Origin of the sequence: Pseudomonas sp. IT-P258, from assembly GCF_949767825.1 — a bacterium.
Lineage (GTDB): Bacteria > Pseudomonadota > Gammaproteobacteria > Pseudomonadales > Pseudomonadaceae > Aquipseudomonas > Aquipseudomonas monachiensis.
Window position 1 is genome coordinate 1 of record NZ_CATKPU010000016.1, and the last position, 56,335, is coordinate 56,335.

The window sequence follows — 56,335 nt, forward strand, 5'->3', positions numbered from 1 at the left end:
GCAGCTGTTCAGGGTCACCTGTGCGAAATATCCCCTGACATTGCAAGTAATCGCCCTGGAAGCGCCTCCTTTACTCTGGTGACCGCAGATCACCGATCTGCGGTCACCAGCAATCGCAAGGAGCGAGCAATGTATTTTGAGATTTACAGACAAATCCGCGGCACTGTCCTGACTGGCAAGGGCCAATGGCGTTGGCGGTTGAGGGCAGGGAATCATGAAACGATTGCCAGCGGGGAGGCGTACGTCAACAAGGCCGATTGCCTGCATGCAATCAGTTTGATCAAGGGGACCTGCGAGCAGACCCCGATCAAGGAAATCTAGTTTGAGGAGGATGAAGCTGCTCGTTCAGGGCAGCTTCGTTTTCAACCTGCGTCAGGCTGTTGGACCTGAGTCGGATAGACGGCAGTCGCATCCGCTACCTAAACTGTCTGCAGATTTAGGGATCGGGGGGCAGTGGATGAATCGCAACGAACTTCGCAAGGCGGATATCAACCTGATGGTGGTATTCGAAACGCTGATGCTCGAGCGCAATGTCACTCGGGTGGCGGAGAAGCTGTTTCTCGGTCAGCCGACCATCAGTTCCGCGCTCAACCGCTTGCGTGCGATGTTCAATGACCCGCTGTTCATACGTGTTGGCCATCGCATGGAGCCGACGGCAAGGGCCGAAGAAATCATCAGGCACCTGTCGCCGGCGCTGGATTCGTTGTCCGTGGCCTTGAGCCTGACCCATGATTTTGACCCGGCCAGCAGCACGATGTCGTTCCGCATCGGGTTGTCCGACGATGTCGAGTTCGGCCTGTTGCCGCCATTGCTGCGAGCGCTGCGCCAGGAAGCGCCCAACGTGGTATTTGTGGTGCAGCATGTCGATTACTGGCGGATTCCCGATTTGCTGGCGTCCGGCGATATCACGGTGGGTATCAGCCAGACCCGTGGCTTGCCGGCCAATGCCAAGCGCAAGTTGCTGCGGCACATCCAGCCCAGCATTTTGCGCGCCGATGCCTCCGACACACCGCTGACCCTCGATGAATATTGCGCCCGGCCGCACGTGCTGGTGTCCCATACCGCCAACGTCAGTGGCTACGCCGACGAGTGGCTGGCGGACATCGGCCGAACGCGCCAGGTGGTGCTCTCGGTCCCGCAATACAGTTCTTTGCCGGCCCTGCTTGCCGGGACAGACCTGATTGCCAGCCTGCCGGACTACACCGCCGAGGCGATGGCTGCATCGGGAGTGCTGTTCAAGGAACCCTTTCCCATCCAGACACCCACCCTGGACCTGTCCATGGTCTGGCTCAGTCATGTCGATACCGACCCCGCCGAACGCTGGTTGCGCTCGCGCCTGGAAGCGTTCATGAGTGAGCGTGCCGTTTTGCCGCTGCCCGAATGAACAGGGCGGCGCTGTGCTATATGTACGACCTTTCCACCCACTTACAGGAACTGACTCATGCCTCACCTGCACATGGAATACACCGCCAACCTGACTGATCTGAATGCCGATGTGGCATTGATGCGGTTGAACAATACGTTGGTGGGTTCCGGTCAGTTTGCTGCCGAATTCGACATCAAGAGCCGCGCGGTCAAGGTCGAGACGTTCAAGGTCGGCACGGCACTGGCTGAGCGGGCGTTCGTGCATGTGAAACTGGCGCTGTTGAGTGGTCGTTCCTCAGAGATCAAGAAACAGCTGTCTGAAAGCCTGTTGGCGGTAGTGCAGGACCTGTGTGAGTGGCCGAGCAGCATTGAGGTCCAGTTGTGCGTGGAAATTCTCGACATCGATCGCGACTCCTACAGCAAGACCGCCATCAACAACTGAGTATCAGGCCGTTTCCTGCTCGACGCAGGCCCGGATCATTTGCGCTCGCAGCCAAATGTTGGCGCTGTCCTGATCGACACTTTGGTTCCACTGCATGTCGAGGCTGAAACCCGGCAAGCCTTCGGGCGCTTCACAGTGATTGAAGGTGTCTGCACTGGCCAGCAATCGCTGGATACGCCGGGGCAGGGTCAGGGCATAGTCGGTGCCGGTAATCAGCTTCAGCGCTGCACTGTAGCTATTGGCGCGTGCGACGATCTGGCGCTGTTGTGCCTGCTGCGCGAGCCAGCCGTCGACCATGTTGGTGGCGGACGTCCAGGGTGTCGGGAACACATGTCGACGTTCGACATAGGTTTGCAGGCTCAGGCGTGGTTCCGTCGGTGTGGCGTGCTTGTCGAAAACACACACCAGATCATCATCGAGCAGCGTCTGCGATTTGAAGTCAACGTGACTGCGATGAAAGTTCGGGCCGAAGCACATCACCAGGTCGAGGCTGCCTTCGCGCAACGCTTCGGCTGGGATATCGGCCTGGAGTTTGAACACATTGACCATCACCGGAAGATCGGCGAGGTCGAAGGTTTTCAACAGGCGCGGCAGGATCAGTTGCTCGAAGTATTCCGGTGCGCAGATATTGAAGGTCACGGGTTGCAGGCCCGGATCGAATGTGGGTAAGCCTGCGTGACACAGATTGATGCTTTCGAGGATTTTCAGCACGTGAGGGTACATCGCGCTGGCCTTGCCGGTGGGCTGCATGCCATCGGTACGGGTATTGATGAACAGTTCGTCCTCGAAGCCGGTGCGCATTTTTTTCAGGCAGTAGCTTACCGTGGACTGGCTGACGCAAAGCGTCTCGGATACGGCTGTGACGCTGTTCTGCTCATACACGGCGACGAACACCATGAGGTCCTGCATGTCGAGTTTTCTAAGCGAATTACTGTTCAGCATCCATGGCGTCTCGCTACGTCCCTTGCGCTGACCGTGTGCAAGGTGGGTGAATCATCCTAGCGGAATGAGCGAGCAGGGAAAACGCCTTGCAGGACGTTTCGCCCAAGACCCTGTCAGCCCTGGACCATCGCCGACACGGCGCGGCGGCTGGACATCAACAGCGCGAGCATGCCGAGACCCACCAGCACCGCGCCGGCCATTTCCAGCGGCAGCGGCATCTGGCGCCCCCATAGCCAGTGAAACAAGGTGATGAACAGCGTACTCACGTAGATGTAGGAAATTACCGAGGACGGTGCGATCACGCCGATGGCCCGGTGCAGTAGCCAGAACGTCGCCAGAGTGGCGAACACCGCCAGGTACATCAGCCAATAGAAATCGTTGAGCGTCAGTAGTGATGCCGAGCGCCAACCGCCACTCAATCCACAGAACACCAGCAGAAACAGCGCACCGAACAGCATGTTCCAGAACGTCAAGGGCACCGGCCCGCGTCCCTTGAGGCTATCGGCTTTCAGGCGCTGGCTGAGGGGGGCATAGAGCGCCATCGCCAGGCAACCGATGCCGTACACCGTCAATGCATAGGGCGATGGCAACTCGCTGGGGCCGGTGCCTTTCATGATCAACAAAACTGCCCCAGCGGCGGCGAGCAGCATCGGCACAATCCGTCGTTTCAGACGGCTGTCAGGTGCCAACACGGCTTCGAAACCCAGGGTCATCAGTGGTACCAGCGTGAACATCGTCCCGGTATTGACGGCCGAGGTGTAGCGCAGTGCTTCGAACAGCGAACCGAAGTACAGCGCCAGCAGCAGGCCGAGCACCGCGTGACCGAACAGCGCGCGGGCGGTCATGACGGCATCGCTTTTGAGCAGTAACAGTGGCAGAAACACCAAGGCGCAAAACAGCAGGCGCAAACCGGTCAGCAGGATCGGGTCGATGGCCTGGCTGACTTGCGCCGCCGCGGAAAACGATGCGGCGATCAACAAGGCCCAAAGCAGCATACTGGCGTGAGCGCCGGCAAAACCGGTGGTTTTCATGGCAGGCTCCGGATCAATGGATGTGGCGACTGTAGTGCCTTGGGTTGAAGCGCAAAACCATCAGCATCATCAGCGCCATGACCGCCGTCAGCGACCACCAGGCCCATTCAAAACTGCCGAGCCGGTCGCGGATGATCCCCGCCAGCAACGGCGACAGGCCGGCGATCAAGTAGCCGATGCCTTGCACGAATGCCGTCAGGCCACCGGCACGCACGGGATTGTCCAGGTGATCCAGCGATACGATCAGGCTCATCGGGAACAGGCCGCCAATGCCCAGCCCCAGCAGGCATGGCCATATCAGGCTCAAATGCCGTGGGCTCAGAATCAGTCCGCAGAAACCGGCGATGATCAGTGTCAGCAGCACCATCAGCACGACGCGGCGGTCGCGGCTGCGGTTGGCGATGACGGGCGTCAGCAGGCCCGACAGCACTTCCATGGCAGTCAGAAACCCGAGCAGCAATCCGGCATGCTGTTCGCTCCAGCCCTTTTCCACGTAGTACGGCGCCAGCCAGGCCAGAACACAGGTGTAGGACGCAGTGCCCAGGCCGAAGAAAATAGCGAGTAACCACGCGCGGGAATTGGCGAAGTACGAACCTTTACTGCATGCCCTCGAGTCCAGTGTCGGCATCCCCGCGCTTTGCCTACGCCAGAAGAGCAACGCCAGCACGGGGAGAACGGCCCAGATCGCCAGGCCCATACGCCAGCTGCCGGTACGCTCCATCACCAGCGGCGCAAAGGAAGCACCCATGGCGGCACCGCCCATGATCGACGTGACGTAGAGTCCCATGCACAGGGCAACGTGGTCGCTGAAGCGGGATTTGATCAGCGCCGGCATCAGGGCCTGGATCAAGGCGATCCCGATACCTGCCAGCACTGCGCTGAGGAGCAACTGCGCGGCTGAATCAAGGAACAACCGCGAAAATGTGGCCGCGCCGATGATCAGCAACGAGAACACCACCGTGCGCTGCTCGCCGAATCGCTGGCTGACGCGCAGGCCTACAAACATCGCCAGTCCCATGGCCGTCACCGGCAACATGGTCAGCAGGGAAGCCTGGCTGAAGCTCAGCGCAATGTCGTCGCGAATCGCCGACAGCAGAGGCCCGACAGCCGCCATGGAAGGGCGCAGGTTCAGGGCAACCAGGACAATGCTGAACATGAGCCAGAGGGCAGGGCGGGAAGTGGCTCGGGTGTTTTCCATGATCGGACCTAGAACAATAGGGTTCCGATTAGGCGCGCGTGGCCTGGAGGCGGCAAATCAGAAATTCCGGCGAAGTATTTAGAAATTAAATACATGTCGCAGCTAAATGTTTAGCCAGACGATATCCAAGGTTCTTCAAATCCTGATTTAACGACTTAAGCTGTCGTGTGACGCTGCGGGTCATCTGTTTTCTGCGGTTCTCTCTATGGACGGTTGGCCAGTCGCAATCCACCTCAAGGCATCCATCGACGCTCGGGCGTCGAGCCTTGGTCGTCGATTCACGCCCGCCACCGCGCCAAACCTCTCTGCACTTCCGTCTGAACTGGCTTTCTGGGCGCTGTGGCATTGCCGCCATGCGCGCCCGCCGGATTCCTGCTTTTTCCGCTGATTGTTCCTACATATTCCGCTCGATGGCGGGATTAACGTGCGGGTGCTTTTGGGTGCCCGTCTGACACGGAAAAAGAGAGTTCCCATGAGTTGTGCCACGACCTCGTTTGCCACCCGACAAGAAGCCCTGACCTTTCTGGAGCAGAACCCGGACATTGAAATGTTCGAGCTGTTCATCCTCGACAACAACGGTGTGCCACGGGGCAAGTTGCTCCATCGTGACGAGTTGTTGGCGGTGTATGAAAGCGGGCGGCCATTGCCGAGCACCATCCTCGGCTTGACCATCAACGGCGACGACGTGGAAAACTCCGGGCTGGTCTGGGACGTCGGTGATATCGACTGCCGGGCCTACCCGGTCAGCGGCAGCCTCACGCGTATGCCGTGGCGTCTGATACCAACCGCAGCCGTGCAGGTCAGCATGCACCCGACGGAGGGAATGCCCGCCACCATTGCCGATCCTCGTCATTTGCTGGCCAAAGTCATCGAGGGTTTGCAGGCCGACGGTTATTACCCGGTCATGGCAGCGGAACTGGAGTTCTACCTGCTCGATCAGCAACGCGACAGCAATGGCCGACCTCAACCGGCACGGGATGTCGATGGCGGGCGTCCGCACGGTACCCAGGTCTATGGGTTGCGCGAGCTTGAACAGATCGAACCATTCCTGGCCGATCTCTACAGCGCCTGCAAGCTCCAGGGGATTCCGGCGCGCACGGCCATTTCCGAATACGCGCCGGGGCAAGTGGAAATCACCCTTGAGCACCGCTCCGACGCGCTACAGGCGATGGATGAGGCGGTGCGCTACAAGCGTCTGGTCAAGGGGGTGGCGCACAAGCACGGCATGACAGCCTGCTTCATGGCCAAGCCTTTCGATGACCTGGCCGGCACCGGGATGCACATGCACGTGAGCCTGGCGGACAAGGACGGTAACAACCTCTTCGCCAGCCAGGCCCCGGATGGAACGCCACTGCTCAAGCAGGCCGTCGCCGGCATGCTCAGTACCTTGCTCGATTCGCTGTTGCTGTTCTGCCCCAACGCCAACTCATACCGTCGATTCCAGGCCAATAGCTATGCGCCCCTGGCGGCCACCTGGGGCGTGGACAATCGCACCGTGAGCCTGCGCGTACCTGGCGGGCCGGCGTATTCCCGGCACATCGAACACCGAATCTGTGGCGCAGATGCCAACCCCTATCTGGCGGCCGCAGCGATTCTGGCCGGTATTCATCGCGGTATCCGCGAACAGCTCGATCCCGGTGCGCCGGTGGAAGGCAATGGCTATGCCCAGGCTGCGAAACTGTTGCCGACAGACTGGCTGACCACCTTGCGATCGCTGGAGGGTTCAAGTTGGGCCAGGGAAGCCTTCGGCGGCGAATTCCTCGGCGTCTACCTTGCGGTGAAGCGCGCTGAATATCGTCAATTCATGGGGGAGGTCGGTGAGCAGGACTGGCGCTGGTATTTGCACCAGGCCTGAGTCGGATCTGAATCAGGGCTGAACCATTCTCAAATGCTCTGTAAGTGTAAGGCGGGATAAATAAGCCAACTAATTGTTGGCTTATTTTTCACAAAAAATTGATGGTTGGCTACCTAAAATCAGGGCTGTCTCGGTAAATGAAATTTTCACATTTGCCGGAGACACCTTTTTTCAGGACCCGCCGAAACTCATGCTTAAGATTAAATCCGTGCGCCCCGAATGGGTGACGCTGATTGCCAGTGCATTTTTGTTAGTTGGCTTCAATTATGTACTCTGGCAACACCTGTTCGAAATCACCGCGTCCGATGGCAAAGGCATCGTCATGCGCGTGGCCTTCGGGGTGATGATCTTTGCGGCTTTCAACATTGTGCTGACCCTGCTGGCATTCCGGCCGCTGCTCAAGCCGGTCCTGACCCTGCTGTTCATGACCAGCGCTGGTGCGGCGTATTTCATGAGCCAGTATGGTGTTCTGATCGACACCGGCATGTTGCGTAACTTCGCTGAAACCAATGCCACGGAAGTGCGTGACTTACTGTCGCTAAAATTATTTGTTTATATTCTTCTGCTCGGCGTTTTACCGTCCTGGCTGTTGTGGAAGATGCCGATTAATTATCGTCGTTGGCACCGTGAACTACTCAGTAAAGTTCTGGTGGCGTTTGCCTCGGCAGCGGTCATTGGTGGTGTTGCACTGGTTAACTATCAAGGCCTGTCTTCGCTGTTTCGCAATCACCACGAGTTGCGCCTGATGGTGGTGCCAAGCAATTACATTGGTGCCTCGGCTGGTTTCTTGCGTGAGCAGGTCGCGTCTGCACATCAACCTTTTGTGAAGCTCGGTGAAGATGCCCGGCGCAATCCGGCCTGGCAAACTCACGGGCGCAAATCCCTGACGGTGCTTGTCGTGGGTGAAAGTGCCCGGGCGGAAAACTTCGGCATCCTTGGCTACAACCGTGACACCACTCCGAAACTGAGTAAGGAAGATGGCCTGATCGCTTTCACCGACGTGCATTCCTGCGGTACTGAAACTGCCGTATCGGTGCCTTGCATGTTCTCCAACATGGGGCGCAAGGACTACAACGCCAGCAAGGCAAAGAACGAAGAAGGTCTGCTGGACGTGCTCAAGCACGCGGGTATCGACGTGATCTGGCGTGACAACCAGTCTGGCTGCAAAGGTACGTGCGATCGCGTCACCCTTCAGGACGTCAGCAGTCTGAAAGATCCGGCGCTGTGCGCCAACAGTGAATGCCGCGACGAAATCCTGCTGCAAGGGCTGCAGCATTTCATCGATACCCTGGACAAGGACACGGTACTGGTCTTGCACCAGATGGGCAGCCACGGTCCGGAGTACTTCAAGCGTTACCCGAAAGAGTTCGAGCGCTTCACCCCGGTTTGCGAGAGTAATGCCCTGAACAATTGCAGTCGCGAAAGTATCGTCAACGGCTACGACAACACCCTGGTCTATACCGACCATGTGCTGTCGACCTTGATTGATCTGCTGCGCAACAACCAGGACAAAGTGGATACCGCGATGCTGTATCTGTCGGACCACGGCGAGTCCCTGGGTGAGTACAACTTGTTCCTCCACGGCACGCCTTACATGCTGGCACCGGAGCAGCAAAAGCATGTAGCCATGTTTGCCTGGTTCTCCGACAGCTATAAAAAATCGTTTGCGGTAGATACCCGCTGCTTGCAACAGAGCCGTGAAAAATCCCTGAGCCAGGACAACCTGTTCCATTCGATGCTTGGGCTGCTGGAGGTCAACAGCAAGGTCTACAACCAGGATCTGGACATGTTTGCAGGATGTCGTGGTCCAGTGACCGACGGCGTGTTGGCCAAGGATTGAGCACTCCCATTCTGTTTCTCGCGGCGGCCGCCGACCTGCGGTCAGTAGAACTTTTACCAAGAGCCATTGCACATGTCCGCTCAGCCCCCATCCGCCATCGAGCTTGAGATCGCCCGGCGCTACGACCAGGAGCACGCGCGCGTCTGCCTCCGGCCGCAAGCACCGGATCTGGGCGGGCGTCTGGCGCTCTGGCGTGAGGAGCGCCTGGTGCACAATGCACTCAAGGTCGCTGGCGAGCCTGGCTTGATCCTTGATGTGGCTTGTGGTGTGGGGCGGTTTTGGCCAGTGCTGGCCGAGCACGCGAATCGGGTGATCCTCGCGACGGATCCGTCCCAGGACATCCTCGATCATGCCCGGACACATCATTCGCAGAGCCTGTTGAAGCGGGTCAAGACCTTCCAAAGCTCCGCGTTCTCGATTGGCTTGTCGGAGAACGCGGTTGACTGCATTTTTTGCATGCAACTGTTCCAGCACCTCCATAACCCGCAACATCGTCTGGCGATGCTGGGCGAGTTTTACCGGGTCAGTCGCGATACGGTGATTGTCGCGGTGCGCCTCGACGGTCTTTTCAAGGGCGCGCGTTCGGGTGTGGAAGGGCCGTTACCGAGCAAGACCGAGGTGGAAAGCGAGTTCAGGCAGGCGGGTTTCCGTTTGCTCAGCCATCAGGACTTTTTCCCCGGATGCGCGCGCATGCGGGTCTACGTGCTGGGTAAGACCAGCTAGCTCGGCTTTGTAGGACTATTCTTTATGTCACGCAGTAATTTTCGCTAACGCTCTTGTTCAGTGGATGCGCGGAAATCGCCGGGGGCGATATATACTGCGCGCCATTCTTCAAGGGAGAGCCGTGTGGCCATCGATATTCACTGGATTCGCGACAACGATAGCCTCGGACGGTTGTGCGCCGAGTGGCAGCAGTTGCCATTCGTTGCCCTCGACACCGAATTCATGCGGGTCGACACCTTCTACCCAATCGCCGGCCTGCTGCAGATCGGTGATGGCGTTCGCGCCTATCTGATCGACCCGCTGACCATCGACAACTGGCAGCCATTGGCCGCGTTGCTGGAAAACCCGGCGGTGCTCAAGGTTGTCCACGCGTGCAGCGAAGACCTCGAAGTCCTGCTACGCCTGACCGGCAGCCTGCCGGCGCCGCTGTTCGATACGCAGCTGGCTGCCGCTTACCTGAACCTCGGTTTTTCCATGGGCTATTCGCGATTGGTGCAGGAGGTGCTCGGCATCGACCTGCCCAAGGGGGAAACCCGTTCCGACTGGCTGCAACGTCCGCTTTCCGAAACCCAGATCAGCTATGCCGCCGAAGACGCCGTGCATTTGGCTGAAGTTTTCGTAAAGCTGCGTCCAAAGTTGTCTGACGAAAAATACGCCTGGGTCCTGGAAGACGGCGCCGAACTGGTGGCCAACCTGCGCCGCGAGATCGATCCGTATGAGGTCTATCGCGATGCCAAGCTGGCCTGGAAGCTGTCCCGCGCCCAACTCGCCGTTTTGCGTGAGCTCTGCGCCTGGCGCGAAAAGGAAGCCCGGGTCCGCGATCTGCCGCGCAACCGGATTATCCGCGAGCATTCGTTGTGGCCGCTGGCGCGTACGCAACCGGATAACCTCGGCGCCCTGGCGAAAATCGAAGACATGCACCCGCGTACCGTGCGTCAGGACGGCGAGTTTCTGCTTGATCTGATCAAGCGCTCTGGCAGTGTGTCGCCTGATCAATGGCCGCCAGCCGTGCCGGAGCCGTTGCCGGTGGATGCTGCTGCGTTGCTCAAACAAATGAAGGCCATAGGCCAGGCCGAAGCCGAGCGCCTGAACATCGCGCCGGAACTGATGCTGCGCAAGAAAACCCTGGAAGCGCTGCTTAAAAGTGGCTTCCCCAATGGTCCCTACCAATTGCCTGATTCGCTGCGTGGCTGGCGCCGCGAATTGATGGGCCAGGCGCTGCTCGACAGCCTGGCCACCGCCGGAGAACAGCCTTGAAACGTATTTGTTCCATCTATCGCAGCTCGAAGAGAAACGAAATGTACCTGTATGTGCTCAAGAGCGATGCTCTGGAGCGCGTGCCGGAGTCCCTGATGGCAGCCTTCGGCAAGGCCATCCACGCGTTCGACCTGGTGCTGAGCCCCGAGCGCAAACTGTCGCGCGAGGACATCACGGTCGTGCTGGATAACCTCGAAAAACAGGGATATCACCTGCAAATGCCACCTGCCGAAGACGAGTATATCGAGCACCTGCCGGAAGAATTGTTGCGTCGCAACGATCCGATGTGAGCGGCAGACAGACTCTGTTCAGCGTGGTTATGAAACACTGATTGATTTTAGCGATTGGCAGCATCGGCGGAGCACTTGCTCCGTCGGCGGCCGTCTGCACCGTTTTTGAAAGGTTTGAAGCATGCGCGTCCTGATTGCTGAACACGACCACCCCGTGTACGCCCAACTGTTGCGCGAGGCGGCACCGGATCTGGAGGTGCTGACCAGCGGTGATTCCGCCGAACTGGCCAGCCAGGCCGCCGATTGCCCGGTGTGGCTCGGCCAGCCTGATTTGCTGGCGACCCTGTTGCGCCAGGGCCATCAACCGCAATGGCTGCAATCGACCTGGGCCGGCATCACGCCGCTGCTGGCCGATGGTTTGCCGCGGGACTATCGGCTGACCCGTGCGGTCGGAATCTTCGGCCAGGTCATGGCCGAGTACGTGCTCACGTATATGCTTGGTCACGAACGTGAAGTACTGGCGCGACTGGTCAGCCAGGTCGAGCGCAAGTGGGACAGTCGCCAGGTCCAGAGCCTGGCGGGACGCAAGGTGTTGATCGTCGGCACCGGTGATATCGGTCAAAGTGTCGCGCAGTTCCTCGTGCCGTTTGGCGTCGAGTTGTATGGCGTTGCCAGCACGGCGCGGGAGCAGGCACCGTTTATCGAGGTCGGTTCACTGGCGGATCTGCCGCGGCTGGTCGGCGAAGTCGATTACGTGGTCAATTTGCTGCCGAACACCGTGGAAACCCACGATATCTACGACGCGGCGCTGTTCAAGCAATTCAAACCGACCGGGTTGTTCATCAACGCCGGACGCGGTGTGGCGGTGGTCGATGCGGATCTGGTGGAAGCCTTGAAGGAAGGTCATCTGGCGGGCGCAGTGATCGACGTGTGCCGTCAGGAGCCCTTGCCCCAGCGTCATCCGTTCTGGACGGCCTGGGGCCTGTTGCTGACCGGCCACAGCTCGGCACCGACTTCGCCTGCGATGATGGTGAAGCTGTTTGTCGAGAACCTGCGGGCGTATCAGGCAGGAGAGGCGTTGCGCGGGGAAGTGGATTTCGATCGCGGGTACTAAGGCGCAACGAAAAAAGATCGCAGCCTGCGGCAGCTCCTACAGGGTTATGTGTACACCTGTAGGAGCTGCCGCAGGCTGCGATCTTTTGCTGTTAGAGGGTGAAGTCACCTTCAGCCGCCAACTCACTCAACGGACGACGCGGGCTTGGCTCTTCACGGGCTTGCAGGTAATCCGCCAGGCTCGCCTTGTCCCCCAGCTTGCCCACCGCGACGGCCGCGTGCAGGGCGTAGCCTTCAGGAATGTTCAGCTCTTTGCGGGTCAGCTCCTGGTCGAAGCCGGCCATGCCGTGGGTGTGCCAGCCGCTCAGGCTCGCTTGCAAGGCCAGGTGGCCCCAGGCGGAACCGGTGTCGAAGGTGTGCCACAGGGCCGGGGTTTCTTCGGTGGCGCCAGGCGCGGTGAAGGTGGTTTTCGAAATCACGATCACCAGGGCCGACGCATGTTGAGCCCAGCTGCGGTTGAATTCGTTCAGCAGGCCCAGGTAACGCTCCCAGTTCGGCGTGTCGCGACGTGCGTAAAGGAAACGCCAGGGTTGCGAGTTGTAGGCCGAGGGTGCCCAGCGGGCGGCTTCGAAGAAGCTCAGCAGGGTTCGCTCTGGAATCGTTTCGCCAGTGAAGGCACGGGGCGACCAGCGCTCGGTGAACTGAGGGTGAATGGCGTAATCGGCAACGCGTGGGTTGACACTCATCAAGAGATTCCTGGCTACGTTTGAAAGTGGGAGCAACGCAAAACCCTACTTGGCGGCGCAAAAACTGACAAGCCCGTTCTACCGACAGTCGCCAATGCTTGGCCCAAGGGGCTACGGGCACTAGACTGGCGGCCTTTTCACCACCTGATGTCGATACTCGAACCATGGCCGCCAAAGTAGAACCGTTCTGGATACGCAAGACCCTCGATCAACTCGATCAGGAGGAATGGGAGTCGCTGTGCGACGGCTGTGGATTGTGCTGCCTGCAAAAGCTTGAAGACGAAGACGACAACAGCGTCTACTACACGCGCATCGCCTGCAAGTTGCTGGATCTGAAAACCTGTCAGTGCAAGGACTATCCCAACCGTCGTGACTCCGTGCCGGACTGTATCCAGCTCACGCCGGGCAAGGCCGACGAATTCAAATGGCTGCCGCCGACCTGCGGCTATCGCCTGGTCAGTGAAGGCAAGGACCTGCCGTTGTGGCATCACCTTGTGTGTGGTGATCGCGATGCCGTTCATCACGAGCGGATTTCCCAGTCCGGGCGCATGCTCGCCGAAGGCAGCGTGCCGGAGGATGACTGGGAAGATCACCTGATTTTCCGCGCAGGCTGACTGCCTGAGGTTCAACGTTTCACGAAGGAGTGTGTATGGCTGTGGGATGGCGGCAGGCGTGGGTCGTTGGATTACTGGCCGTGAATTCGCCCGTATGGGCTGCGAACAAGGTCAATCTGGATTACCACGTGCGCCTGTTGCCCCAGAGCGATCAGGCCGAAGTGCGCCTGACGCTCGCCCAGGGCTCGGCGGTACGCAGCCTGGATTTCGACCTCGGCGATGGCAGCCACTACAGCGATTTCAAGGCTGACGGCCAATGGCAGATGCCCCCCGGCAAAGCGGCGCGCGGTGTGTGGCATCCGGCTGCCGACAAGGCCAGCCTGACCTACCGCGTGAACATCAGCCACGGGCGCAAGAACGGCAGCTTTGACACGCGCATGACGCCAAACTGGGCGTTGATGCGCGGCGACGATCTGGTGCCGGCTGCCAGACTCGATCAACAGGACGGCATCGAACTGGTTGCACGCCTGGAGTTCGAGCTGCCCGGTGGCTGGAAAAGCATTGAAACTGCGTGGCCACGAATCGGCCCGAATAAATTCCGTATCGACAACCCCTCCCGACTGTTCGACCGGCCCACGGGCTGGATGCTCGCTGGCCAGCTCGGCAGCCGCCGTACCCGTCTGGGCGAGACCGAGGTCACCGTCGCCTCGCCGCTGGGGCAGGGCATGCGCCGTATGGATGTGCTGACGCTGCTGACCTTCGTCTGGCCGCAAGTGCAGGCGCTGTATCCGCGACACCCGGGCAAACTGCTGATCGTCGGGGCCAATGACCCAATGTGGCGCGGCAGCCAGTCGGCGCACGAGTCGATCTACCTCAACAGCCGTCTGCCATTGGTCAGCGAAAGCGGCACCAGTGCCCTGGTCCGCGAATTGGCCCAGATGTTCGGGCGGATCAAAGGCACCCAGCGCAGTGACTGGATCAGCGAAGGCTTTGCCGAGTATTACGCCATCGAACTGATGCGCCGGGCCGGCGGCATGAGCGATGAGCGCTACGAGAGCCTGCACGGCAAACTGGTCGGGAGCAGCCAGAAAGTCACCACGCTGCGTGGAGATCAGATCACTACTGTTCAGGTGACCAGGGCGGTGGTGTTGCTGCAGGAGCTGGATCGTGAGATTCGCCTGAAAACCCACAACAAGCGGTCGCTGGATGATGTGCTGCGCGGGGCGATGCGGCAGGGGGTTATCGATACCCAGGCGTTTGTTCAGCTCAGCGAGAGCGTGATCGGTGGTTCTTCAAAAGTGCTCAGTACCGAATTGATTCAGTAATACCACCATTCGCGAGCAAGCCCGCTCCCACATTTGATCTGTGCCAGACACAAAACCAATGTGGGAGCGGGCTTGCTCGCGAAGAGGCCAGTGGCTTCAGCGCAAATCCCGATTCAAACCCCGGTCTTCGGTGACCTCAAGGAATCATTGCCGGTAACGGTGGCGGTTTTGGTCGCCGCCTCGGCATTGGCCTTCAACTGGCTCAGTTCTTCCCCCGCCCGCTGGATTTTCGCCCGCACGTTGTTCATGTCCTGGCGGCCCTTTTCCAGCAGGCTTTTCGCCGAGCTGTGGCCGGTAATGCCACGGGCCAGGGCCACGCCGCCGATGGCTACCTGGATCAGGCCGAAGATCCCGCCACGTCGCAGCCCCTTGCCCACCATCACCACGCCACCGGCCAGGGAACCGATGCGCTCCCAGCCCTGCACATTCTGCTCGGAAGGGCTCTGGAACGGGGTGGATTCGATACGCTCGACGCGTTTGAGTTCGCTCATGGTCTGTCTCCAGGCTTCAGGGATCGATAGTCAAGCTGACAGCCGGGGCGGGCAGCTCGTTCAATCGGATGTGCGGCGATTAGCGGAATTTTGGCCCGGAGCGGGTATTGAGCCCCTTGGACATGCGGTCGTAGAGCACGACGTTGACCGTGGCGGCCAGGTTCATGCAACCGGTGGTCGGAATGTAGACCACGTCTTCGCACCAGTCGCGAATCTCTTTATCCAGCGATCCGTCTTCCGGGCCGAAGATGTAGAGCGCGCGATCCGGGTGGGTATATTCCGGCAACGGGCGGGCGCCCTCGACCAGTTCCACGGCGACGGGTACACAGTTGAGGGGCAGGATTTTCTTCAGGTCGTCGATGCCGATCAGCGGGATGTCGTAGTGCACGCGCTTGGTATCGGTGACGAAATCGGCGGCGCGCTCATAGCGCTTGCCGGTGTAGAACACCGACGCCACGCCATAACAGCCAGCGGCGCGCATCACCGAACCGACGTTCTCCGGTGATTTGGGGTTATACAAACCAATGCAGCTGTACCGTTTGTCTGCCACGAGCGGGGTGCCTTTCGGGAAAAAAGCGCGATTATACGGGGATTGGGGCGGGGGTGTTCGGTTTGAGATTGGTGGCGAGTGGACGTCCGTCTTCGCGAGCAAGCCCGCTCCCACAGTTGACCGAGGTGTCCGGACGGACGCGATTCAATGTGGGAGCGGGCTTGCTCGCGAAGAAGCCAATTCAGGTACCGAAGAACTTCAGTCTTCTTTCTTCATCAACCCTGCCAACGCCGCAAACGGGTTGTGCGTGGCCTTCGCGATTTTCGGCGTGCTCAGCGAGCCTTCGTCGAAATACTGCTGGTCGGTATAACGCGAGTGCTCGTTATCGTGGCAGTACAGGCACAACAGCTCCCAGTTCGAGCCGTCCTGCGGGTTGTTGTCGTGGTTGTGGTCGCGGTGGTGCACGGTCAGTTCGCTCAGGCGCTTGCCGGAGAATTCACGGGCGCAACGGCCACAGACGTGCGGGTACATCTTCAGGGCCTTGTCGCGGTAGCCCATTTCCTTGTCGCGCTGGTTGTCGGCGAGGATGCGATCCAGCTTCGAAGTGTTGGTCGGGGTGGACGAACTCATGGGTTCACCTTTGTAGAAAGACTAATGACGGTTATAGGGTGAAGTTTAGCCTAGCCCTTGAGCTTCTCGGCAATCCAGATGGTGTGGCGGGTGCCCTTGTTGCCGTGGGCGAAGACCTGTACTTCCTCGGCCTTGAAACCCGCTTTTTTCAGTTTGTCGGAAAATTGCCGGTCAGCGCTGGCCGACCACACGGCCAGCACGCCTTTTGGTCTCAGGGCCTTGGCGCAGGCGCTCAGGCCGCCGGCGGAGTACAGCCAGCTGTTGGCTTTCTGGGTCAGGCCTTCGGGGCCGTTGTCGACATCGAGCATGATGGCATCGAAGCCTTGGGGCTCGGCCTGCAGGACTTTGGCCACGTCCTCCATGCGAATAACGGTCCGCGGGTCTTGAAGCGGGTTTCCGGCTTTTTCGCCGAGTGGCCCGCGATTCCATTCCACGACGCCAGGCACTAATTCAGCGACCACCACTTCGGCGGTCTTGCCCAGATGCTTGAGCGCCGAAGCGAGGGTGAAGCCCATGCCCAGGCCGCCGATGAGCACTCGTGAATCTGGTCGGCCGGCGACTTTGCGGCACGGGATCTCGGCCAAGGCATCTTCGGAGCCGTGCATGCGCGTGTTCATCAATTGTCCGCCGTCGCCGCCCTGGATCTTGATGACAAAATCCTCGCCGTATTCGAACAGGCACAGGGCGCCGCCGTTTTCAGGGATGGGGGTGGTGTCCAGCAGAACGAAACGTTTCATGGGGCTCACTTGAAGAAAATTGGCAGAACTCGGGAGGGCAAACAGACGCAGTTGGGAGTAGCCTGTTCATGACGACAAGGCCAACGGAGCCATTGATGAAGCGCACCATTCTAACGGTCATTGCCCTGGCCGCGCTCTCGATAACTGCAGTGCAGGCTCAACAGCTGCAATCGATTCCCGTCAGCCCCGCGCCGATGCCCGGTTCGCCCGGTACCGCGACGCCTACACCGTACCCGCAGATCACCCCGGCGCCTTTGCCTAGAGTCGGCCCCGGCAGTAGCGGTCCGCCGTTGGTGCCGATCGAGATGCCGAGCCCGCCGATCAAGGACCAGCCCGTGCCGGGCCTGGAGACCAATCCGCCGAAAGCCAAGTCACCGGGTGGCTAGACCTGCTGCGAAAGCAGTTGGCCGTCGGCCATGCGCAAGCGTTTGGAGAGGGACACGGCGAGGGCGCGGATGATTTTGGCGGCGATTTTCGGTGCGTCGTTGAGCATCTTTTCCAGCGAGTCCTTACCCAGGTTGAGCAACTGGCAGTTGCTCGCGGCCACGCAACTGGCCGAGCGCCGTTCGCCATCCAGCACGGCCATTTCACCGAATGAGCGGCCGCTGCGTAACGTGGCGATGGTGACTCGCTGCCCGTCAGCGTTGGTTTTTTGCACCGCCACCTGACCGGTGTGGATGATGCACATGAAACTGCCGGCATCACCCTCCTGGAAAATCTCCTCGCCTTGGGCAATGGTGCTGATACTGAAATAGCCCGAAGCCGCGGCGAAGTCCGCCGGCAGCAGTTGATTGAACAGGCCGCAATCCATCAGCCAGTCGCGAATTTCGTTGTTCAGAAAGGTTGGTTCAGACATGTCGTCACGGTCTTTTTTGTAGTGTCTGTTGTTCCGGGGTTGAGCCGTTCTTATGGGGATATGCAGTGTATCGGCCTGTCTTGTGCGGAATTAAGACCGGTTCGTCGGCCCAAGTTCCTCAGGCAATGCCTAGAACCTTGAACAAAAATGCATATTCGAGTGCTACGTCACGCAATCCCTGGTATCGACCGCTCATCCCGCCATGCCCGGCACCCAGTTCAGTCTTGAGCAGCAGGGGATTGCTGTCGGTCTTGGTTGCGCGCAATTTCGCCACCCACTTGGCCGCTTCCCAGTACTGCACGCGGCTGTCGTTGTAGCCAGCGATCACCAGGGTCGCCGGATAAGCTTGCGCGGTGACGTTTTCGTACGGGGCGTAGGCCTTGATCCGATCATGGACGTCCGGTTCTTCAGGGTTGCCCCACTCGTCGTACTCCGTCACGGTCAAGGGCAGGTCAGGGTCGAGCATGGTGTTGAGTACGTCGACGAACGGCACTTCGGCAATGGCGGCGCCAAACAGCTGCGGCCGTTGGTTGAGCACCGCGCCGATCAGCAAGCCACCGGCGCTGCCTCCACTGATCGCCAACTGCGCTGCAGTGGTGAAGCCTTGGGCGATCAGGTGTTCGGCGCAGGCGATAAAGTCGCTGAAGGTGTTGTGCTTGTGCTCCTGCTTGCCGGCGCGATACCAGGCTTCCCCCAGTTCGCCGCCGCCACGTACGTGGGCAATGGCAAACGCCATGCCGCGATCCAGCAGGCTCAGGCGCGCATGGGAAAACCATGGGTCGAGGCTTTCGCCATAGGCACCATAACCGTAGAGGTACAGCGGCACGGGTTTGCCCAGGTCTGCGCGTTTGATCACCAGGCTGATGGGCACTTGCGTGCCGTCTGGCGCGGTGGCCCACAGGCGCTGGCTGACGTATGCGTCGGCATCGAACGGGCCGAGCACCGGGGTTTGCTTGAGGACTTTCTGCTCGCCGGTCGCCAGTTCAAGCTGACGGATTTGCGCCGGACGGTTCAACGCTTCGTAGCGCAGGCGAATACGGTCGCTTTCGAACTCCAGGCTGTTTTGCACATGCAGGCTGTAGGCCGCATCCGGCAGTTGCACGCGATATGGCGCCCGGCCTTGTGGGTGAACTTCAATGACCGGCAAGCCGCCAACCCGCAGGCTCAGGGTCATGGCCCCGGAGTTCAGGCTGATACCGTCGATCATCACCGTGTCGCTGTGGGGGATCAGGTTCTGCCAGTCGGCTTCGGTGGGCGCGGCGCCGGTATCGGCGGCGGTGTATAAGGCGAAATTGATGCCGTCACGGTTGCTGCGAATGAACCAGGTCCATTGGCCGTCTTGTACGCCGTGGTCGACGTCGTACTCATGATCCTCGACCCGTGGCGCGATGCAGGTAAAAGCGTGCTGCGGCTGGTTGGCGTCGAGGACCCAGGCTTCGCTGGTGGTCTTGCTGCCCACGGACAGCAGCAATTGCTGCTCGGAGCTTGAACGATAGCAATGCATGAAGAAGCGCCCGTCCGGCTCATGGAACACTTCTTCGGCCGCCGTGCCGTCCAGGCGATAGCGATACAGCTTGTGCGGACGATGGGTGTCGTCCAGCTCGCCGAAGAACAGCGTCAGGCTGTCGTTGGCCCAGGTCATGCTGCCGTCGCAGTCCTGGAATTCCAGTTCACTGACACGACCATCGGACAATTCCTTCACGAACAGCGTGTAAATCTCATCGCCCGTGGAGTCGATGCTGTAGGCCAGGCGCTGATGGTCCGGGCTGATGCTGAACGCACCCAGGGAAAAGAAGCCGCCCTTGGCCAGTTCGTTGGGGTCCAGCAGCAGTTGTTCGCGGCTTTCGTCGAGGGTCAGGCTGTCATCGGCCGGACGCGGGCAGCGGTAGTGCCGGGCGTACTCATCGCCCGCCGTGGTGCGGGTGTAGTAAAGATACGGTCCCCACGGCGAGGGCAGGGACAGATCGGTCTCGAGAATCCGCCCCTTGATTTCCTCGAAAAGGGTTTCGCGCAATCCGGCCTGGTCGGCGGTTTGCGCCTCCTGATAGCTGTTTTCGGCTTTCAGATAGTCGAGTACTGCCTCGGTGTCGCGCTCTTGCAGCCAGGCATACGGATCGGAGCCTTCAGCCTTGCGGGCAATCGGAGCGTCGTGAATGGTGGCGGATAGGGGCATGAAGGGCTCTCGAACAGTGTACGGAATAGGGGCTTGGCAACCTGGATAGCACCCGACAGTCAGGCATTGATGCAGCCTGACGGGCGAAAAGCCGTTATCATAAGCGCCTCTTTGCCTGCCTTGCCATGGACACCATGACCGAGAACGACTATCTGATCGCTTGGGGCCTCTACGCCTTCGCCGCTTTGGGCTGCCTGTTGGTGTGGATGCGCTTGACCCGCTGGATGTGGCGTTGGCTGCGCGAGCCGCTGCGGCTGGCGATGGCCGTGCTGCTGTTCAGCCCGACCATCATCGACCCGGTGAAGGACAAAGTCGCACCGGCTGTCGCCATTACCGCACTCGACCTGCTGTTCAAGGTCGGCAACAACGCCTGGCGGGCGATTTCCGATCTGTTCATGTACAGCATGATCGCGTTCGGCCTCTATCTGGTGCTGGTGGCGATCCGTTTCCCTATCGAACGCGCCTCCAACGCCCGCAAGGAACGTGAGGCCGCCACCAAAGCCGCCGCCCGTGCCGATGAGCCCGAGGACGATCAACCGTTTGGCGGTGCCGGCGATGATCGTTACGGTCGTCCGCCTGTGCCGAGCAGCCCTCAGCGGATGCGAGTCGAACCCCGTCTGTAACCTTGCCCCTGCGATTGAGCGAGAGTCCGAGCATGTGTGAGTTATTGGGCATGAGCGCCAATGTCCCGACCGATATCGTGTTCAGCTTCACCGGGCTGATGCAGCGCGGCGGGCGTACCGGCCCGCACCGCGATGGCTGGGGCATCGCCTTTTATGAAGGCCGTGGGCTGCGGCTGTTCCAGGACCCGGCGGCGAGTTGCGAGTCGGAAGTTGCGAACCTGGTGCAGCGCTATCCGATCAAGAGCGAAGTGGTGATCGGGCACATCCGCCAGGCCAATGTCGGCAAGGTCTGCCTGTCCAACACGCATCCGTTCGTCCGTGAGCTGTGGGGGCGCAATTGGTGTTTCGCCCATAACGGCCAGTTGGCGGACTTCCAGCCAGTGGCCAGTTTCTATCGCCCGGTCGGCGATACCGACAGCGAAGCGGCTTTCTGTGATTTGCTCAACCGTGTGCGTGCGGCGTTTCCCGAGCCGGTCGAGGTCGAAGCCTTGCTGCCTGACTTGGTGGCCGCTTGCGCCGAGTACCGCAGCAAAGGCGTGTTCAACTGTCTGCTCAGCGACGGCGACTGGCTGTTCTGCTATTGCTCGACCAAGCTGGCACAAATCACCCGTCGCGCACCGTTTGGCCCGGCGCGCTTGAAAGATGTCGACGTGATCGTCGATTTTCAGGCTGAAACCACGCCGAACGATGTGGTGACCGTCATCGCCACCGAACCCCTGACCGAAAACGAAACCTGGACCCGTTACGAACCGGGTCAATGGAGCCTGTGGCGACGCGGCGAATGCGTCAGCCAGGGCCAGACCGAATAAGGACTCCTTGCATGTTGCTCAGTTATCTACGGCTGGTGTTGTTCGCGGCGGGCCTGTTGATCGGTGTCCAGGTGCCGGGCTTCATCAGCGATTATGCCAAACGGGTCGAGGCGCACCTGATCGAGGCGCAGACCAGCCTGAGCGGCTTCCAGAACACCGCCAATCAGTTCTTCAAGGGGGACATGCAAGCCTTGGTGGCCCACTACCGCGCGAGCGAAGACCCGATATTTCGCAGTGACGCCGACAGCCTGAGCAACCTGCTGACCCGTCAACTGGCGCTGGACAAGCAATTCCAGGCGATGCAGGGCCCGTGGTACATCCGCTTCCTGCAGGTGATGCTGGCTGCCGATCCGGATATCCGCAAGGAAACCTGGAATGGCTACAGCTACCAGATCCTGTTGACGCCCGAAGCGATGGTCTGGGGTATGAGCGGCGCGTTGCTGCTGTCGTTCGGGATCGAGTGCCTGTTCCGGCTGATTGACTGGGTGGTGTTGGGCGGCAAGCGTCTGCGCCAGAGCCGGCCGATCGAAGAGCGGGATTTGCGCGGCTTGTAACACCCTTGAGCGTCAAGGAGCCGGCAAGCCGGCTCCTTGTTTGATTACCAATCTATCGAATAGGTCATGCTCAAGGTACGCCCTTCGGCGTTGGGGTAGGGCGCTCTGGCGTTGGCCTGGGCGAACAGGTTGACGTATGTGCGGTCGGTCAGGTTGTACACCCCGCCTTCCAGGCGACCGACCGGTAAGTCCACGGAGCCGAGCAGGTCCACCAGCGTATAGCCTTCGATGTCGCGCCCGTTGTTGTCCTTGGCGGCGGCGTCGTAACTGGCCAGGTGCATGCCTTGCAGACGCAGGGAGTAGTCGTCTTCGGTGTAGCCGACGAACAGCGTAGTCTTGGCCGGAGAAATGCGTGTCGCCGGCAGATCGATCCATTTGCCGTTCTGCTGGGTTTCGCCTTTGGCCCAGGCATAGGTGCCACCCACCGACCAGTGATCGGTAGCGCGGTAGGTCAGGCTGTTTTCAATGCCGCGAACCCGCTCCTTCTGGTTGATCAGACGCAAGACACGTTCATTGGCATCGTAGAACTGAGTCACGTCCGAGGTGTTTTCATAGACGGTGACGTCGGCCTGCCACTGGTCCCAGTCACCGCGCCAGCCCAGCTCGTAGCTATCGACCTTGATGGCCTGGGCGTTGAGGCTCTGGATGTCGAAGGTGCTGCTCACGTCACGCAAGAAGCGCTGGATGTCCGGCAGCGAAAACCCCTGGCTGTAATTGGCGAAGACGTCCTGATGTTCACTCAGGTGATAGACCGCGCCCAGGTTATAGAGCGTGGCATCGTATTTGAGGGTGTCACCGGGCAGTATGGCGCGTACGCCGGTCTGGACGATCTGACCGTAGGCGATGCTGTCGGAGACCTCGCTTTCGATCCATTCGCGGCGCACGCCGCCACGCAAGGTCCAGTCTCCGATGTCCCAGGACATCTGCCCGAACAGCGCCTTGGTGGTGGTTTCGATATCCGGGCCCAACTCGTAAGTGGTGCCGGTCTTGGTGTAGGTCAGCCCATTGAGGGTGTATTGGTCACCGCGCTGGCGGGAGCGTTCGTGATCATAGTCAGCGCCCCAGACCAGGTTGCCCGTGGCGCTGCCGATAGCCGGCAACGGCGTGTCGATGGCTGCACGCAGGCCGTAGACATCCTGCACGCTGTTGTTGTCGGAGATCCCGGCCTTGCCCCGCGATAGGTCGGGGAAGAACAGCGCATCGGCCCGGCGCCAGTAGCTTTCCACTTGCAGGCCCTGGCCGTAGAAGTCGTTGTCGGTGTAGTTGAGGTTGGCCGACTGGTTATGGGTGTAGGGCTGGTCGTCGAGTTTCAGTCCTTTGACCGCCACGGCCTCTTGCCGGTTGTTCGGGTCTTTTGTGTAGCCGGTGTCCTGCTGGTCCTTGTAGTCCTGCAGCGACAGGCTGAGTTTTTTGTCGGCATCCAGTTCGTAACCGAAACGACCTTGCAGGTCATAGGTGTCGGTGTCCATGTTGCTGCCCTGGGATGTGTCCTGAGGGATGCGATTGCCGTTGCCGTCGTACTGATCGTTGCGCTGGGTCAGGTCGGCGGACACATACCAGTCCAGGGCATCCTTGCGCCCGGTCGCACTCTGAAAGGCCTCGTAGGCGAAACCCTTGCTGTTGAGGTTGTTGCCGGTGGTCAGGCCCAGTTTACTGCTGTAGGCGAGGTCCTGACCCTGATTGCGCTTGGTAATGATGTTGATGATGCCGCCGGAAGCACCGGCGCCATAAATGCTGCTGGCGCCGGAAACTACCTCGATACGTTCGATACTGGCCGGTGCGATGCTGTTGAGCTGGCGGAAGTTGTCACGCGTGGCGTTCTGCGACACGCCGTCGATCAACACCAGCATGTTGCGCCCGCGCAGGGTCTGGCCGAAGTTGCTCATCCCGCCGCTGGACGGCGCCAGGCCGGGAACCAGTTGCCCCAGGATGTCGGAGACCCGACGCCCGGCGCCACTCTGTTGGCGGATCTGTTGTTCGTCGATCACCTGGACCGAGCCTGGAATCGAGGCAATGGTCGCTTCACTGCGCGTCGCGGAAACGACGGTGGCCTGCATGTTTAAGGTGCCGGGTTGCTGGTCGGTGTCTTCGGCCCAGGCCTGGGCGCCGACGGAGCCGAGCAACGGAATCAACAGGGAAAGTTTGGTTCGGGTCATGAGGTGGTCTTTTTTAGTCGTGATAAGTGTGGGCAGATACGATTGCGGGGGCAGGTGTGGAGCTGAAAGAGCGCACCCAGCGGATCCCGATGGCGGCCAGTGCGTAGGTCAACGCTACCAACCAGAAACTGTGGGCCAGCCCGACCAGCCCCATGCCGATCCCGCCGAGGACGGCACCGAGCAGAGCGCCAGCCTTGGCTGCGCTGTTGCCCAGGCCGAGGGCAAAACCCTGCTGGCTTGAAGACACGGTGTTGGCGATCAGCGCATAGGCGACGGGGAGCAGTGCGCCTTGCCAGATGCCCCAGACCAACCGGCTGACGAGAAAACCCAGCCATTCGCTGGCCAGTGCCGTGGCCGCGAGCGTCAGGGCGCAGAGCCAGGCAACGCCTTCGATGACGCGCAAGGTGTAAGCCGGCTGCCAGCGGTCGAACAGACGCCCCCACAGCGGTGCGGAGATGGCCAGGGTCGCGGCGCTCGCCGCGTAAGTAGCGCCAATCAGCCAGCCCGGCGCGCGCAGAATGTCGGCGACGTACAGCGCGTAGAAGGGTTGCGGCATCATCTTCGCGGCTTGAATCAACACGATCACCAACAGGATTCCACTGAGCCAGCCTTTAGGCAGGGCCACAGGCGCAACCGGTTTCTTCGTCGAGGCACGCGCCTTGTCGGCCGGCAGGAAAAAGCTCCCCAGTGCACACACCAGGCAAATCGCCGACGCGCCATAACAGAGCAGGGCAAACCCCGAGATGTCCATCAGCCAGCCACCCAGTACCGGGCCGATCAGCGAGCCGACGGCGGTTGCCGACTGCAGGCGGGCCAGGGTGTGACCGCGCCGGGAGCTGTCGCAACAGGTCAGGGCATAGGCTTGCGCGGCGGCGAGAAAACCGGCCAATGCACCTTGCATCACGCGAATGCCCACCAGCAGCCACGGGTCGAGGGTAAGCGCCGCCAGCCCCTGGCACAGCGCAAGTGCCAGCAACGCCCGAACGATCATCGGCTTGTGCCCGGTGCGATCACCCAACCGTCCCCACGCTGGCGTCAGCAGCATGGCCGCCAGCATCGGGCCGGCATACACCAGCGCCGATAGCAGTGCGGTGTAGCCGGCGCCCTCTGGTCCAAGCAGATGCTGGATCTGCAAGGGCCAGAACGGGCCGCTCATTTCCATGGCGCCCATGGAGACAAACTGGATGACGATCAGCAGTCGTAATGCACGACCATCAGCGAGCATTGGCGTTGGTTCGCAGCGGATTACTCAGGCGTCCGACGATGTCGGCGTGGCTGTCGTGCAAGCGCATGCGCATGAACGATTTGGCTGGCCAGTCCTGTTCCAGCAGGGCGTGACGCTCGCTTTCCCAGCGCGCCGGTTCGACGTGCTCGCGCACGTTCTCGAAGCACTGTTCAACGTGCATGGCCAAGCGATCCCAAAGGCTGTTTTCCGGCACATTCCAGTGGCGGGCGCAGAGCAACGTCAACTCACCGAGGTGGCACATGAACGTGGTGTGCAGGAGCTTGTCGCGGACAAAACCGGCGTCGTCGAACAGGGTCATTTTCGGATCGTGCAGCTGGATATCCAGACCCTTGGCGTGCAGGGTTTTGCGATCAATGCGAATGTCGCCGAAGTCTCGCAGCAGCAGCCGATTCAACTGCCCGTCAGCACCCATCACCATGAAGCTGTTTTGCTGGTGCGCTTCGAACGCCACGCCATACATCAGGTAGATGCCCAGCAGGCTCGGGACGGCAATCGACAGGTAATCATCGAAGAACGCCAGCATGGCCTCGCTGTCGTCACGGCCCTGAGCCAGTTGCACCCAGTCACGCAGCAACGGTTGTTCGAATTCGTTGACGGCGAACAGGCTGCCGACCGGCACGGCCAGTTCGCCTTCTTGCAGCAGGGTCAGCGGGTTGTCGCGGTACAACACGGCGGCATGCCGGGACCGTTCGTCATTGGCCGGTTGTGGCGCGTAATGAACGCCGATGCGCTCCGGCACGATGTTCAGCAGGCGTTGAATCTGCGGTTCATGATCGAGAATCTGCAATATCAGTTGGCTGATGCGCGGTCCCATCCGGGCCGAGCGCGGCGACACGGTGCGCTGTACGCTGGTCAGTCGCAAGGCCACCGGCAGTTTGACCATCGGCGCAACGCGGCTGGCCTCAGGTACGACCGTGCGGAAGGACATGGTCGGGTGGCCGGTGAAGGCAACGATGTCGGTGACGATCAGCAGGTTGTCGGCGATCTCGCCGGCAAACGAACTGGACAGTTCTTGATTGACTTGCCATGGGTGCGACGGCAGCGGGAGATAGTCCGCTGCCTCCAGGCCCCGTTGCTGCAAATGGTGCTGCAATTGTTCAGCGGCCTGCGGGAAGTGGCCCTGCCACCAGTCCCAGTAATCGGCGGTGCCGGCCAGTGACTCGACGTGTGCGTACTGACGGTGCAGGGCGCACAGCAGAATCGGAAAACTCGCTTCGAATTCCGGCGAGAACGCGATGACCTGTGCAGCGCTCAAGCCCAGTTTGGTCTTGTAGTTCGGATGCCAGGGGTGGCCGAGCGTGCCCCACTGTTCGAGCAATGACGTCGGGTTCTGATGGTCGGGGCTGGCTTTGAGCCAAGCGAGTAAGTTGTCGTCGTGCTCGGTGTCGATCTGCTCTCTGAGGCGCTCGGTCCATCCATGGTGGAACGCCAGGCACAGGGTGTCGTTGCTGTAGCTATCGTCCAGTTCGCGGGCCAGACGTTCCAGTACCTGCGGGGAGGCGGGCGGGTTGAGCTGAGTGCCGAGGTGAGCGAGCAGTTCGCTGGGCAACTGGATTTTGTGGGGCAGGCTGTCGGGGGTGTGCAGGACGATGCTGCCGCGAACGTCCCAACTGTTCATTCTTCCGCTCGACAGGTGATCGAAGCAAAGCCGCGCACCGTCGCCAAGCGGCAACCAGCAACGGCTGTTGTCGTCGTATTCGCAGGCGTCAGGGTTGATCAGGCCTTCGCGAAACAGCGCCTGGATCAGGCGTTGGAAGCTGCGCTGCGCGGCGGGCTCCAGGGCATTGCTCAAATGGTCGAGGGTGATGCGTTGGGACTGGAAGGCCGGAGTGCCAAGAGCTTCGCTCCAGTTTGAGAGCAATTGCTGCTGTTTTTGCGTGTAAGCGCGCATCGAGTCCGACTCCTTCTGGACAGTGATTTAGCTAAGTGCGCGCAGAGAATACATTTTCAAAATATTAATGCAAATGATAGCAATTACTACTTATGACATTAGGGGTCGCCTTTTCAGGGGCTGGCCAGGGGTTTGCTCAAGACCATGTAGCGCTCTCCCACCTTTCGCGCATATTCCTCCAGCACTTGCTGACACAACGTCACAATCTCCTCGACCCATTCCACGCCCACTCGCCACGACACCACCACCTGCAGGTCGGGTGGTCGCTGATCGATGTCCAGCAGGGTCAGTTCACCCCGTGCCAGCTCTTCGGCCACCAGCACCGGAGGCAACGCGCCGATGCCAAAGCCGTCGCGCAGCAGCCGGGTAATCGCCGACACCGAGTTCACACAATTCAGCCGTGGCGCCGTCACGCCATTGGCCTGCATCAGGGCGAGCACTTGCTGATGCGGGTGAGAGTTTTTCGAGTAGGTAATGATCCGCTCTTTCGCCAGATCGGCGACGCCTGAATACTCACGGTTGTACAGGGAGTTGCTGGCGGCAATCCAGCCCATCGGGTGGCTCGCCAGTTCCAGGCTGCGCACGCTTTCCTGGCGCAGCAGGTCGGTTTGCAGGATCACATCGAGGAAGCCTTTTTGCAGCTGATCGCAGAGGTTGAGCGAGGTATCGGCCACCAGCTCGATTTCCACCAGTGGGTAGTGATCGGTCATCTGCGCCACCAGCGGGCTGAGCCAGGTGTGGATCACTGTGTCCATCACGCCGATGCGCACCCGTCCGGCCTTGCTCGAGCGGGTCTCGATCGACTGCTTGAGTGCCTGCATGGTGTCCATCATCTGCTCGGCGTAATCGAGCACCTTGAGGCCTTCGGGCGTCAGGCTTACGCCGCGTGAATCCCGCAGAAACAGCTTTACCCCGAGCTCGCCTTCAAGCACTGCGATGCGGCTGGAAATCGAGGCCTGGGTGGTGAAGAGCTTGTCGGCGGTCAGGCGAAAACTCTTGAGTCGGGCGACCCAGACGAAGGTCTCGAGAAACTTCAGGTTCATGGGATAAAGATTTCTTATGTCTAAGGCGGGTTTTTATTAGTTGGACGCAGCAGGGGCGCGCGTCCAAAAATCGGCGCATCCGGTTCCCACGATAGGCGTCGTCGGGGCTCAGAACAATACCAATAAAATCAGCGCGGAGATTTGCCATGAGTGCGCCCGACACCCCCTTCATTCCGAAAGCCTCGGCCCGCCCGGGACCTTTCGACTGGTATCGCAACATCAATCAGCAGGAACGCCGCACCTTCTGGAGCTGCAAGATCGGCTATGGCCTGGACGGCATGGACACCCAGATGCTCAGCTTCGTGGTGCCGACCCTGATTGCCATGTGGGGCATCACCACCGGCCAGGCCGGGCTGATTCACACCAGCACGCTGATCGCTTCGGCCATCGGTGGCTGGGTGGCGGGGATTCTGTCCGACCGCATCGGTCGTGTGCGCACCTTGCAACTGACCGTGCTGTGGTTTGCCTTCTTCACCTTCCTCTGCGGCTTTGCCCAGAGCTACGAGCAACTGCTGATTGCCCGCACGTTGATGGGCTTCGGTTTCGGCGGCGAGTGGACGGCCGGAGCGGTGCTGATCGGCGAAGTGATTCGTGCCCAGGACCGTGGCAAGGCGGTGGGCATGGTGCAGTCCGGCTGGGCGCTGGGTTGGGGGCTGACCGCGATTCTATATGCGCTACTGTTCTCGGTATTGCCACCGGAAGACGCCTGGCGCGCGCTGTTCATCCTTGGCATCGTGCCGGCGATTTTCGTGATCTTCGTTCGCCGACTGGTGAAAGACCCGGAAATCTACCGTGAGGCCAAGGCTAAACAGGAGCCGAGCAATCCGTCGAAGTTCTACGAGATCTTCGCCCCCGGCATGCTGTTCACCACGATTCGCGCTTCGTTGCTGACCACCGGCGCGCTGGGTGGCTACTACGCGATCACGTCCTGGTTGCCGACTTTCCTGAAAAACGAGCGCGGTTTGAGCGTACTCGGCACAGGCGGTTATCTGGCAATGGTGATCGTCGGGTCCTACGTCGGTTATGTCATCAGCGCCTATTTGACCGACATCCTCGGACGCAAAAAGAACTTCATCCTGTTCGCCGTGGGCTCGTTCACCATTGTCTTGCTGTACACCCAACTGCCGGTCAGCAATGGCGTGATGCTGTGGCTGGGCTTTCCGCTGGGCTTCTTCGCCTCGGGGATTTTCAGCGGCATGGGCGCATTCCTGACCGAGTTGTTCCCTACACGCATTCGCGGTTCGGGCCAGGGTTTCTGCTACAACATCGGCCGGGCGCTGGCGGCGTTGTTTCCGCTGCTGATCGGCCTGCTCAGCCAGACCGTGCCACTGAGTGTAGGCATCGGTGCCTTTGCGGCGGTTTCCTACGGGGTGGTGATCCTCGCGGCCCTGAGCCTGCCGGAAACCCGTGGCAAGCAACTCGACGCCCAGTAACTGATAACCTGCGGGGCTGTCTTATAGATATGTCCCACAGCTGAAAAGAATAAAGCCTACAGGAGTGTTCAGTGTGAGCCGCCTGCTATTGAACTGCGACATCGGCGAGAGTTTCGGCAGCTGGACCATGGGTCTGGACGCGGAAATCATGCCCTTCATCGATTGCGCCAACATCGCCTGCGGTTTTCACGCCGGCGACCCGAGCATCATGCGCAAGACTGTCAGCCTGGCCCTCGGCCACGGTGTGCAAGTTGGTGCGCATCCGGCCTATCAGGACCTGGTGGGGTTCGGCCGTCGCTCCATGGCCTATGCCACCCAGGAACTTCAAGACATCCTGCATTACCAGATCGGCGCCCTCGACGGTATCTGCCGGGCCCAGGGCGGGCGGGTCAGCTACGTCAAACCCCATGGCGCGATGTACAACGACATGATGGCCAACCCGATACTGCTGCGCGCTGTGCTGCAAGCGGTAGCGTCCTATGACCGCAACCTGCCGTTGATGTTGATGGCCACCCGCGACAACAGCGCCGCCCAACAACTGGGCGATGAATACGGCGTGACCCTGTGGTTCGAGGCCTTTGCCGACCGTGCTTATGACAGCGCCGGCAGGCTGGTGTCACGACAACTGCCGGGAGCGGTGCATCACGACCCGGAAACAATCATCGGGCAGGCACTGACCATCGCCCGTGGCGATCCGCTCACCGCCAGTGACGGCAGTGCCCTGCATTTGCAGGCCAATACCCTGTGCGTGCACGGCGACAACGCCAGTTCGGTCGCTGCCGTGCAACGTATCCGTGAAGCCTTGAACCGGCAGAGCGCGTCATGAAGCTGCGGGTAGAGGTTGTGGCGCTGGATTGCCTGATGGTGCGCCTGTTCGATGAAATTGCCGAAACCAACATGCCGTGGATGCTGGCGGCCAGTGAAAGTCTGCGCGCGGCATTCGCCGGGCATCTGATCGATCTGGTGCCGTCCTACACCACCTTGATGGTGCATTACGACTTGAACGCACTGAGTCCCGCCCAGGCCCGCGAGTTGATTGCCCTGGCACTGATCGATCTGTCGCCCAATGCGCGTACGCGCGGTACCTGCCATGTGTTGCCAGTGTGGTACGACTTGAGTGTCGGGCCGGAGCTGAGCCTGTTGTCGCAACGCAGCGGATTGGCGGTGGAGGAGGTGATCCGTCGTCACTGCGAGCGTGAGTACCAGGTGTTTGCCCTGGGCTTTGCGCCGGGCTTCGCCTTCATGGGGTTGGTGGAGGAGGTGCTCGCCGCGCCGCGTCTGAACACGCCACGCAAGAAAGTCGCCGCCGGCAGTGTCGGCATCGCCGAACGACAAACGGCGGCTTACCCGGTGGTGTCGCCGGGGGGCTGGAATTTGATCGGCCGCACGCCGACCAAACTGTTCGATCGCAACCGTGACGGCTACAGCTTGATGCAACCCGGTGACACCGTAAGGTTCGAAGCGGTCGGCCATGCCGAATTCATTAACCTGGGCGGTGACGATACGCCACTGGAGGCCCAGGCATGAGCCGTCTGATGATTGAAGCGAGTACGGCGCTGTGCCTGTTGCAGGATGCCGGCCGATTCGGCGTGCGGCATCTGGGCGTGACCCAGGGCGGAGCGGCCGATTGGCGTTCGATGTCTTGGGCCAACTGGCTGTTGGGCAACGGACTGGATGCGTCGGTGATCGAAATCACCCTCGGCGGGTTCACCGTCGTTGCCGAGGAAGATTGCGTACTGGCGCTGGCCGGAGCGGATTTGGGTGCGCAGGTGGATGGCGAGGCGCTGGCGCCTTGGCGCAGTTTCAGGTTGCACAAAGGTCAGCGTTTGCAATTCACCCGGCCGCTACTCGGTGCCCGGGCCTATCTGGCGGCGCCGGGTGGGTTTGATGCACCGAAAGTGCTGGGCAGCAGCGCGACGGTGGTGCGTGAGGAACTCGGCGGCCTGGACGGAATGGGCCATGCGCTGGGTAAAGGCGCGTCCTTGAGCTACTCGGGGAACTCGCTGGTATTGCTCCGGGAGTTGCCGGGCCAATGGGTGCCGGATTTCACCGGTGAGCCATTGCTGGATCTGGTGCTCGGTGCGCAGATTGGCGAGTTTGGCGGGCAGAGCCTGTTCGATGCGTTCAACAGCGTGTGGAGCATCGACAGCCGAGCCGACCGGATGGGCATTCGCCTGTTGGGCGCGGCGCTGCAGTACCAGGGCCAACCGATGATTTCCGAAGGTATTCCGTTGGGGGCAGTCCAGGTGCCGCCCGACGGGCAGCCGATTGTGTTGCTCAACGATCGGCAGACCATTGGCGGTTATCCGCGTCTGGGAGCGTTGACGCCGTTGGCGCTGGCGCGATTGGCGCAGTGTTTGCCGGGGATGCAGGTGCGGTTGCGGCCGGTGGTGCAGGAAATGGCGCATCGCGAACAGGTCGAGTACTTGCAGCGTTTCACTCACCGCTAAAAGCTTCGTCGGATCGCCGCCCGGAGCAAGCCCGCTCCCACATTTGATCTGTGTCGTGCACAAAACCAATGTGGGAGCGGGCTTGCTCGCGAAGAGGCCTTCACAGGCGACGAATTTCTACTTGGACAAAAACCGCATCCCTTCCTCCAACCCCCGAAGGGTCAGCGGATACATCTGGTCCTCGATCAAATCCCGCACGATATTGGTCGACGAGGTATAGCCCCAGGTGTCCTTCGGATACGGGTTGATCCAGATGAGCTTCTTGTACTTCTCCTTGAACCGCTGCATCCACACGTAACCGGCTTCTTCGTTCCAGTGCTCGACGCTACCGCCCGCCTGGGTGATTTCATACGGCGCCATGGCCGCGTCACCGATGAAGATCACTTTATAGTCGGCACCGTACTTGTGCAGCAGGTCCATGGTCGACGTGCGCTCGGAGGTGCGGCGCATGTTGTTCTTCCACACCGATTCATAAATGAAGTTGTGGAAGTAGAAGTACTCCAGATGCTTGAACTCGGTCTTGCAGGCCGAGAACAGCTCCTCGCAAATCTTCACATGGGCGTCCATCGAGCCGCCGATGTCGAACAGCAACAATAGCTTGACGGTATTGCGCCGCTCCGGTCGCATCTGGATGTTCAGCAGGCCGGCATCCTTGGCGGTGTGGTCGATGGTGCCATCGATATCGAGTTCTTCCGCCGCGCCCTGACGGGCGAATTTGCGCAAGCGACGCAGCGCGACCTTGATGTTGCGCGTACCCAGCTCAACCGAGTCGTCGAGGTTCTTGTATTCGCGCTGGTCCCAGACCTTGGCCGCCTTGCCCTGGCGTTTGCCGGCATCACCGACCCGAATGCCTTCCGGGTTGAAACCGCCGGAGCCGAACGGGCTGGTGCCACCGGTGCCAATCCATTTGTTGCCACCGGCGTGGCGTTCCTTCTGTTCTTCGAGGCGTTTCTTGAACTCTTCGATCAGCTTGTCCAGGCCACCGAGGGACTGGATTGCCGCCCGCTCTTCGTCGGTCAGCGAACGCTCGAACTCCTTGCGCAGCCAGTCTTCCGGGATCAGTGCCTGCAGGTGGTCGTCGAGCTTTTCCAGGCCATTGAAGTAGGCGCCGAAGGCCCGGTCGAACTTGTCGAAATGCCGTTCGTCCTTCACCAGGATCGCCCGGGACAGGTAATAGAACTCGTCCATGTCGGCGAAGGTCACGCGCTGTTTCAGCGCGTTGATCAGGTCCAGCAGCTCGCGCACCGAGACCGGCACCTTGGCTGCGCGCATTTCATTGAACAGGTTGAGCAGCATGGCATCAGCCTCTTAGCGGGTGCCGCGACGGCTCATGAACGCCAGACGCTCCAGCAGTTGCACGTCCTGTTCGTTCTTGACCAGCGCACCGGCCAGCGGCGGGATAGCCTTGGTCGGATCGCGCTCGCGCAGCACCGCTTCGCCGATGTTGTCGGCCATCAGCAGCTTGAGCCAGTCCACCAGCTCGGAGGTCGAAGGTTTCTTCTTCAGGCCCGGCACCTTGCGCACGTCGAAGAACACGTCCAGCGCTTCGCTGACCAGGTCTTTCTTGATGTCCGGGTAGTGCACATCGACGATCTTTTGCAGGGTGGTGCGGTCGGGGAAAGCGATGTAGTGGAAGAAGCAGCGGCGCAGGAAGGCGTCGGGCAGCTCTTTTTCGTTGTTGGAGGTAATGATGATGATCGGACGTTTCTTGGCCTTGATGGTTTCGTCGATCTCGTAAACGTAGAACTCCATCTTGTCGAGTTCTTGCAGCAAGTCGTTGGGGAACTCGATGTCGGCCTTGTCGATTTCGTCGATCAGCAGGATCACCCGCTCTTCGGATTCGAAGGCTTCCCAGAGCTTGCCCTTTTTCAGGTAGTTGCGTACGTCGTGGACTTTTTCGTTGCCCAGTTGCGAGTCGCGCAGGCGGCTGACCGCGTCGTACTCGTACAGGCCCTGGTGGGCCTTGGTGGTGGACTTGATATGCCAGGTGATCAGCTTGGCGCCAAAGGATTCGGCCAGTTGCTCGGCGAGCATGGTCTTGCCGGTGCCCGGTTCGCCCTTGACCAGCAATGGCCGCTCCAGGGTGATGGCGGCGTTGACCGCCAGCTTCAGGTCATCGGTGGCGACGTAGGCCTGGGTGCCTTCGAACTTCATCTGCTAATCCTCGAACGGTAACGCCGACCTGAACGAGGCAGGGCGGGGGCGCAATAAAATGGTCAGCCCCGACTATAACGCGCTGCCCGGTCGACTGTGAACGCAGACGGCTTATTCAGTCTCTGAATGGGGCGTCACTTGGTGACTCAGCCTGAATCCGGCTGGGGTCGCTCATACCGCGCATTGAATGCCTGGATGAAACCATTGCGTAAAATCTGTAAAAAAGCCTGGAATGCGCTGACATCTTTCTGATGCACGTTGCCCTTGAGTTCAACCCGTGTCGCAAACTGGTTTTTGCCCTGGTTTTTCAGGACGGTCTCGGTACCGCCGACGAGGGCCTCCCAAATCGAGCGGAACAGTCCTTTGTCCTTGTTTTGTACATCCTGCTGCCAGTTGAACACATCAACATCGCGCAGCAGTGGCTTTATATAGCCGGTCAGTCGCCCCTTGCTGGCCGAGGCTTCGATCACCACGTCGCCATGGCCGGCATTGAAGTCGAACTTGCCGTAGGCCGCGGCGAAGTCGTTCAAACGCTTGAGTTCGATATCCGTGGTGCGCAAGCGAAACTCGAAGTCTTCGAAGTCGCTCAAGGGATCGAAAGTGGCCGTGGTTTCCAGTGGCGCGTGCCCCAGCAGCAGGGCTTTACCTTTGAAGCGCGCATCACGCTTGCCTTTGGTGTCGACCACGTTGGTCAGGTTGTAGATGTTGGCATCCACTTTTGTGGCATTCATGTTTACGGGTGGTTTGGAGTTGAAGTTGCGAAAGCTGATCTTGCCATCGTTGATCTGCACTTCGTTCAGGGTAATGGGCAGCAGCTTGCCTAGTTGCGCGCGCCAGTCGGTACCCTCGCCGGTCTGGGAGTTTTTCTTGTTGGCCCCGCCGTCGACGAAGTTGATCTCGGGATTGATGAACTGCACTTCGGCCACTACCGCCCGGTCGTACCACAGCGAATGCCAACTGACCGAGAGGTCGATCAACGGCGCGTTGACGAAAGGCACCGGAACCTTGCCATCGATCTTGACGATTTTCAGTCCGTTGATTTTGTAGGCCCCGCGCCACAGGGCCAGGTCCACGTCGGTGATCTGGCCACGGTAGTCGCCCATGTTCGCCAGCCGCTCATTGAGGTAGTCGCGCACCAGATAGGGCAAGGCGATGTGGAGCGTTATCAGCAACACAACGAGGCCGATGAGGGTTAGCAGGGGCCAACTGTATCGACGTTTCATGGCGGCAAATCTCTGGCGATCTAAAGCCATTGACTGCACTGATAAGCGGACGTTCGACCTGACTGGACGCCTGCGGGCAAGAGGGCTTACCTTGATGCCCTATTTCAATGCTGTCGTTAAGGACCCAGCCATGAGCCGCATTTTCGCTGACAACGCCCACTCCATCGGCAACACGCCTCTGGTGCAGATCAATCGCATTGCGCCGCGTGGTGTGACCATCCTGGCCAAGATCGAAGGGCGCAACCCCGGTTACTCGGTAAAGTGCCGGATCGGCGCGAACATGATCTGGGATGCCGAGGGTAGCGGCAAACTCAAACCGGGAATGACCATCGTCGAACCCACCTCCGGCAATACTGGCATAGGCCTTGCCTTCGTGGCCGCCGCCCGGGGCTACAAGCTGATGCTGACCATGCCGGCATCCATGAGTATCGAACGCCGCAAGGTGCTCAAGGCACTGGGCGCCGAACTGGTGTTGACCGAGCCGGCCAAGGGTATGAAGGGGGCGATCGAGAAAGCCGGTGAAATCGTTGCCGGCGACCCGTCGAAGTACTTCATGCCGGGGCAATTCGACAACCCGGCCAACCCGGCCATCCACGAAAAAACCACCGGCCCGGAAATCTGGAACGATACCGACGGCGCGGTCGACGTGCTGGTGGCAGGCGTCGGAACCGGTGGAACCATCACCGGGGTTTCACGGTATATCAAGAATACCCAGGGCAAACCGATACTCTCGGTGGCGGTGGAACCCGTGGTGTCTCCGGTGATCACCCAAGCCCTGGCCGGAGACGAAATCAAGCCGAGCCCGCACAAGATCCAGGGCATCGGTGCCGGTTTTGTGCCGAAGAACCTCGATTTGTCGATTGTCGATCGGGTGGAGCTGGTCAGTGACGAAGAGTCCAAGGCCATGGCCTTGCGCTTGATGCAGGAAGAAGGAATCTTGTGCGGGATTTCCTGCGGTGCCGCCATGGCAGTGGCCGTTCGGCTGGCCGAGACCCCGGAAATGCAGGGCAAGACCATCGTGGTGATTCTTCCGGATTCCGGTGAACGTTACCTGTCGAGCATGCTGTTCAGTGATCTGTTTACCGAGCAGGAGAATCAGCAGTAAGCACTAAACATTGGCCGATTGTGGCTGGCGGTGATGGCTGAGGCGTTATCGCTGGTTGCGATCCATTGAACTGGTCCGGTTGATGATGGATTACATCAGCCAGCGTTCAGGCACCTTATGTTAATAAATGCTTTGTTGCACATTCATTAACATTGAATGTTGAAAAGTGCAGGTTTTCACCGGGTCGGTAGTGTTTATCATACTGGCAGCCATGTCGGGCAATAGACGTGGTGCAGTGCAGTCTATCTTCAAAGGAGTTGTTGATGACCTTATCGGTTGCCGCGAAGGCATCGTTGTTGTTGCTGTTTCTCGGCAGCACCCTCTATGTGCATTTGCGTGGTAAGGCGCGCCTGCCGGTTCTGCGCCAGTTCGTTAACCATTCGGCACTGTTCGCCCCCTATAACGCCTTGATGTACCTGTTTTCCGGTGTGCCTTCGAAACCGTATCTGGATCGCAGCAAGTTCCCGGAACTGGATGTGCTCAAGGACAACTGGGAGGTGATTCGCGATGAAGCGATGCACTTGTTCGACGAGGGGTATATCCGCGCGGCGGCAAAGAACAACGACGCCGGTTTCGGATCGTTCTTCAAGAAGGGCTGGAAACGTTTCTATCTCAAGTGGTATGACAAACCGCTGCCTTCCGCCGAGGTCTTGTGTCCGAAAACCGTGGAACTGGTCAACAGCATTCCCAGCGTCAAAGGTGCAATGTTCGCGCTGCTGCCGGGCGGCAGCCACCTCAACCCGCATCGTGATCCGTTTGGCGGCTCCCTGCGTTATCACCTGGGCCTGTCCACCCCCAACTCCGATGCTTGCCGCATCTTTGTCGATGGGCAGGTTTACGCCTGGCGCGACGGTGAAGACGTGATGTTCGACGAGACCTACGTGCACTGGGTCAAGAATGAAACGGAAAAGACCCGTGTCATCCTGTTCTGCGATATCGAGCGTCCACTGAGCAATCGCTTCATGACCCGAGTCAATCGCGGTGTCAGCACCTGGTTGGGTCGCGCCACAGCCCCTCAGAACCTGGACGACGAGCGTGTGGGGGGGATTAACCGGGTCTATGCCTGGAGCAAGAGCTCCAGTGATAAATTCAGTGGCGTGGTCAAGCAATTGAAGCGGCGCAACCCCAAGGCCTACCGCGTACTACGTCCGGTGCTGGCGGTGGCGGTGGCGACGTTGTTGGGGTATTGGTTGTTCGGCTGAAGCCGTAGACAGAATAAAAAACCGCTCGTTGTGAGCGGTTTTTTATGGATCTTCACGTAATCCCTGAGTGCTCCTCCACCGCACAATGCGGACTCTGTGCCGACTGTCGTTGCCGAGTCGTTGCAATCCATGTCGTACGCTGGTTATAGTCGGCGCACGGTGAGTTTCGGACTCACTTTTTATCCTTCGAGAAAAGATCAGCCCAATGCCTGCATCCCTCATCAACGCGGTAGTCGATTCAGCGGTCAACGCTGGCGTCGTGCCGTGCGGGAATCAGCAGCCCGGGCAGATCAGTCATTACCCCCCACCTGTCAGTAGCACGCCGGTGTGCGCAGTCGTATCACCGCCAGGCGTTGGCATTTCGGGCTGATCAGCTGCTTTGTGCTGTTCCCCTGCCTGCCTGGAAAAACTACTGAATTTCAGCTTCGGCTGAGTTGGCTTTTTGCCTGACTACAGGTGGTCTTCATGTTTGTCCTTTCGAAAAAGTCCGCGCTCGCGGCGGCGTCCACGAGCCTGTTCGTTCTGCTGTGGAGCAGCGGGGCGATTTTCTCCAAATGGGGGCTTGCCCACGCGTCGCCCTTCGCCTTCCTGATGTTTCGTTTCGTCATCGCCCTGGGCGGCCTGGCGTTGCTGGTGCCGTTGCTCAAGCTGAAGTTGCCCGCGGGTGGCAAGCCGATGCTGTATGCGATGGCCACCGGCGTGGTGTTGTTGGGGGCGTATCAGATTTTCTATCTGCTGGCCCTGGACCTTAAAGTCACGCCTGGGGTGATGGCGACCATCATGGGCGTGCAGCCGATCCTCACCGTGGTGCTGATGGAGCGCCAGCGTTCCTGGAGCAGGATGTTCGGCCTGGCCCTGGGGCTGACCGGGTTGGTCATGGTGGTCTATCAGGGCATCGGGCTGGCCGGGATGTCGCTGGTCGGGATGCTTTTCGGTCTGCTGGCGCTGGCGAGCATGACCTTCGGTTCGATCATGCAGAAACGCATCACCGACAATCCCCTCGGCACACTGCCGGTGCAGTATCTGGCCGGACTGCTGTTGTGCGGGATTTTCGTACCCTTCCAGCCGTTTCACTTCGAGCACGGCAGCGGTTTCATCCTGCCGGTGCTATGGATGGGGCTGGTGGTGTCGGTGCTGGCGACACTGTTGCTCTACCGCTTGATCGCCCGGGGCAATCTGGTGAATGTCACCAGCCTGTTTTACCTGGTGCCGGCGGTCACGGCGGTGATGGACTATCTGATCTTCGGCAATCGCCTGGCGCTGTTGAGCCTGTTCGGTATGCTGTTGATCATCGTCGGTCTGGTGTTTGTGTTCCGTAAAACCGTGTAGTTGCGGGTAAACCCGGGAAGGCCTGGAGCAATGCTCCGGGCCTTTTTCATTTGGCCAGCGCGTGCTCGGCCCGCACCGAATTCATGAACGCCTGCATCGCCGAAGACTGAATGCGATGACGTCGGGTGATCAGCCCGAAGGGGGGCAACCGTGCCTCGAACTTGATCGGCAGCACCGCGAGCAAGTCGCGGCCGGGGTAATCCTCGACCACCGACAGCGGCGTGACGCCGAGCATATCGGTCTGCTGAATCAATGACAGCAAGGTCATGATCGAGGTGGTTTCGACGATGCTGCTCGGGATATCGACCCGCGCGTTGTGGAACACCTGATTGATGATCGCGCGCATCGGACTGGGCTGCTGTTGCAGCACCCAGGTCATGTGCTGTAATTCGGCCCAACTCAGTTGCGTGGCCTTCGCCAATGGATTCTGTGCTCCGCAAATCACGCACAGCGCTTCCTCTCCAAGGCTGTCAAACAGCAATTCTTCGGCCCGGGCACCGGCCGGAATCCGCCCCAGCACGATATCCAGCTGATCTTGCAACAGCGCCTGCACCAGCACGTCGCTGGTGTCGACCTGAATGCTCATCGACAAGCGCGGATGGCTTTGTTTCAAGGTGGCGATGGTGCGGGTCAGCAGACCCGAGGCCAGCGCTGGAATGGCGCCGACCGCCACCCGGCCAAGGTTACCGGATTCGAGGGCGACCAGTTCTTCGCGCATGCCGCTGAGTTCGGCGAACACCATGCGCGCGTAGTAGATGACCGTTTCCCCGAAGGGGGTAGAGCGCATGCCCCGGGGCAAACGCTCGAACAGCTCGACGCCCAACAGGTCCTCGGCCTCATGGAGCATTTTGGTCGCGGCCGGTTGAGTCATGCCGATGTGGTCGGCGGCACGGCGCAACGAGCCGAACTCCTGCAACGCCAGCATCAACCGCAGTTGGCGCAGGCGCAGTCGACTGTGGATCACATTGGCATCAGGAATTCGGGTCATGGGCCGTGCTCGCAAGAAGGACTGCGGCAAGCCTGACAACAAATGCCAGGTGTTGCCAGCATTGCAGTGTCACAGCACCGATTTTGCCTTGGCGACGTGGGATTTGCGCAGGCCCATCAGGGTTTGCAGCGCTTTGGAAATCAACGGCCAGAACAGCATCAGCAGCGCCGCCGTGGTCAGGCTGCCCACCAACGGATTGGACCAGAAAATCCCCAGGTGCCCGTCGGAGAACAGCATCGACTGGCGGAACGCATCTTCTGCCTTGTCCCCCAGCACCGCCGCCAGCACCAGCGGCGCGATCGGGTAGCCGAGTTTCTTGAACAGATAACCCAGCGCGCCGAAGCCCAGCATCAGCACCACGTCGAAGAACGAGTTGTGCACCGAGTAGGCACCGATGGCGCAGACCATGATGATGATCGGCGCGATGATCGAGAACGGAATGCGCAGGATCGAGGCGAACAGCGGCACGGTGGCCAGCACCACGATCAGGCTCACTACGTTACCCAGGTACATGCTGGCGATCAGGCCCCAGACAAAATCGTGTTGCTCGACGAACAGTGTCGGCCCCGGGTGCAGGCCCCAGATCATCAGGCCGCCGAGCATCACAGCGGCCGTGGCGGATCCGGGAATACCCAGGGTCAGCATCGGCAGCAGGGCACTGGTGCCGGCGGCGTGGTCGGCGGTTTCCGGGGCGATCACCCCTTCGATTTCGCCCTTGCCGAAGTTGTCGCGGTTCTTCGAGAAACGCCGGGCCAGGCTGTAGCTCATGAACGACGCGGCGGTCGGTCCGCCCGGAGTGATGCCCATCCAGCAACCGACAAGTGTGCTGCGCACGATGGTCCACCAATAGCGCGGCAATTTGGCCCAGGTGCGCAAAATCACCATCGGCGTGATCCGCGCATGTTCGCCCCGGAACACCAGGCCTTCCTCGACGGTGCAGAGAATTTCACCGATGCCGAACAGACCGATCACCGCCACTTCGAAGCTGATGCCGGTCATCAGGATCGGCTGGTCGAACGTCAGGCGCAGGTTGCCGGACACGGTGTCCATGCCGACGGCGGCCATGGCGAAACCGATCATCATCGCCACCACGGTTTTCAGCGGCGGGTTCTTGCTCATGCCGATGAAGGTACAGAACGCCAGCAGGTACACCGCGAAGAACTCCGGCGAACTGAAGGACATGGCGAACTCGGCAATCCGGGTCGACAGAAAGGTCAGCAACAGCACGCCGCACAGCGCGCCGATCAGGGCCGAGCTGAATGCGGCGGTCAGGGCTTCGGCGGCGCGGCCTTCGCGGGCCATCGGGTAACCGTCGAAGGTGGTCGCCACCGACGAGGGCTCACCGGGGATGTTGAACAGGATCGAGGTGATCGAGCCGCCGAACAGCGCGCCCCAATACATGCACGACAACAGGATGATCGCCGACACCGGCGACATGGTGAACGTCAGCGGCAGCAGCAACGCCACGCCATTGGGGGCACCGAGACCGGGCAGTACGCCGACCAGAATGCCCAGCAGCACGCCGATCACCATCAGGCCGATATGGCCCGGCGTGAGGATCAGGTTCATGCCTTGTAGCAGGGAATCGAACTCGCTCATTTGAAATTTCTCCCGGCCAGGGCAATCCAGTCGCCCATCGGGCCGGCATCCAGCGGCACCTTGAACCACAGCGCGAAAATCAGGTAACTGGCCAGCACCGCGCCCAGTGACACGCTGCCGATCATCCATTTGCCATAAGGCTTGGCGCGGACCTTGTCACGCCACATGAACCAGGCAATGAACGCCGCCGAAGCGAGGTAGATGCCGGTGAAGGGCATGGCAGCGACGAACAGCGCAATCGGCACGAACACCGACAGCACTTGCCTGAACGCGTCGCGACTGACGAAGGCCACTCTCAAGGCTTGCCAGCGCACCAGCGTCAGTACGCCATTGGCCAGGCTCGCAGCACTCAACAGCAGGCCGATGTAGAAGGGGAAGTAACCCGGTTCGGGGCCGGCATCGCCCCAGCCGATGCCTTGTTCGACACTGCCGAACATCACCACGGCGCCGATCAGTGTGGTGAACAGCGCCAAGCCGAGTTCGACCCAACGGGTGCCGACCAGCGTCGGTGAATCCGAAGAATGGGACATCAAACACCTCCAGCAGGTGACGGCCGCTCGTGGGCGAGCGGCCCTGGCAACTTCAGTTTTTCAGCCAGCCGGCTTCTTTGAACACCGGGGTGACGCGGGCGGTGTCTTTTTCGATGTAGGCGGTCAGCGGTTCGCCCTCGAGGAAGGTCGGCACCAGTGCGTTCTGTTTGACGTAGGCCTTGAACTCTGGCGTCTCGGTGACTTTGCGCATCAACTCCACATAGAACACCCGCTGTTCGGCGGAAATGTCGCCGGGCATGAACACGGTGCGCGGAAAGCGATACTGATCGATGCCCAGGCCCTGTTCATGACAGGTCGGCACGTCGGCCCAGGATTTGTCGCCGGCGACTTTTTCGGTGTAGCTCATGCGTTCCTTGCTGAACACACAGAGTGGCTCGACCTGATCGCCACGCCATTGGCTGATGCTTTCGCTGGGATTGTTGACGTTGGCGGCGATGTGTTTACCGGCCAGTTGGGTCGCGGCCTCGCTGCCGCTCTTGAACGGGATGTACACCAGTTTGCTGTTGTTGATCTGGTTGAGCAGCAGGGTCAGGGTCTGGTCGACGTCCTTGGACTGGCTACCGCCCATGCGCAGGTTCGACGGGTCAGCCTTGACCGCTTCGTAGAAACTTTTCGCGTCTTTCCACGGCGCGCCCTTGTAGCTCCAGAGAATGAAGTCGTCCTCGGCCACGGCGGCAATCGGGGTCAGTTCCTGCCATTGGTAGCCGAGCTTGGACACCAGGGGCAACAGGTAGATGTTGTTGGTGCCGATCACCAGTTTCTCGGCATCGCCCTTGTTCATTTTCATGTCGAGGAAGGCTTCGGCACCGTTGCCGCCGCCCTTATTCAGGACGATGGTATTCACGTCGAGCAGCTTGTGTGTAGTGATGATCGACTGGATCAGGCGACCGAGTTGGTCAGTGCCGCCACCGGGGCCACCGGCGACGACGATTTCGACGTTCTTGTCCGGTTGCCAGGCGTAAGCGAGAGCGGGAAGGGCGCTGGCGGCGATCAGGGTGCAACCGAGAAACAGACGGGAGGTGCGACGGACGAATGCATTTCGCATGATGGAAGAGCCTCGTTTTCATTTTCTTGTAATTGTTATGAACGGCTTGTCTGTGGGGTAAAGCCGCAAGCCTGGGCTGAGTGTGTGAAGGTGCGGGCACCGCGTCTAGTCAAAACAATACATACACCGATAGCCTGGGGTTATAGCGGGGAATGGGCAGAAATCTGTCCGTCGCCGAGAGCTTTGTTCCAGAGCGGTTTCCCAGGAAAACCCGGGAAGGGGGTATTCGTTGAAAGGTCGGTGAAAGTCATGCATGGCATAACCCGAGGCTATCGCCTGATTTCAAGATTTGATTAGACGGTTATCGCCGAGCCTTCGATAGTGCTCACAAACGTCGCCAGGAAGCGGCGCTGCTGTCTCCACAAAAATAATAAAAGAGGTACGCACCATGGCTCGTTCCAGTGCATCCCTGAACCTGGCCGGCGCAGATACCCCGCCCCAGGCCGCGGCACCCGCGCAGAGCTCAGCCGCCAAGGCCAGCAGCGTGCGTTGGCGGATATTCGCGATCATCTTCGCGCTGACCATGGTCAACCTGATCGACCGGGTATCGCTGTCCATTGCGATGCCGACCATCGCCCATGAATTCTCCCTGTCACCGAGCCTGCAAGGGCTGATCCTCAGCAGCTTCTTCTGGGCCTATGCGTTGTTGCAGATTCCCGGCGGCTGGCTGATCGATCGTTTTGGTCCTCACCGGGTCATCAGTTGGTCCACTGGCTTGTGGGGCACGTTCCAGGTGCTGGCGGCATTCGCCACCGGCGGCTTGTCATTGTTGTTTGCGCGGGTGGCGCTGGGGGCCGCCGAAGCACCGCTGTTCCCGTCGGGCGGCAAGCTGATTTCCCTGTGGCTGGCGCCGAGCGAGCGCAGTCGCGGTGCGGTATTGATGGACAGTGGCAGCCCGCTGGGTGTGGCCCTTGGCGGGTTGATCATTGCCTACCTGATTGCCTCGCTGGACTCCTGGCGCCTGGCGTTTGTGATTGCCGGTATTGCGACCCTGGTACTGGCCTGGCTGGCGCGGCGTTACCTGCGCGATGACCCGGCCAGCCATCCGCAGGTCAATGAAGGTGAGCTGGAGAAGATCAACGCCGGTCGCGCCACACCCGCTGCCGAAGCCGCGCGGGTACCGGTCAAAGGCCTGGGTATCGCAGCCCGCTCCCTGAGCGGTTTGCTGATCGGCCGGGCCAGTTGGGCGATGGTGTATTTTGGCCTGCTGACCTGGGGCCCGAGTTACCTGGCCCAGGCCCGTGGTTTTGATATCAAGGGCATTGGCGCGGCGACCTTCGTAATCTTCGTCTGCGGTGCGCTCGGTTCGTTGACCGGTGGTTTCCTCTGCGATGGCTTGATCCGCAAAGGCGTCAGCCGCGGTGTGGCGGTCAAGAGCCTGCTGGCGTTTTCCGGCCTGGTGGCTCTTGGCGCGTTCCTGTTGCTGCCGACCTTGAGCAATCCTTTTGCGGCGGTGGCGTTGTTGGCCATGACCGCATTTTTCCTGATGTGGGGCAGCCTCTACTGGAGCTTCCCGGCGCTGCTGGCGGCGCCGGCGCGGGTCGGCCTGATCGGCGGTGTGATGAACATGGCCGGCAGCACGGGCGGCATCGCGGTACCGATTCTGGTGGGGGTGATCCTGCAAGCGACCGGTGGCTTTGCCCCGGTGCTCGGGTTCTTCGCGGCGTGCTCGGCAGTCTTCGTGCTGGCGACCTTGTTCATCAGCCTGGATGAGGTGCGTCATGACTAATGCGCTGTGGAGTGGCCCGATCATCGACGCCCATCATCACTTCTGGGACCCGACTGTCAACGACCATCCGTGGCTCGCGCCTGAGGCCAATATCTCGTTTCGCTACGGTGATTACAGTGCCATCAAGCGCCGTTACTTTCCTGAGGATTACTTCGCCGATGCCGGCGAGCATCGTGTGGTGCAAACGGTGTACGTCGAGACCGAATGGAACCCCGAGGATCCGATTGGCGAAACCCGTTTCATCGAACGACTGGCCGCCCGCTACGGCGTGCCCAATGCGGTCGTGGCGCAAGCCTGGCTCGATCACCCGGACGCCATTGATGTCCTGGCCGAACAGGCGCGCTTCAAGCATGTGCGCAGCGTGCGCCACAAGCCCGGCGGGCCGGCCAAGCCGCAACAAGTGGGGCATATGCGCAGCCTGATGAGCGACGAAAACTGGCGCCGCAGTTACGCAGCGCTCGAAGGGCTGGGCCTGCATTTCGATTTGCAGACACCTTGGTGGAACCTGCATGAGGCTGAGCGCCTGGCCCGGGATTTTCCCGGTATAACGCTGATTCTCAACCACGCCGGCTTGCCCAACGACCGCAGTGCCGAAGGTCTGGCGGGCTGGCGTCTGGCGATGGCAAGACTGGCACAGTGGCCGAACGTCGTGGTGAAGATTTCCGGCCTGGGGCAGGGCGGCCAGCGCTGGCACGCCAAGGACAACGCCTGGATCGTGCGCGAAGTGATCGCGATGTTCGGCAGCCACCGGGCGATGTTCGCCAGCAATTTTCCCGTGGACAGCCTTTGCGGCTCGTTCGACGACATCTACAGCGGTTTCAAATCCATTGTCGCCGATCTGCCGACGGCCGATCAGGAGCGACTTTTCTACAGCAATGCGCAGCGAGTCTATCGCTGCGAACCTTGCGCCATCGACCCGGCGCAGCCTGAACCCTTGAGGAGTGAAGCATGAGCAAATCCACCATCGCGATGGTTCTTGGGGACCCGGCGGGCATCGGCCCTGAGCTGATCGCCCGCCTGCTGGGCGAGCCCGAAGTGCGCGGCCAGGCCAACGTGATCCTGATCGCCGACGAAGCGCAAATGCACCGTGGCATGCGCATCGCCGGCGTGGAGTTTCCCTATCGACGTGTCGAGGCGCTGGAGCATCTGGCCTTCGTCGATGACACGCCGCTGTTCTATGACTTTCGCGGCGACACCGTCGGCGAGTTTCCACGCAGCGAAGCCAGTGTGATCGGCGGTCGCTATAGCCTCGACACCCTGGAAAAAGCCCTGCGCCTGACCGAGGCCGGCACCACTGATGCGGTGCTGTTCGGCCCGTTGAACAAAACCTCGTTGCACATGGCCGGCATGGCCCATAGCGACGAGTTACACTGGTTCGCCGAGTTGCTGGAATTCCACGGGCCATTCTGCGAATTCAACGTGCTCGACAACCTTTGGACTTCACGGGTGACGTCCCACGTGGCCCTGGCCGATGTGCCGGGCCTGCTCACCCAGCAACGGGTGGTGGAAGCGATCCAACTGATCGACACCGCGCTCAAGTGCAACGGCCTGGAAAAGCCGCGGATCGGCGTATGCGGCTTGAATCCGCATAACGGCGACAACGGCTCGTTCGGTCGCGAGGAACTGGACATCATCGGCCCGGCGGTACGCTCGGCCCAGGCACTGGGGATCGCGGCGGATGGACCCTATCCGGCCGATACGATTTTCCTCAAGGTCCAGGGCGATGCCAGTGCCTTCGACGCGGTGGTGACCATGTACCACGACCAGGGCCAGATCGCGATCAAGCTGATGGGCTTCTCCCGTGGGGTGACGGTGCAGGGTGGGTTGCCGATCCCGATCACCACCCCGGCCCATGGCACTGCATTTGATATCGCGGGGCAGGGCAAGGCCAACGTCGGCGCGATCCGGCAGGCGTTCGAGATTGCCTGCCGGATGGGGCGTAATCGCCACTGATCCCGGATTTCCAAAACGACAAAAATCCCCTGTGGGAGCGGACTTGCTCGCGAATGCGGTGGGTCAGACGACCTCTACGTCGACTGACACTCCCTCTTCGCGAGCAAGCCCGCTCCCACATTTGCTTTGTGGTGTGGCTGATAACCCGATCCGCCCACTTACTCGGTTTCGCTATCACTCCAGGTTATCGCCGGATACGCATAAGTGATTATCCGCAGCCCCCGGGCGCTGGCTAAAGTCGGCCCATCGAATGCCGTAGCCCACCCAACAGGAGGCTCTGCGCACACGACCAACAATGACAAGAAGGCCGGTAGCCCAAGGAACAGTATTCATGAAAATCAAAGCGATCCGTACCCGCGTTTTCGAGTGGAAAGGCAAAGTCGTGCCACCCCAGGCGCACTTCTGCACCAACGCCAGCGACATCCTGTTCGAGCGCGGCGACGCCATGGGCTCGTTCCGTTTCCACGGTTGGCTGGTGGTAGAAGTCGAGACCGATACCGGCCTCGTCGGCATCGGTAACTGCGCCTTGGCACCACGTGTGGCCAAGGAAATTATCGACACCTACCTGGCACCAATCGCCATTGGCGAAGACCCGTTCGACAACGAATACATCTGGCAGAAAATGTACCGCCAGAGCCACGCCTGGGGCCGCAAAGGCATCGGCATGGCGGCGATCTCGGCGATCGACATCGCCATCTGGGACATCATGGGCAAAGCGGTTAACAAACCGGTGTTCAAGTTGCTGGGCGGGCGCACCAAGGAAAAGATCTGGACCTACGCGTCCAAGCTCTACGCCAACGACAACCTCGACCTGTTCCTCGAAGAGGCCCAAGGTTATCTGAGCCAAGGTTTCACCGCGCTGAAAATGCGCTTCGGCTACGGCCCGAAAGACGGGCCGGCGGGCATGCGCCGCAACATCGAACAAGTGCGCGCCCTGCGTGAGCTGGCCGGCCCGGACGTCGACATCATGCTCGAATGCTACATGGGCTGGACTCTGGAATATGCCCGGCGCATGTTGCCGAAACTGGCCGAATTCGAACCGCGCTGGCTCGAAGAGCCGGTGATCGCCGACGACATCGAAGGATACATCGAGCTGAAGAAGATGGGGATCATGCCGATCTCCGGCGGCGAGCACGAGTTCACCTCCTACGGCTTCAAAGACCTGCTGGAACGCCGCGCCGTCGACGTGATCCAGTACGACACCAACCGCGTCGGCGGTATCACCGCCGCGCGCAAGATCAACGCCATGGCCGAAGCCTGGTCTGTGCCGGTCATCCCCCACGCCGGGCAGATGCACAACTACCACCTGACCATGTCCACCACCGCCTCACCGATGGCCGAGTTCTTCCCTGTGTTCGACGTCGAAGTCGGCAACGAACTCTTTTACTACGTGTTCAAGGGCGAGCCGCAACCGGTCAATGGCTATATCCAGCTCGACGACAACAAGCCGGGCCTGGGCCTGGAAATCTCCGATGAGTACCTGAGCGATTTCAACATCATCGAATGACCTTCAAGCGCCGCTTTCGGGCGGCGTTCGGTTGACTGATCGGAGACACAACATGCACCTGATTCAATTTGAAAACACTGACGGCGAGCGTCAGGTCGGCCTGGTCGCCGGGGCGCAGATTCTGGTGGTGCGCGATACCCGCAGCACCCGTGAACTGGCGCTGGCGGCGATTCGTGCGCAACGCAATCTGCAAGAAGAAGTCGCCTTGCGCGGCACCGAACCGGGACCGGATTACTCGACGCTGTTGCAGCAGGGCAAAGTACTGCCGCCGCTGGATCACGAAGACCCGGCCCATTGCCTGATCAGCGGCACCGGCCTGACTCATCTGGGCAGCGCGTCGGCGCGGGACAAAATGCACCAGCATGACGGTGAAGTCGAAGCCGGCATGACCGACACCATGCGCATATTCAAATGGGGCCTTGAAGGTGGCAAGCCAGCGGCGGGGCTGGTCGGCGCGCAACCGGAATGGTTCTACAAGGGCGACGGCAGCATCGTCGTGCGCCCCGGTGCGGACTTCCCGGTGCCGCCGTTTGCCGAGGACGCCGGTGAAGAACCGGAGCTGACCGGTCTCTATGTAATCGGCGACGACGGCCAGCCCTACCGTGTCGGTTTTGCGCTGGGCAACGAGTTCTCCGACCACATCATGGAACGGCGCAACTACTTGTACCTCGCCCATTCGAAACTGCGCAGTTGCTCCTATGGCCCGGAGTTGCGTGTCGGTGAATTGCCCAGGCACCTGGTCGGCACCAGCCGCATCAGGCGCAATGGTGAAACCCTCTGGGAGAAAGAGTTTCTCAGCGGCGAACACAACATGTGCCACAGCCTGGCCAACCTCGAATTCCACCACTTCAAATACGCGCAGTTTTTGCGTCCCGGCGATATCCATGTGCACTACTTCGGCACCGCCACGCTGTCGTTTGCCGACGGTGTGAAAACCCAACCGGGGGATCGCTTCCAGATCAGTCTCGATGAGTTCGGTGCGCCGTTGGACAACGGCATCGGTGAGAGCGCCCAGCCACTGGGCATCGGTCAGGTGCGTACGCTTTAAGCCTTCAATCTCCGGCGTTGCTGGCCGGTCAAGGACCCCCCAATGACATTGCCACTTGGACACAACTACATCGGCGGTCGCCGTAGCGCCAACGGCACGCTGCAGCTGCAAAGCCTCGACGCCAGCACTGGCGAGCCGTTGCCCCAAACCTTCTTCCAGGCCAGTGAAGCCGAGGTGGATGCCGCCGCGAAAGCGGCAGCAGCGGCATATCCGATCTACCGCAATCTGAGTGCGGAAAAACGTGCGCGGTTCCTCGATGCCATTGCCGATGAAATCGACGGGCTGGGCGATGAGTTCGTCGCCACCGTGTGTCGCGAAACCGCGTTGCCGGCCGGGCGTATTCAAGGTGAACGGGGGCGCACCAGCGGCCAGTTGCGCCTGTTCGCCAAGGTGCTGCGTCGCGGCGACTTTTACGGTGCGCGCATCGACCGTGCATTACCGGATCGTCAGCCATTGCCGCGTCCGGATCTGCGTCAGTACTGCATCGCCCTCGGACCGGTCGCGGTGTTCGGCGCCAGCAACTTTCCGCTGGCGTTCTCCACCGCCGGCGGTGATACAGCCTCGGCACTGGCCGCCGGTTGTCCGGTGGTATTCAAGGCCCACAGCGGGCACATGGCGACCGCCGGGTGGGTGGCTGACGCGATCATCCGTGCCGCCGAACGCACGGAAATGCCGGCCGGAGTGTTCAACATGATTTATGGCGGTGGCGTCGGTGAGTGGCTGGTCAAGCATCCGGCGATTCAGGCGGTGGGCTTCACCGGTTCGCTCAAGGGTGGCAATGCCCTGAGTCACATGGCGGCGACCCGGCCGCAGCCGATCCCGGTGTTCGCCGAAATGTCGAGCATCAACCCGGTGTTCCTGCTGCCCGAAGCCCTCAAGGTACGCGGCGAGCAGATCGCGGCACAACTGGCCGGTTCGGTGACCCTGGGCTGTGGGCAGTTCTGCACCAATCCGGGGTTGGTCGTCGCTGTGCGCTCGCCGCAGTTCAGCGCTTTTCTTGAGACATTCTGCGCCCACATGAACCAGCAACCGGCGCAAACCATGCTTAACGCCAGTGCGCTGGCCAGCTACAGCCGAGGCCTTGGCGAACTGCACGAGCATCCGGGCCTGAGCCATCTGGCGGGCCGTCCGCAACAGGGCAATCAGGCGCAGCCACAGGTGTTCAAGGCCGATGTCAGCCTGTTGCTCAAGGGTGATGAGTTGCTGCAGGAGGAAGTGTTCGGGCCAACCACCATCGTCATCGAGGTCGAGGACCGGGCGCAGTTGTCGGCGGCGTTGCAGGGGCTGCGCGGGCAACTGACGGCGACGCTGATTGGCGAGGCGGATGAATTGCTGGAGTACCGCTGGCTGGCTGAATTGCTGCAAGAGAAGGTCGGTCGGATCTTGCTCAACGGCTATCCGACCGGGGTCGAAGTCTGCGAGGCCATGGTGCATGGCGGGCCGTACCCGGCGACATCTGACTCGCGGGGCACGTCCGTCGGCACCTTGGCGATCGATCGCTTCCTGCGGCCGGTGTGCTTCCAGAATTACCCGGATGCGCTGTTGCCCGAGGCGTTGCAGAACGGCAATCCGCTGGGGATTCGGCGGTTGTTGGATGGGGAGGTCAGTGATCCAGCCTTGTAGTGCCTGAGCGGACGCCTTCGCGAGCAAGCCCGCTCCCACAGGGTTCGATGTCGCGTACAAATTTTCTGTACGACATCAAATACTGTGGGAGCGAGCTTGCCCGCGAAGGCGTCATCCACAACGCAACACTTCTACCGGTCAGCCACCAAGCCCGGTTTCACGACAGCCGGCTTCAACACCAGCCACAACGCCAGCGCAATCAACAACCCGCCATAGATATGCGCCAACGACAGCGGCTCATCGAGAAACAGCGCCCCCCACAACACGCCGAATAGCGGGATCAAAAAGGTCGTAGTCATCGATTTCACCGGACCAATCGAGCTCAGGAGCCGGAAGTAAATAATGTACGCAAACGCCGTGCATCCCAGACCCAACCCCAGCAACGAGAGCCAGACACTCCAGCCGCCCCAGCTTGCGGGTGGCTGGCTGATCACGCTGTAGCCGAACAGCGGCAGCAGGAACAACGTCGCTCCGAGCATACTGCCCAGTGCCGACAAACGGCTGTCCAGACCACCGGCCTGATCGAGCCAGCGGCGGGCCAGAAACCCCGCAAATCCGTAGCAGGTGGTCGCAAGCAGGCAGGCGACGGCACCCATCAGCAGTTCCATATCGAACGCCACCGGCCCGGCACGGGTCAGCACGCCCACGCCGAACAGCCCCAGAAACACGCCGCCAAGTTTGGCGCCAGTGAGCCTTTCATGGAAAAACAGGCCGCCGATCAGCACGCCCATCAAGGGTGTCGTGGCATTGAAGATCGACGAGTAACCGGCCGGCAGCACCTGCGCGGCCACCGAATAGAGCGTCGCCGGAATCCCGGAGTTGATCACCCCGAGCAGCATCACGGTCTTGAGTTTGCCCTTGAAATCCCAACTGATGCGCATCAGCCCAAGAATCACCAGCAGTCCGGCAGCGGCTATCGATACTCGGAAAAAAGCGGTAGGAATGCTGCCAATCACCGGGGCGATGATGCGCATGAACAGAAAACTCGCACCCCAAATGGCCGCCAGGGACAGTAAACGGAAAATATCGACGGGGTTCACAGCGAGGTCCTTCCTTGGGGGAGGGGCGAAAGTGTTGCTGAGTGTGTGATCGATGGCAACCGAAAACCGGGCATTTAATTCGGCTGGAAAATTACGCTTCTCCTGCACCCGGTTCACTGGCTAAGCTCAAGCCTCCCGAATTCCCGCAGAGGTCTCACCATGCCGCAGCAATGGCCAGCCGCCGACATCGCCCGCTTGATACTCGATGGCTTCGACGATTACCGCGAGCATTTTCGCCAGATCACCGACGGCGCCCGGGCCCGCTTCGAACAGGCCAGGTGGCAGGAAACGCAGACGGCGTCGGCGGCACGGATCAATCTGTACGAAGACAAGGTCGGTGAAACGGTGGAGCGACTGCGCACCGCGTTTGACGCCGACACCCTGGACGTCAGCTGCTGGCCGCTGGTCAAAAACGCCTACATCAGCCTGATCGACCTGCGTTTTGACGATGAACTGTCCGAGACCTGGTACAACTCGATCTTCTGCGGGCTGTTCAGCCATGACCTGATCAGCGACGGTTGCATGTTCATCCACACCACCCGGCCGAGCCTTCGCCGTGCCCGGGCCGCGCAAACCCGCACCTACAAGCCGCAAGGCCAATTGTCGGCGATGCTCGCCAGCATCTTCGCCGACTACCGCTTCAGCGAGGATTACGCCGACCTGGCCGGGGACCTGAAGCGCCTCGAAGCGCAACTGCGCGAAAATCTGCCGGACTGGGTGTGCAAAGACCCGGAGCTGAGTGTCGAGCTGTTTTCCTCGGTGCTGTACCGCAATAAAGGCGCGTACCTGGTGGGGCGCATCTACACCGCCGACGAGCAATGGCCGCTGGCAATTCCATTGCTGCACCTGGAGGGTCGCGGCATCCAGATCGATGCGCTGATCACCGATGAGGCGGACGTATCGATCATCTTCTCGTTCACCCGTTCGTATTTCATGGTGGATGTGCCGGTGCCTGCGGAGTTCATCGGCTTCCTGCGGCGTATTCTGCCGGGCAAGCACATTGCCGAGCTGTACACCTCGATTGGCTTCTACAAGCACGGCAAGTCGGAGTTCTATCGGGCGCTGATCAATCACCTGGCCAACACCGACGACCAGTTCATCATGGCCCCAGGCGTGCGCGGCATGGTCATGAGCGTGTTCACCCTGCCGGGTTTCAACACCGTGTTCAAAATCATCAAGGACCGTTTCTCGCCGTCGAAAAACGTCGACCGCGCCACGGTGATCGAAAAGTACCGCCTGGTGAAAAGCGTCGACCGCGTCGGGCGCATGGCCGATACCCAGGAATTCGCCGATTTCCGTTTTCCGCTGAGCAAGTTCGATCCGGCGTGCCTGGAGGAGCTGCTGGAAGTAGCGCCGTCCACGGTGTCGGTGGAAGACGATACGGTGCTGATCCGCCACTGCTGGACCGAGCGCCGCATGACCCCGCTGAACCTCTACCTGGAACACGCCAACGAGGCGCAGGTGCGCGAGGCCCTGGAAGACTACGGGCTGGCGATCAAGCAACTGGCGGCGGCCAACATCTTTCCCGGCGACATGCTGCTGAAGAACTTCGGTGTCACCCGTCACGGTCGGGTGGTGTTCTACGACTACGACGAGATCTGCTTCCTCACCGAGGCCAACTTCCGCCATATCCCGCAACCCCGCACCCCGGAAGATGAAATGGCTTCCGAACCCTGGTATTCGATCGGGCCGCTGGATGTGTTCCCGGAGGAGTTTCCGCCGTTCCTGTTTGCCGATTTCGGGCAACGCAAGTTGTTCGATCAACTGCATGGCGAGCTGTACAACGCCGATTACTGGAAGAGCCTGCAGGAAGCGATTCGGGCGGGGAAGGTGATTGATGTGTTTCCGTATCGGCGTAAAGGCCTCGATAACGAGTAGGAGCTGCCGCAGGCTGCGATCTTTTGATTTTGTTTTTCAGACGCGTCGACAAGATCAAAAGATCGCAGCCTTCGGCAGCTCCTACAGGGGAACCAGCCAATCCATGCCAAATCTGCGACAATCCGCACCCTGCGCCACTAGACGACTGAATTGCGTACCCGATGACCGACGAATCGCCCTCCATCGACAAACTGCTGAAAAACCTCGATCACGCCATGCTCGCCGACCGCCACCGGCTGCGGCGGCAGTTGCTTGAGCTGCGCAAGAAACCCGACGAGGCCAAACTGGGCCAGTGGGTGACGCGGATGCAGGCGTCCTGCGAGCAGGTGTTGGCGCGCAAGGCCAGCCTGCCGGTGATTCGTTACGACGACAGCCTGCCGATCGCCGCCAAGCGCGACGAAATCAAGAAGGCGCTGGAACAACACCAGGTGCTGATCATTGCCGGTGAGACCGGCTCGGGTAAAACCACTCAGTTGCCTAAGATTTGCCTGGAAATCGGTCGCGGCCAGCATGGCCTGATCGGCCACACCCAGCCTCGACGGATCGCTGCGCGCAGCGTCGCCAGCCGTGTCGCCGAAGAACTCGGCACGCCGCTGGGCGCGCTGGTCGGTTATCAGGTGCGCTTCGAGGATCAGAGCGATTCCAGCACCCTGATCAAGCTGATGACCGATGGCATCCTGCTGGCGGAAACCCAGAACGACCGCTATCTGGAACGCTACGACACGATCATCGTCGACGAAGCCCACGAACGCAGCCTCAACATCGACTTCCTGCTCGGTTACCTGAAAACCCTGCTGCCGCGTCGTCCCGACCTGAAGGTCATCATCACTTCGGCGACCATCGACCTGGAGCGTTTCTCCAAGCACTTCGATGACGCGCCGATTGTCGAGGTGTCCGGCCGCACCTACCCGGTGGACACCTGGTATCGCCCGCTGACGCTTGAGCAGGACGAAGAGGGCAACCGCGTCGAGGACGACCTGACGGTGGATCAGGCGATCCTCGCCACCCTCGACGAAATCGCCGCTTATGAGCGCAGTGAACGCCGCAGTCCCGGTGACGTGTTGGTGTTCCTGCCTGGCGAGCGCGAGATTCGCGACGCCGCCGACATGCTGCGCAAGGCCCAGCTCAAGCACACCGAAATCCTGCCGTTGTACGCGCGGCTGTCGCCGGCCGAGCAGCAGCGGATTTTCCAGTCGCACCCGGGCCGTCGCGTGGTGCTGGCAACCAACGTCGCGGAAACCTCGCTGACCGTGCCGGGCATACGTTATGTGATCGACAGTGGCACCGCGCGCATCAGCCGCTACAGCTACCGGGCCAAGGTCCAGCGCCTGCCGATCGAAGCCATTTCCCAGGCCAGCGCCAACCAGCGTAAAGGCCGATGCGGACGGGTCGAGCCGGGCATTTGCGTGCGCCTGTACAGCGAAGAGGACTTCCTCGGTCGCCCGGAATTTACCGATCCTGAGATCCTGCGCACCAACCTTGCGGCGGTTATTTTGCAGATGCTGCACCTGCGCCTCGGCGAGGTCAGCGAGTTCCCGTTCATCGAGCCGCCGGATGGCAAGGCCATCAGCGACGGTTACAACCTGCTGCAAGAACTCTCGGCAGTGGACCGCAACAGCCAGTTGACCCCGCTCGGTCGGCAACTGGCGCGCCTGCCGGTGGACCCGCGCATGGGCCGCATGCTGCTCGAAGCGGCGAAGCTCGGCAGCTTGCAGGAAGTGCTGATCGTCGCCAGCGCCATGTCGATCCAGGACCCGCGCGAGCGTCCGCCGGAGCGTCAGCAAGCAGCGGATCAGGCCCACGCCCAGTGGAAAGACGCCGACTCGGATTTCGCCGGGCTGGTCAATCTGTGGCGCGGTTTCGAAGAGCAGCGCCAGGCGCTGACTGCCAGTCCGCTGCGTAACTGGTGCCGCAAGAATTTCCTCAATTACCTGCGCCTGCGCGAGTGGCGTGACTCCCATCGCCAATTGAGCCTGATCTGCCGCGACATGCAGTTGAGCCTCAATAAAGAGCCGGCGGACTATCCGAAACTGCACAAGGCGGTGCTGGTGGGGTTGCTCAGCCAGATCGGGCAGAAAACCGAAGACGGCGATTACCTTGGCGCCCGTCAGCGGCGCTTCTGGATTCATCCGTCCTCGGGCATCGGCAAGAAGCGCCCGCAGTGGCTGATGACGGCCGAACTGGTGGAAACCACCAAGCTATATGCGCGTATGGTCGC

The 56,335-nt window shown here is 60.6% G+C and carries 52 protein-coding genes (1 of these 52 cut by a window edge); 30 read left to right on the forward strand and 22 right to left on the reverse strand.

What is annotated here, in order from left to right:
• The first annotated feature begins 129 nt into the window (after positions 1-129).
• The 3 genes from ACM6G4_RS05340 to ACM6G4_RS05350 all read left to right on the forward strand — a co-directional run bounded on the left by ACM6G4_RS05340 (position 130) and on the right by ACM6G4_RS05350 (position 1,807).
• Complete coding sequence (locus ACM6G4_RS05340; RefSeq protein ID WP_056721298.1) at positions 130-321, forward strand: YegP family protein; 192 nt, start codon at positions 130-132, stop codon at positions 319-321.
• A gap of 136 nt (positions 322-457) precedes the next feature.
• Positions 458-1,384 (forward strand): LysR substrate-binding domain-containing protein, encoded by a 927-nt coding sequence (locus ACM6G4_RS05345; RefSeq protein ID WP_056721301.1) that lies wholly within the window; start codon positions 458-460, stop codon positions 1,382-1,384.
• Between the two features lie 57 nt (positions 1,385-1,441).
• A complete protein-coding gene (locus tag ACM6G4_RS05350; RefSeq protein WP_414913202.1) occupies positions 1,442-1,807 on the forward strand; it encodes a 5-carboxymethyl-2-hydroxymuconate Delta-isomerase in 366 nt (121 codons plus the stop codon).
• A 3-nt stretch (positions 1,808-1,810) separates the two neighbouring features.
• On the opposite strand, the gene ACM6G4_RS05355 is transcribed toward ACM6G4_RS05350, so the two are convergent.
• From ACM6G4_RS05355 to ACM6G4_RS05365, 3 genes are all read right to left on the reverse strand, one after another.
• Positions 1,811-2,749 (reverse strand): LysR family transcriptional regulator, encoded by a 939-nt coding sequence (locus ACM6G4_RS05355; RefSeq protein WP_056721305.1) that lies wholly within the window; start codon positions 2,747-2,749, stop codon positions 1,811-1,813.
• Between the two features lie 113 nt (positions 2,750-2,862).
• Positions 2,863-3,780, reverse strand: coding sequence for a DMT family transporter (locus tag ACM6G4_RS05360; RefSeq protein ID WP_223541604.1), 918 nt, complete (start codon positions 3,778-3,780; stop codon positions 2,863-2,865).
• 13 nt (positions 3,781-3,793) lie between these two features.
• Positions 3,794-4,978, reverse strand: coding sequence for a cyanate transporter (locus ACM6G4_RS05365; RefSeq protein WP_414913203.1), 1,185 nt, complete (start codon positions 4,976-4,978; stop codon positions 3,794-3,796).
• Between the two features lie 472 nt (positions 4,979-5,450).
• On the opposite strand from ACM6G4_RS05365, the gene ACM6G4_RS05370 reads away from it, so the two are divergent.
• From ACM6G4_RS05370 to ACM6G4_RS05395, 6 genes are all read left to right on the forward strand, one after another.
• Positions 5,451-6,833, forward strand: a complete 1,383-nt coding sequence (locus ACM6G4_RS05370; protein WP_414913204.1) for a glutamine synthetase family protein — start codon at positions 5,451-5,453, stop codon at positions 6,831-6,833.
• Between the two features lie 190 nt (positions 6,834-7,023).
• Positions 7,024-8,673, forward strand: a complete 1,650-nt coding sequence (locus ACM6G4_RS05375; protein WP_414913205.1) for a phosphoethanolamine transferase — start codon at positions 7,024-7,026, stop codon at positions 8,671-8,673.
• 72 nt (positions 8,674-8,745) lie between these two features.
• Positions 8,746-9,396, forward strand: coding sequence for a class I SAM-dependent methyltransferase (locus tag ACM6G4_RS05380; RefSeq protein ID WP_056721314.1), 651 nt, complete (start codon positions 8,746-8,748; stop codon positions 9,394-9,396).
• A gap of 123 nt (positions 9,397-9,519) precedes the next feature.
• Entirely contained in the window at positions 9,520-10,653 is a 1,134-nt protein-coding gene (rnd, locus tag ACM6G4_RS05385; RefSeq protein ID WP_056721316.1) for a ribonuclease D, read from the forward strand.
• Complete coding sequence (locus ACM6G4_RS05390) at positions 10,650-10,943, forward strand: YcgL domain-containing protein (RefSeq protein ID WP_056721318.1); 294 nt, start codon at positions 10,650-10,652, stop codon at positions 10,941-10,943. The genes rnd and ACM6G4_RS05390 overlap by 4 nt, the downstream gene beginning before the upstream one ends.
• 121 nt (positions 10,944-11,064) lie before the next feature.
• The gene (locus ACM6G4_RS05395; RefSeq protein ID WP_414913206.1) at positions 11,065-11,997 is read left to right on the forward strand and encodes a D-2-hydroxyacid dehydrogenase; all 933 of its coding nucleotides are present in this window, start codon (positions 11,065-11,067) and stop codon (positions 11,995-11,997) included.
• 91 nt (positions 11,998-12,088) lie between these two features.
• Here ACM6G4_RS05395 and ACM6G4_RS05400 read toward each other — a convergent pair whose 3' ends face one another.
• A complete protein-coding gene (locus tag ACM6G4_RS05400; RefSeq protein ID WP_414913207.1) occupies positions 12,089-12,682 on the reverse strand; it encodes a nitroreductase family protein in 594 nt (197 codons plus the stop codon).
• Between the two features lie 164 nt (positions 12,683-12,846).
• Between ACM6G4_RS05400 and ACM6G4_RS05405 the strand changes: the two genes are divergently transcribed.
• Together ACM6G4_RS05405 and ACM6G4_RS05410 are read left to right on the forward strand one after the other, a co-directional pair.
• On the forward strand, positions 12,847-13,296 hold the full coding sequence (locus tag ACM6G4_RS05405; RefSeq protein WP_095945369.1) for a YcgN family cysteine cluster protein: 450 nt from the start codon (positions 12,847-12,849) through the stop codon (positions 13,294-13,296).
• A gap of 35 nt (positions 13,297-13,331) precedes the next feature.
• On the forward strand, positions 13,332-14,561 hold the full coding sequence (locus ACM6G4_RS05410) for a hypothetical protein (protein ID WP_414913208.1): 1,230 nt from the start codon (positions 13,332-13,334) through the stop codon (positions 14,559-14,561).
• Between the two features lie 113 nt (positions 14,562-14,674).
• Here ACM6G4_RS05410 and ACM6G4_RS05415 read toward each other — a convergent pair whose 3' ends face one another.
• The 4 genes from ACM6G4_RS05415 to ACM6G4_RS05430 all read right to left on the reverse strand — a co-directional run bounded on the left by ACM6G4_RS05415 (position 14,675) and on the right by ACM6G4_RS05430 (position 16,909).
• A complete protein-coding gene (locus ACM6G4_RS05415; protein WP_414913209.1) occupies positions 14,675-15,052 on the reverse strand; it encodes a DUF2892 domain-containing protein in 378 nt (125 codons plus the stop codon).
• 79 nt (positions 15,053-15,131) lie between these two features.
• Positions 15,132-15,602 (reverse strand): RNA methyltransferase, encoded by a 471-nt coding sequence (locus ACM6G4_RS05420; protein WP_007993783.1) that lies wholly within the window; start codon positions 15,600-15,602, stop codon positions 15,132-15,134.
• A 198-nt stretch (positions 15,603-15,800) separates the two neighbouring features.
• A complete protein-coding gene (locus ACM6G4_RS05425) occupies positions 15,801-16,172 on the reverse strand; it encodes a YajD family HNH nuclease (protein WP_007898702.1) in 372 nt (123 codons plus the stop codon).
• A gap of 50 nt (positions 16,173-16,222) precedes the next feature.
• The gene (locus ACM6G4_RS05430) at positions 16,223-16,909 is read right to left on the reverse strand and encodes a spermidine synthase (RefSeq protein WP_056721332.1); all 687 of its coding nucleotides are present in this window, start codon (positions 16,907-16,909) and stop codon (positions 16,223-16,225) included.
• A 95-nt stretch (positions 16,910-17,004) separates the two neighbouring features.
• Between ACM6G4_RS05430 and ACM6G4_RS05435 the strand changes: the two genes are divergently transcribed.
• Positions 17,005-17,295, forward strand: coding sequence for a hypothetical protein (locus ACM6G4_RS05435; protein ID WP_056721335.1), 291 nt, complete (start codon positions 17,005-17,007; stop codon positions 17,293-17,295).
• Here the strand turns inward: ACM6G4_RS05435 and ACM6G4_RS05440 are convergent.
• A complete protein-coding gene (locus tag ACM6G4_RS05440; protein ID WP_056721336.1) occupies positions 17,292-17,765 on the reverse strand; it encodes a cyclic nucleotide-binding domain-containing protein in 474 nt (157 codons plus the stop codon). The genes ACM6G4_RS05435 and ACM6G4_RS05440 overlap by 4 nt on opposite strands.
• Before the next feature lie 118 nt (positions 17,766-17,883).
• Entirely contained in the window at positions 17,884-19,938 is a 2,055-nt protein-coding gene (locus tag ACM6G4_RS05445; RefSeq protein ID WP_414913210.1) for a S9 family peptidase, read from the reverse strand.
• 125 nt (positions 19,939-20,063) lie between these two features.
• Here ACM6G4_RS05445 and ACM6G4_RS05450 point away from each other — a divergent pair, with 125 nt between their 5' ends.
• From ACM6G4_RS05450 to ACM6G4_RS05460, 3 genes are read left to right on the forward strand one after another with little or no spacing between them, the layout of a single operon-like run.
• Positions 20,064-20,561, forward strand: a complete 498-nt coding sequence (locus ACM6G4_RS05450) for a hypothetical protein (RefSeq protein ID WP_056721340.1) — start codon at positions 20,064-20,066, stop codon at positions 20,559-20,561.
• Between the two features lie 32 nt (positions 20,562-20,593).
• On the forward strand, positions 20,594-21,370 hold the full coding sequence (locus ACM6G4_RS05455; protein ID WP_414913211.1) for a class II glutamine amidotransferase: 777 nt from the start codon (positions 20,594-20,596) through the stop codon (positions 21,368-21,370).
• Positions 21,371-21,381: 11 nt separating this feature from the next.
• Entirely contained in the window at positions 21,382-21,924 is a 543-nt protein-coding gene (locus ACM6G4_RS05460) for a DUF2937 family protein (RefSeq protein ID WP_056721343.1), read from the forward strand.
• A 44-nt stretch (positions 21,925-21,968) separates the two neighbouring features.
• On the opposite strand, the gene ACM6G4_RS05465 is transcribed toward ACM6G4_RS05460, so the two are convergent.
• The 4 genes from ACM6G4_RS05465 to ACM6G4_RS05480 form a co-directional block, all read right to left on the reverse strand.
• Entirely contained in the window at positions 21,969-24,080 is a 2,112-nt protein-coding gene (locus tag ACM6G4_RS05465; RefSeq protein WP_414913212.1) for a TonB-dependent receptor, read from the reverse strand.
• Positions 24,081-24,093: 13 nt separating this feature from the next.
• On the reverse strand, positions 24,094-25,305 hold the full coding sequence (locus ACM6G4_RS05470; protein ID WP_414913213.1) for an MFS transporter: 1,212 nt from the start codon (positions 25,303-25,305) through the stop codon (positions 24,094-24,096).
• Positions 25,295-27,217 carry an IucA/IucC family protein gene (locus ACM6G4_RS05475; protein ID WP_414913214.1) on the reverse strand — a complete coding sequence of 641 codons (1,923 nt, stop codon included), beginning with the start codon at positions 27,215-27,217 and terminating at the stop codon, positions 25,295-25,297. The genes ACM6G4_RS05470 and ACM6G4_RS05475 overlap by 11 nt, the downstream gene beginning before the upstream one ends.
• Positions 27,218-27,330: 113 nt before the next feature.
• A complete protein-coding gene (locus ACM6G4_RS05480; RefSeq protein WP_056721351.1) occupies positions 27,331-28,260 on the reverse strand; it encodes a LysR family transcriptional regulator in 930 nt (309 codons plus the stop codon).
• A 146-nt stretch (positions 28,261-28,406) separates the two neighbouring features.
• On the opposite strand from ACM6G4_RS05480, the gene ACM6G4_RS05485 reads away from it, so the two are divergent.
• From ACM6G4_RS05485 to ACM6G4_RS05500, 4 genes are all read left to right on the forward strand, one after another.
• Positions 28,407-29,693, forward strand: coding sequence for an MFS transporter (locus tag ACM6G4_RS05485; RefSeq protein ID WP_056721353.1), 1,287 nt, complete (start codon positions 28,407-28,409; stop codon positions 29,691-29,693).
• A 73-nt stretch (positions 29,694-29,766) separates the two neighbouring features.
• Positions 29,767-30,519, forward strand: coding sequence for a 5-oxoprolinase subunit PxpA (locus ACM6G4_RS05490; RefSeq protein WP_414913215.1), 753 nt, complete (start codon positions 29,767-29,769; stop codon positions 30,517-30,519).
• On the forward strand, positions 30,516-31,220 hold the full coding sequence (locus tag ACM6G4_RS05495; protein WP_056721357.1) for a 5-oxoprolinase subunit B family protein: 705 nt from the start codon (positions 30,516-30,518) through the stop codon (positions 31,218-31,220). The genes ACM6G4_RS05490 and ACM6G4_RS05495 overlap by 4 nt, the downstream gene beginning before the upstream one ends.
• Complete coding sequence (locus ACM6G4_RS05500; RefSeq protein ID WP_414913216.1) at positions 31,217-32,143, forward strand: biotin-dependent carboxyltransferase family protein; 927 nt, start codon at positions 31,217-31,219, stop codon at positions 32,141-32,143. Before ACM6G4_RS05495 ends, ACM6G4_RS05500 begins: the two co-directional genes overlap by 4 nt.
• A gap of 117 nt (positions 32,144-32,260) precedes the next feature.
• Here the strand turns inward: ACM6G4_RS05500 and ACM6G4_RS05505 are convergent, their stop codons facing one another.
• The 3 genes from ACM6G4_RS05505 to ACM6G4_RS05515 form a co-directional block, all read right to left on the reverse strand.
• The gene (locus ACM6G4_RS05505) at positions 32,261-33,439 is read right to left on the reverse strand and encodes a vWA domain-containing protein (RefSeq protein WP_056721361.1); all 1,179 of its coding nucleotides are present in this window, start codon (positions 33,437-33,439) and stop codon (positions 32,261-32,263) included.
• Between the two features lie 12 nt (positions 33,440-33,451).
• A complete protein-coding gene (locus ACM6G4_RS05510) occupies positions 33,452-34,297 on the reverse strand; it encodes an AAA family ATPase (RefSeq protein ID WP_007911294.1) in 846 nt (281 codons plus the stop codon).
• A 146-nt stretch (positions 34,298-34,443) separates the two neighbouring features.
• Positions 34,444-35,520 carry a DUF748 domain-containing protein gene (locus ACM6G4_RS05515; protein ID WP_414913217.1) on the reverse strand — a complete coding sequence of 359 codons (1,077 nt, stop codon included), beginning with the start codon at positions 35,518-35,520 and terminating at the stop codon, positions 34,444-34,446.
• A 130-nt stretch (positions 35,521-35,650) separates the two neighbouring features.
• Between ACM6G4_RS05515 and cysK the strand changes: the two genes are divergently transcribed.
• The 3 genes from cysK (at position 35,651) to ACM6G4_RS05530 (ending at position 39,156) form a co-directional block, all read left to right on the forward strand.
• Positions 35,651-36,625, forward strand: coding sequence for a cysteine synthase A (gene cysK / locus ACM6G4_RS05520; protein ID WP_056721369.1), 975 nt, complete (start codon positions 35,651-35,653; stop codon positions 36,623-36,625).
• A gap of 263 nt (positions 36,626-36,888) precedes the next feature.
• Entirely contained in the window at positions 36,889-37,827 is a 939-nt protein-coding gene (locus ACM6G4_RS05525; protein ID WP_056721371.1) for an aspartyl/asparaginyl beta-hydroxylase domain-containing protein, read from the forward strand.
• Positions 37,828-38,292: 465 nt separating this feature from the next.
• Positions 38,293-39,156, forward strand: a complete 864-nt coding sequence (locus ACM6G4_RS05530) for a DMT family transporter (RefSeq protein ID WP_223541612.1) — start codon at positions 38,293-38,295, stop codon at positions 39,154-39,156.
• Positions 39,157-39,202: 46 nt separating this feature from the next.
• On the opposite strand, the gene ACM6G4_RS05535 is transcribed toward ACM6G4_RS05530, so the two are convergent.
• The 4 genes from ACM6G4_RS05535 to ACM6G4_RS05550 all read right to left on the reverse strand — a co-directional run bounded on the left by ACM6G4_RS05535 (position 39,203) and on the right by ACM6G4_RS05550 (position 43,339).
• Positions 39,203-40,144 carry a LysR family transcriptional regulator gene (locus ACM6G4_RS05535; RefSeq protein ID WP_414913218.1) on the reverse strand — a complete coding sequence of 314 codons (942 nt, stop codon included), beginning with the start codon at positions 40,142-40,144 and terminating at the stop codon, positions 39,203-39,205.
• 69 nt (positions 40,145-40,213) lie between these two features.
• Positions 40,214-41,743 (reverse strand): tripartite tricarboxylate transporter permease, encoded by a 1,530-nt coding sequence (locus tag ACM6G4_RS05540; protein WP_414913219.1) that lies wholly within the window; start codon positions 41,741-41,743, stop codon positions 40,214-40,216.
• A complete protein-coding gene (locus ACM6G4_RS05545) occupies positions 41,740-42,273 on the reverse strand; it encodes a tripartite tricarboxylate transporter TctB family protein (protein ID WP_414913220.1) in 534 nt (177 codons plus the stop codon). Before ACM6G4_RS05545 ends, ACM6G4_RS05540 begins: the two co-directional genes overlap by 4 nt.
• A 52-nt stretch (positions 42,274-42,325) precedes the next feature.
• Positions 42,326-43,339, reverse strand: a complete 1,014-nt coding sequence (locus ACM6G4_RS05550) for a Bug family tripartite tricarboxylate transporter substrate binding protein (protein ID WP_414913221.1) — start codon at positions 43,337-43,339, stop codon at positions 42,326-42,328.
• 388 nt (positions 43,340-43,727) lie between these two features.
• On the opposite strand from ACM6G4_RS05550, the gene ACM6G4_RS05555 reads away from it, so the two are divergent.
• The 6 genes from ACM6G4_RS05555 to ACM6G4_RS05580 all read left to right on the forward strand — a co-directional run bounded on the left by ACM6G4_RS05555 (position 43,728) and on the right by ACM6G4_RS05580 (position 51,199).
• Entirely contained in the window at positions 43,728-45,068 is a 1,341-nt protein-coding gene (locus ACM6G4_RS05555; protein WP_414913222.1) for an MFS transporter, read from the forward strand.
• Positions 45,061-46,020 carry an amidohydrolase family protein gene (locus tag ACM6G4_RS05560; protein ID WP_414913223.1) on the forward strand — a complete coding sequence of 320 codons (960 nt, stop codon included), beginning with the start codon at positions 45,061-45,063 and terminating at the stop codon, positions 46,018-46,020. Before ACM6G4_RS05555 ends, ACM6G4_RS05560 begins: the two co-directional genes overlap by 8 nt.
• The gene (locus ACM6G4_RS05565; RefSeq protein ID WP_414913224.1) at positions 46,017-47,021 is read left to right on the forward strand and encodes a 4-hydroxythreonine-4-phosphate dehydrogenase PdxA; all 1,005 of its coding nucleotides are present in this window, start codon (positions 46,017-46,019) and stop codon (positions 47,019-47,021) included. Before ACM6G4_RS05560 ends, ACM6G4_RS05565 begins: the two co-directional genes overlap by 4 nt.
• Before the next feature lie 331 nt (positions 47,022-47,352).
• The gene (locus ACM6G4_RS05570; protein WP_015096352.1) at positions 47,353-48,528 is read left to right on the forward strand and encodes an L-rhamnonate dehydratase; all 1,176 of its coding nucleotides are present in this window, start codon (positions 47,353-47,355) and stop codon (positions 48,526-48,528) included.
• A gap of 52 nt (positions 48,529-48,580) precedes the next feature.
• A complete protein-coding gene (gene araD1 / locus ACM6G4_RS05575) occupies positions 48,581-49,576 on the forward strand; it encodes an AraD1 family protein (protein ID WP_414913225.1) in 996 nt (331 codons plus the stop codon).
• Positions 49,577-49,618: 42 nt separating this feature from the next.
• Entirely contained in the window at positions 49,619-51,199 is a 1,581-nt protein-coding gene (locus ACM6G4_RS05580) for an aldehyde dehydrogenase (NADP(+)) (protein WP_414913226.1), read from the forward strand.
• A 131-nt stretch (positions 51,200-51,330) separates the two neighbouring features.
• Here the strand turns inward: ACM6G4_RS05580 and ACM6G4_RS05585 are convergent, their stop codons facing one another.
• Complete coding sequence (locus tag ACM6G4_RS05585) at positions 51,331-52,239, reverse strand: DMT family transporter (protein WP_414913227.1); 909 nt, start codon at positions 52,237-52,239, stop codon at positions 51,331-51,333.
• Between the two features lie 159 nt (positions 52,240-52,398).
• Here ACM6G4_RS05585 and aceK point away from each other — a divergent pair, with 159 nt between their 5' ends.
• On the forward strand, positions 52,399-54,117 hold the full coding sequence (gene aceK, locus ACM6G4_RS05590; protein WP_056721377.1) for a bifunctional isocitrate dehydrogenase kinase/phosphatase: 1,719 nt from the start codon (positions 52,399-52,401) through the stop codon (positions 54,115-54,117).
• Between the two features lie 161 nt (positions 54,118-54,278).
• Positions 54,279-56,335, forward strand: partial view of an ATP-dependent RNA helicase HrpA gene (hrpA, locus tag ACM6G4_RS05595; protein WP_414913228.1) — the 5' portion only. The gene runs 1,855 nt beyond the window's last position; 2,057 of the gene's 3,912 nt are visible here — the first part of the coding sequence; the start codon lies at positions 54,279-54,281; the stop codon falls past the right edge of the window.

Coding starts and splice junctions, on each gene's coding strand:
- ACM6G4_RS05340 (WP_056721298.1), top strand. CDS start 130: ATGTATTTTGAGATTTACAGACAAATCCGCGGCACTGTCCTGACTGGC.
- ACM6G4_RS05345 (WP_056721301.1), top strand. CDS start 458: ATGAATCGCAACGAACTTCGCAAGGCGGATATCAACCTGATGGTGGTA.
- ACM6G4_RS05350 (WP_414913202.1), top strand. CDS start 1,442: ATGCCTCACCTGCACATGGAATACACCGCCAACCTGACTGATCTGAAT.
- ACM6G4_RS05355 (WP_056721305.1), bottom strand. CDS start 2,749: ATGCTGAACAGTAATTCGCTTAGAAAACTCGACATGCAGGACCTCATG.
- ACM6G4_RS05360 (WP_223541604.1), bottom strand. CDS start 3,780: ATGAAAACCACCGGTTTTGCCGGCGCTCACGCCAGTATGCTGCTTTGG.
- ACM6G4_RS05365 (WP_414913203.1), bottom strand. CDS start 4,978: ATGGAAAACACCCGAGCCACTTCCCGCCCTGCCCTCTGGCTCATGTTC.
- ACM6G4_RS05370 (WP_414913204.1), top strand. CDS start 5,451: ATGAGTTGTGCCACGACCTCGTTTGCCACCCGACAAGAAGCCCTGACC.
- ACM6G4_RS05375 (WP_414913205.1), top strand. CDS start 7,024: ATGCTTAAGATTAAATCCGTGCGCCCCGAATGGGTGACGCTGATTGCC.
- ACM6G4_RS05380 (WP_056721314.1), top strand. CDS start 8,746: ATGTCCGCTCAGCCCCCATCCGCCATCGAGCTTGAGATCGCCCGGCGC.
- ACM6G4_RS05395 (WP_414913206.1), top strand. CDS start 11,065: ATGCGCGTCCTGATTGCTGAACACGACCACCCCGTGTACGCCCAACTG.
- ACM6G4_RS05400 (WP_414913207.1), bottom strand. CDS start 12,682: ATGAGTGTCAACCCACGCGTTGCCGATTACGCCATTCACCCTCAGTTC.
- ACM6G4_RS05405 (WP_095945369.1), top strand. CDS start 12,847: ATGGCCGCCAAAGTAGAACCGTTCTGGATACGCAAGACCCTCGATCAA.
- ACM6G4_RS05410 (WP_414913208.1), top strand. CDS start 13,332: ATGGCTGTGGGATGGCGGCAGGCGTGGGTCGTTGGATTACTGGCCGTG.
- ACM6G4_RS05415 (WP_414913209.1), bottom strand. CDS start 15,052: ATGAGCGAACTCAAACGCGTCGAGCGTATCGAATCCACCCCGTTCCAG.
- ACM6G4_RS05425 (WP_007898702.1), bottom strand. CDS start 16,172: ATGAGTTCGTCCACCCCGACCAACACTTCGAAGCTGGATCGCATCCTC.
- ACM6G4_RS05430 (WP_056721332.1), bottom strand. CDS start 16,909: ATGAAACGTTTCGTTCTGCTGGACACCACCCCCATCCCTGAAAACGGC.
- ACM6G4_RS05435 (WP_056721335.1), top strand. CDS start 17,005: ATGAAGCGCACCATTCTAACGGTCATTGCCCTGGCCGCGCTCTCGATA.
- ACM6G4_RS05440 (WP_056721336.1), bottom strand. CDS start 17,765: ATGTCTGAACCAACCTTTCTGAACAACGAAATTCGCGACTGGCTGATG.
- ACM6G4_RS05445 (WP_414913210.1), bottom strand. CDS start 19,938: ATGCCCCTATCCGCCACCATTCACGACGCTCCGATTGCCCGCAAGGCT.
- ACM6G4_RS05450 (WP_056721340.1), top strand. CDS start 20,064: ATGGACACCATGACCGAGAACGACTATCTGATCGCTTGGGGCCTCTAC.
- ACM6G4_RS05455 (WP_414913211.1), top strand. CDS start 20,594: ATGTGTGAGTTATTGGGCATGAGCGCCAATGTCCCGACCGATATCGTG.
- ACM6G4_RS05460 (WP_056721343.1), top strand. CDS start 21,382: ATGTTGCTCAGTTATCTACGGCTGGTGTTGTTCGCGGCGGGCCTGTTG.
- ACM6G4_RS05465 (WP_414913212.1), bottom strand. CDS start 24,080: ATGACCCGAACCAAACTTTCCCTGTTGATTCCGTTGCTCGGCTCCGTC.
- ACM6G4_RS05470 (WP_414913213.1), bottom strand. CDS start 25,305: ATGCTCGCTGATGGTCGTGCATTACGACTGCTGATCGTCATCCAGTTT.
- ACM6G4_RS05475 (WP_414913214.1), bottom strand. CDS start 27,217: ATGCGCGCTTACACGCAAAAACAGCAGCAATTGCTCTCAAACTGGAGC.
- ACM6G4_RS05480 (WP_056721351.1), bottom strand. CDS start 28,260: ATGAACCTGAAGTTTCTCGAGACCTTCGTCTGGGTCGCCCGACTCAAG.
- ACM6G4_RS05485 (WP_056721353.1), top strand. CDS start 28,407: ATGAGTGCGCCCGACACCCCCTTCATTCCGAAAGCCTCGGCCCGCCCG.
- ACM6G4_RS05495 (WP_056721357.1), top strand. CDS start 30,516: ATGAAGCTGCGGGTAGAGGTTGTGGCGCTGGATTGCCTGATGGTGCGC.
- ACM6G4_RS05500 (WP_414913216.1), top strand. CDS start 31,217: ATGAGCCGTCTGATGATTGAAGCGAGTACGGCGCTGTGCCTGTTGCAG.
- ACM6G4_RS05505 (WP_056721361.1), bottom strand. CDS start 33,439: ATGCTGCTCAACCTGTTCAATGAAATGCGCGCAGCCAAGGTGCCGGTC.
- ACM6G4_RS05510 (WP_007911294.1), bottom strand. CDS start 34,297: ATGAAGTTCGAAGGCACCCAGGCCTACGTCGCCACCGATGACCTGAAG.
- ACM6G4_RS05515 (WP_414913217.1), bottom strand. CDS start 35,520: ATGAAACGTCGATACAGTTGGCCCCTGCTAACCCTCATCGGCCTCGTT.
- cysK (WP_056721369.1), top strand. CDS start 35,651: ATGAGCCGCATTTTCGCTGACAACGCCCACTCCATCGGCAACACGCCT.
- ACM6G4_RS05525 (WP_056721371.1), top strand. CDS start 36,889: ATGACCTTATCGGTTGCCGCGAAGGCATCGTTGTTGTTGCTGTTTCTC.
- ACM6G4_RS05530 (WP_223541612.1), top strand. CDS start 38,293: ATGTTTGTCCTTTCGAAAAAGTCCGCGCTCGCGGCGGCGTCCACGAGC.
- ACM6G4_RS05535 (WP_414913218.1), bottom strand. CDS start 40,144: ATGACCCGAATTCCTGATGCCAATGTGATCCACAGTCGACTGCGCCTG.
- ACM6G4_RS05540 (WP_414913219.1), bottom strand. CDS start 41,743: ATGAGCGAGTTCGATTCCCTGCTACAAGGCATGAACCTGATCCTCACG.
- ACM6G4_RS05545 (WP_414913220.1), bottom strand. CDS start 42,273: ATGTCCCATTCTTCGGATTCACCGACGCTGGTCGGCACCCGTTGGGTC.
- ACM6G4_RS05550 (WP_414913221.1), bottom strand. CDS start 43,339: ATGCGAAATGCATTCGTCCGTCGCACCTCCCGTCTGTTTCTCGGTTGC.
- ACM6G4_RS05555 (WP_414913222.1), top strand. CDS start 43,728: ATGGCTCGTTCCAGTGCATCCCTGAACCTGGCCGGCGCAGATACCCCG.
- ACM6G4_RS05560 (WP_414913223.1), top strand. CDS start 45,061: ATGACTAATGCGCTGTGGAGTGGCCCGATCATCGACGCCCATCATCAC.
- ACM6G4_RS05565 (WP_414913224.1), top strand. CDS start 46,017: ATGAGCAAATCCACCATCGCGATGGTTCTTGGGGACCCGGCGGGCATC.
- ACM6G4_RS05570 (WP_015096352.1), top strand. CDS start 47,353: ATGAAAATCAAAGCGATCCGTACCCGCGTTTTCGAGTGGAAAGGCAAA.
- araD1 (WP_414913225.1), top strand. CDS start 48,581: ATGCACCTGATTCAATTTGAAAACACTGACGGCGAGCGTCAGGTCGGC.
- ACM6G4_RS05580 (WP_414913226.1), top strand. CDS start 49,619: ATGACATTGCCACTTGGACACAACTACATCGGCGGTCGCCGTAGCGCC.
- aceK (WP_056721377.1), top strand. CDS start 52,399: ATGCCGCAGCAATGGCCAGCCGCCGACATCGCCCGCTTGATACTCGAT.